The sequence below is a fragment of the Marinobacterium sp. xm-g-59 genome (genome assembly GCF_013283315.1).
In the GTDB taxonomy this organism is placed as follows: domain Bacteria; phylum Pseudomonadota; class Gammaproteobacteria; order Pseudomonadales; family Balneatricaceae; genus Marinobacterium_E.
The window spans coordinates 1-56251 of record NZ_WBYR01000005.1 but is presented as its reverse complement, the minus strand read 5'-3'; the positions used below and the strand labels follow the sequence as shown (position 1 = coordinate 56251).

The 56251-nt window shown below is 48.8% G+C and carries 59 protein-coding genes, 1 other RNA gene and 1 pseudogene (1 of these 61 cut by a window edge); 28 read left to right on the top strand and 33 right to left on the bottom strand.

The features are described 5' to 3' along the window. Positions 1-552, top strand: the 3' portion of a protein-coding gene (locus tag XMG59_RS07500) for an inner membrane protein YpjD (RefSeq protein WP_173498468.1). Its footprint begins 243 nt before the window's first position; only the last 552 of its 795 coding nucleotides appear in the window; its start codon lies off the left edge, out of view; the stop codon is at positions 550-552. A 65-nt stretch (positions 553-617) separates the two neighbouring features. Further along, a complete protein-coding gene (locus tag XMG59_RS07495; protein WP_173498467.1) occupies positions 618-1895 on the top strand; it encodes an HlyC/CorC family transporter in 1278 nt (425 codons plus the stop codon). On the opposite strand, the gene XMG59_RS07490 is transcribed toward XMG59_RS07495, so the two are convergent. Together XMG59_RS07490 and XMG59_RS07485 are read right to left on the bottom strand one after the other, a co-directional pair. After that, a complete protein-coding gene (locus XMG59_RS07490; RefSeq protein WP_173480210.1) occupies positions 1843-2061 on the bottom strand; it encodes a DUF1289 domain-containing protein in 219 nt (72 codons plus the stop codon). The two genes, XMG59_RS07495 and XMG59_RS07490, sit on opposite strands and share 53 nt — an antisense overlap. Further along, positions 2061-2657: a CoA pyrophosphatase gene (locus XMG59_RS07485; protein ID WP_173498466.1), complete on the bottom strand. Its 597-nt coding sequence runs from the start codon at positions 2655-2657 to the stop codon at positions 2061-2063. The genes XMG59_RS07490 and XMG59_RS07485 overlap by 1 nt, the downstream gene beginning before the upstream one ends. A gap of 53 nt (positions 2658-2710) precedes the next feature. Between XMG59_RS07485 and XMG59_RS07480 the strand changes: the two genes are divergently transcribed. Then, on the top strand, positions 2711-3292 hold the full coding sequence (locus tag XMG59_RS07480) for an NUDIX hydrolase (protein WP_173498465.1): 582 nt from the start codon (positions 2711-2713) through the stop codon (positions 3290-3292). Then, a complete protein-coding gene (locus tag XMG59_RS07475; protein ID WP_173498464.1) occupies positions 3292-3609 on the top strand; it encodes a helix-turn-helix domain-containing protein in 318 nt (105 codons plus the stop codon). The genes XMG59_RS07480 and XMG59_RS07475 overlap by 1 nt, the downstream gene beginning before the upstream one ends. On the opposite strand, the gene XMG59_RS07470 is transcribed toward XMG59_RS07475, so the two are convergent. After that, positions 3603-4085: a MarR family winged helix-turn-helix transcriptional regulator gene (locus XMG59_RS07470; protein WP_173498463.1), complete on the bottom strand. Its 483-nt coding sequence runs from the start codon at positions 4083-4085 to the stop codon at positions 3603-3605. The two genes, XMG59_RS07475 and XMG59_RS07470, sit on opposite strands and share 7 nt — an antisense overlap. 203 nt (positions 4086-4288) lie before the next feature. Here XMG59_RS07470 and XMG59_RS07465 point away from each other — a divergent pair, with 203 nt between their 5' ends. The 3 genes from XMG59_RS07465 (at position 4289) to XMG59_RS07455 (ending at position 7483) form a co-directional block, all read left to right on the top strand. After that, positions 4289-5284, top strand: a complete 996-nt coding sequence (locus XMG59_RS07465; protein ID WP_173482988.1) for an ABC transporter substrate-binding protein — start codon at positions 4289-4291, stop codon at positions 5282-5284. Between the two features lie 77 nt (positions 5285-5361). Next, positions 5362-6258 carry a proline/glycine betaine ABC transporter permease gene (locus XMG59_RS07460; RefSeq protein WP_173498462.1) on the top strand — a complete coding sequence of 299 codons (897 nt, stop codon included), beginning with the start codon at positions 5362-5364 and terminating at the stop codon, positions 6256-6258. Then, on the top strand, positions 6251-7483 hold the full coding sequence (locus XMG59_RS07455; protein WP_173498461.1) for a glycine betaine/L-proline ABC transporter ATP-binding protein: 1233 nt from the start codon (positions 6251-6253) through the stop codon (positions 7481-7483). The genes XMG59_RS07460 and XMG59_RS07455 overlap by 8 nt, the downstream gene beginning before the upstream one ends. Positions 7484-7658: 175 nt before the next feature. On the opposite strand, the gene dapB is transcribed toward XMG59_RS07455, so the two are convergent. The 5 genes from dapB to grpE form a co-directional block, all read right to left on the bottom strand. After that, positions 7659-8468: a 4-hydroxy-tetrahydrodipicolinate reductase gene (dapB, locus tag XMG59_RS07450; RefSeq protein ID WP_173498460.1), complete on the bottom strand. Its 810-nt coding sequence runs from the start codon at positions 8466-8468 to the stop codon at positions 7659-7661. A gap of 22 nt (positions 8469-8490) precedes the next feature. After that, the gene (cysE, locus tag XMG59_RS07445) at positions 8491-9288 is read right to left on the bottom strand and encodes a serine O-acetyltransferase (protein WP_173498459.1); all 798 of its coding nucleotides are present in this window, start codon (positions 9286-9288) and stop codon (positions 8491-8493) included. A 3-nt stretch (positions 9289-9291) separates the two neighbouring features. Then, positions 9292-10419 carry a molecular chaperone DnaJ gene (gene dnaJ, locus XMG59_RS07440; RefSeq protein ID WP_173480200.1) on the bottom strand — a complete coding sequence of 376 codons (1128 nt, stop codon included), beginning with the start codon at positions 10417-10419 and terminating at the stop codon, positions 9292-9294. A gap of 114 nt (positions 10420-10533) precedes the next feature. Further along, on the bottom strand, positions 10534-12459 hold the full coding sequence (gene dnaK / locus XMG59_RS07435) for a molecular chaperone DnaK (protein ID WP_173489029.1): 1926 nt from the start codon (positions 12457-12459) through the stop codon (positions 10534-10536). A 105-nt stretch (positions 12460-12564) separates the two neighbouring features. After that, positions 12565-13155 carry a nucleotide exchange factor GrpE gene (gene grpE / locus XMG59_RS07430; RefSeq protein WP_173480738.1) on the bottom strand — a complete coding sequence of 197 codons (591 nt, stop codon included), beginning with the start codon at positions 13153-13155 and terminating at the stop codon, positions 12565-12567. Positions 13156-13321: 166 nt separating this feature from the next. Here grpE and recN point away from each other — a divergent pair, with 166 nt between their 5' ends. Together recN and XMG59_RS07420 are read left to right on the top strand one after the other, a co-directional pair. Further along, positions 13322-14998, top strand: a complete 1677-nt coding sequence (gene recN, locus XMG59_RS07425) for a DNA repair protein RecN (RefSeq protein ID WP_173498458.1) — start codon at positions 13322-13324, stop codon at positions 14996-14998. A gap of 67 nt (positions 14999-15065) precedes the next feature. Next, the gene (locus XMG59_RS07420) at positions 15066-15386 is read left to right on the top strand and encodes an outer membrane protein assembly factor BamE (protein ID WP_173480197.1); all 321 of its coding nucleotides are present in this window, start codon (positions 15066-15068) and stop codon (positions 15384-15386) included. 31 nt (positions 15387-15417) lie between these two features. Here the strand turns inward: XMG59_RS07420 and XMG59_RS07415 are convergent, their stop codons facing one another. Together XMG59_RS07415 and XMG59_RS07410 are read right to left on the bottom strand one after the other, a co-directional pair. Beyond that, entirely contained in the window at positions 15418-15717 is a 300-nt protein-coding gene (locus XMG59_RS07415) for an RnfH family protein (RefSeq protein ID WP_173482670.1), read from the bottom strand. 8 nt (positions 15718-15725) lie between these two features. Beyond that, positions 15726-16157, bottom strand: coding sequence for a type II toxin-antitoxin system RatA family toxin (locus XMG59_RS07410; RefSeq protein ID WP_173498457.1), 432 nt, complete (start codon positions 16155-16157; stop codon positions 15726-15728). A gap of 113 nt (positions 16158-16270) precedes the next feature. Here XMG59_RS07410 and smpB point away from each other — a divergent pair, with 113 nt between their 5' ends. Beyond that, positions 16271-16747, top strand: coding sequence for an SsrA-binding protein SmpB (gene smpB, locus XMG59_RS07405; protein WP_173480194.1), 477 nt, complete (start codon positions 16271-16273; stop codon positions 16745-16747). A 43-nt stretch (positions 16748-16790) separates the two neighbouring features. After that, positions 16791-17150: a transfer-messenger RNA gene (ssrA, locus tag XMG59_RS07400) on the top strand. A gap of 395 nt (positions 17151-17545) precedes the next feature. On the opposite strand, the gene XMG59_RS07395 is transcribed toward ssrA, so the two are convergent. The 6 genes from XMG59_RS07395 to XMG59_RS07370 form a co-directional block, all read right to left on the bottom strand. Further along, a complete protein-coding gene (locus tag XMG59_RS07395) occupies positions 17546-17974 on the bottom strand; it encodes a LacI family transcriptional regulator (protein ID WP_173480193.1) in 429 nt (142 codons plus the stop codon). Then, positions 17971-19326, bottom strand: a complete 1356-nt coding sequence (locus tag XMG59_RS07390; RefSeq protein ID WP_173495641.1) for a recombinase family protein — start codon at positions 19324-19326, stop codon at positions 17971-17973. The genes XMG59_RS07395 and XMG59_RS07390 overlap by 4 nt, the downstream gene beginning before the upstream one ends. Next, a complete protein-coding gene (locus XMG59_RS07385) occupies positions 19323-19814 on the bottom strand; it encodes a DUF2924 domain-containing protein (RefSeq protein WP_173480191.1) in 492 nt (163 codons plus the stop codon). Before XMG59_RS07385 ends, XMG59_RS07390 begins: the two co-directional genes overlap by 4 nt. Continuing rightward, positions 19811-20029 carry a hypothetical protein gene (locus XMG59_RS07380; protein WP_173480190.1) on the bottom strand — a complete coding sequence of 73 codons (219 nt, stop codon included), beginning with the start codon at positions 20027-20029 and terminating at the stop codon, positions 19811-19813. Before XMG59_RS07380 ends, XMG59_RS07385 begins: the two co-directional genes overlap by 4 nt. 411 nt (positions 20030-20440) lie before the next feature. After that, positions 20441-23494, bottom strand: a complete 3054-nt coding sequence (locus tag XMG59_RS07375; RefSeq protein WP_173480189.1) for an efflux RND transporter permease subunit — start codon at positions 23492-23494, stop codon at positions 20441-20443. Next, on the bottom strand, positions 23491-24534 hold the full coding sequence (locus XMG59_RS07370) for an efflux RND transporter periplasmic adaptor subunit (protein ID WP_173480188.1): 1044 nt from the start codon (positions 24532-24534) through the stop codon (positions 23491-23493). Before XMG59_RS07370 ends, XMG59_RS07375 begins: the two co-directional genes overlap by 4 nt. 67 nt (positions 24535-24601) lie before the next feature. Between XMG59_RS07370 and XMG59_RS07365 the strand changes: the two genes are divergently transcribed. Next, a complete protein-coding gene (locus XMG59_RS07365) occupies positions 24602-25228 on the top strand; it encodes a TetR/AcrR family transcriptional regulator (RefSeq protein WP_173482550.1) in 627 nt (208 codons plus the stop codon). A gap of 150 nt (positions 25229-25378) precedes the next feature. On the opposite strand, the gene XMG59_RS07360 is transcribed toward XMG59_RS07365, so the two are convergent. Genes XMG59_RS07360 through XMG59_RS07350 form a run of 3 tightly spaced genes read right to left on the bottom strand, consistent with a single transcriptional unit; the run spans position 25379 to position 28102 of the window. Further along, positions 25379-26668 (bottom strand): ISL3-like element ISPpu12 family transposase, encoded by a 1290-nt coding sequence (locus XMG59_RS07360; RefSeq protein WP_010548535.1) that lies wholly within the window; start codon positions 26666-26668, stop codon positions 25379-25381. A gap of 21 nt (positions 26669-26689) precedes the next feature. Further along, entirely contained in the window at positions 26690-27202 is a 513-nt protein-coding gene (gene lspA / locus XMG59_RS07355; RefSeq protein WP_173480186.1) for a signal peptidase II, read from the bottom strand. A 3-nt stretch (positions 27203-27205) separates the two neighbouring features. Then, the gene (locus XMG59_RS07350) at positions 27206-28102 is read right to left on the bottom strand and encodes a cation transporter (protein WP_173498456.1); all 897 of its coding nucleotides are present in this window, start codon (positions 28100-28102) and stop codon (positions 27206-27208) included. A 95-nt stretch (positions 28103-28197) separates the two neighbouring features. Between XMG59_RS07350 and cadR the strand changes: the two genes are divergently transcribed. The 3 genes and pseudogenes from cadR to XMG59_RS07335 all read left to right on the top strand — a co-directional run bounded on the left by cadR (position 28198) and on the right by XMG59_RS07335 (position 30136). Further along, positions 28198-28605: a Cd(II)/Pb(II)-responsive transcriptional regulator gene (gene cadR / locus XMG59_RS07345; RefSeq protein WP_173480737.1), complete on the top strand. Its 408-nt coding sequence runs from the start codon at positions 28198-28200 to the stop codon at positions 28603-28605. Between the two features lie 100 nt (positions 28606-28705). Then, positions 28706-29401: pseudogene (locus tag XMG59_RS07340) on the top strand (metal ABC transporter solute-binding protein, Zn/Mn family); the annotation flags it as partial. Positions 29402-29464: 63 nt separating this feature from the next. Continuing rightward, positions 29465-30136 carry an SCO family protein gene (locus tag XMG59_RS07335; protein WP_173480184.1) on the top strand — a complete coding sequence of 224 codons (672 nt, stop codon included), beginning with the start codon at positions 29465-29467 and terminating at the stop codon, positions 30134-30136. A 19-nt stretch (positions 30137-30155) separates the two neighbouring features. Here XMG59_RS07335 and lspA (XMG59_RS07330) read toward each other — a convergent pair whose 3' ends face one another. From lspA (XMG59_RS07330) to XMG59_RS07310, 5 genes are all read right to left on the bottom strand, one after another. Beyond that, positions 30156-30539: a signal peptidase II gene (gene lspA / locus XMG59_RS07330; RefSeq protein WP_173498455.1), complete on the bottom strand. Its 384-nt coding sequence runs from the start codon at positions 30537-30539 to the stop codon at positions 30156-30158. 156 nt (positions 30540-30695) lie between these two features. Next, positions 30696-32009 carry a M23 family metallopeptidase gene (locus tag XMG59_RS07325; RefSeq protein WP_173498454.1) on the bottom strand — a complete coding sequence of 438 codons (1314 nt, stop codon included), beginning with the start codon at positions 32007-32009 and terminating at the stop codon, positions 30696-30698. 125 nt (positions 32010-32134) lie between these two features. Beyond that, positions 32135-32773, bottom strand: coding sequence for a thioredoxin domain-containing protein (locus XMG59_RS07320; protein ID WP_173480181.1), 639 nt, complete (start codon positions 32771-32773; stop codon positions 32135-32137). Further along, positions 32770-33207 carry a disulfide bond formation protein B gene (locus XMG59_RS07315; protein WP_217361971.1) on the bottom strand — a complete coding sequence of 146 codons (438 nt, stop codon included), beginning with the start codon at positions 33205-33207 and terminating at the stop codon, positions 32770-32772. Before XMG59_RS07315 ends, XMG59_RS07320 begins: the two co-directional genes overlap by 4 nt. Further along, positions 33195-33845: a cation transporter gene (locus XMG59_RS07310; protein WP_173480180.1), complete on the bottom strand. Its 651-nt coding sequence runs from the start codon at positions 33843-33845 to the stop codon at positions 33195-33197. The genes XMG59_RS07315 and XMG59_RS07310 overlap by 13 nt, the downstream gene beginning before the upstream one ends. An 82-nt stretch (positions 33846-33927) precedes the next feature. On the opposite strand from XMG59_RS07310, the gene XMG59_RS07305 reads away from it, so the two are divergent. Continuing rightward, entirely contained in the window at positions 33928-34353 is a 426-nt protein-coding gene (locus XMG59_RS07305; protein ID WP_217361970.1) for a helix-turn-helix domain-containing protein, read from the top strand. A gap of 682 nt (positions 34354-35035) precedes the next feature. After that, positions 35036-35398 (top strand): hypothetical protein, encoded by a 363-nt coding sequence (locus XMG59_RS07300; RefSeq protein WP_173480178.1) that lies wholly within the window; start codon positions 35036-35038, stop codon positions 35396-35398. A gap of 578 nt (positions 35399-35976) precedes the next feature. Here the strand turns inward: XMG59_RS07300 and XMG59_RS07290 are convergent. The 3 genes from XMG59_RS07290 to XMG59_RS07280 all read right to left on the bottom strand — a co-directional run bounded on the left by XMG59_RS07290 (position 35977) and on the right by XMG59_RS07280 (position 38362). After that, positions 35977-37263, bottom strand: coding sequence for a type II toxin-antitoxin system HipA family toxin (locus XMG59_RS07290; RefSeq protein ID WP_173498453.1), 1287 nt, complete (start codon positions 37261-37263; stop codon positions 35977-35979). A gap of 11 nt (positions 37264-37274) precedes the next feature. Then, on the bottom strand, positions 37275-37595 hold the full coding sequence (locus tag XMG59_RS07285; RefSeq protein WP_217361969.1) for a helix-turn-helix transcriptional regulator: 321 nt from the start codon (positions 37593-37595) through the stop codon (positions 37275-37277). Positions 37596-38038: 443 nt separating this feature from the next. Then, entirely contained in the window at positions 38039-38362 is a 324-nt protein-coding gene (locus tag XMG59_RS07280) for a hypothetical protein (protein ID WP_173480174.1), read from the bottom strand. Positions 38363-38997: 635 nt separating this feature from the next. Here XMG59_RS07280 and XMG59_RS07275 point away from each other — a divergent pair. Next, positions 38998-39336: a DoxX family protein gene (locus XMG59_RS07275; protein ID WP_173489026.1), complete on the top strand. Its 339-nt coding sequence runs from the start codon at positions 38998-39000 to the stop codon at positions 39334-39336. Positions 39337-39407: 71 nt separating this feature from the next. Further along, positions 39408-39716 (top strand): DUF1330 domain-containing protein, encoded by a 309-nt coding sequence (locus tag XMG59_RS07270; protein ID WP_173482747.1) that lies wholly within the window; start codon positions 39408-39410, stop codon positions 39714-39716. Positions 39717-39720: 4 nt separating this feature from the next. On the opposite strand, the gene gndA is transcribed toward XMG59_RS07270, so the two are convergent. Further along, positions 39721-41232, bottom strand: coding sequence for an NADP-dependent phosphogluconate dehydrogenase (gene gndA / locus XMG59_RS07265; RefSeq protein ID WP_371743738.1), 1512 nt, complete (start codon positions 41230-41232; stop codon positions 39721-39723). Between the two features lie 142 nt (positions 41233-41374). Between gndA and XMG59_RS07260 the strand changes: the two genes are divergently transcribed. Continuing rightward, positions 41375-42358: a rhodanese-related sulfurtransferase gene (locus XMG59_RS07260; protein WP_173498452.1), complete on the top strand. Its 984-nt coding sequence runs from the start codon at positions 41375-41377 to the stop codon at positions 42356-42358. 65 nt (positions 42359-42423) lie between these two features. Here XMG59_RS07260 and XMG59_RS07255 read toward each other — a convergent pair whose 3' ends face one another. After that, on the bottom strand, positions 42424-43521 hold the full coding sequence (locus XMG59_RS07255; protein ID WP_173482749.1) for an enoyl-CoA hydratase/isomerase family protein: 1098 nt from the start codon (positions 43519-43521) through the stop codon (positions 42424-42426). A 220-nt stretch (positions 43522-43741) separates the two neighbouring features. Between XMG59_RS07255 and XMG59_RS07250 the strand changes: the two genes are divergently transcribed. The 7 genes from XMG59_RS07250 (at position 43742) to XMG59_RS07220 (ending at position 50150) form a co-directional block, all read left to right on the top strand. Then, positions 43742-44749 (top strand): Fe(3+) ABC transporter substrate-binding protein, encoded by a 1008-nt coding sequence (locus tag XMG59_RS07250; RefSeq protein WP_173498451.1) that lies wholly within the window; start codon positions 43742-43744, stop codon positions 44747-44749. 180 nt (positions 44750-44929) lie between these two features. Continuing rightward, complete coding sequence (locus XMG59_RS07245) at positions 44930-46387, top strand: ABC transporter permease (RefSeq protein ID WP_371743737.1); 1458 nt, start codon at positions 44930-44932, stop codon at positions 46385-46387. An 8-nt stretch (positions 46388-46395) separates the two neighbouring features. Beyond that, positions 46396-47493 (top strand): ABC transporter ATP-binding protein, encoded by a 1098-nt coding sequence (locus tag XMG59_RS07240; RefSeq protein ID WP_173484464.1) that lies wholly within the window; start codon positions 46396-46398, stop codon positions 47491-47493. A 44-nt stretch (positions 47494-47537) separates the two neighbouring features. Continuing rightward, positions 47538-47948, top strand: coding sequence for a ferric iron uptake transcriptional regulator (gene fur, locus XMG59_RS07235; RefSeq protein WP_173480167.1), 411 nt, complete (start codon positions 47538-47540; stop codon positions 47946-47948). Beyond that, positions 47948-48994 carry an iron ABC transporter permease gene (locus XMG59_RS07230; RefSeq protein WP_173480166.1) on the top strand — a complete coding sequence of 349 codons (1047 nt, stop codon included), beginning with the start codon at positions 47948-47950 and terminating at the stop codon, positions 48992-48994. Before fur ends, XMG59_RS07230 begins: the two co-directional genes overlap by 1 nt. 2 nt (positions 48995-48996) lie before the next feature. After that, entirely contained in the window at positions 48997-49767 is a 771-nt protein-coding gene (locus XMG59_RS07225; protein WP_173498450.1) for a heme ABC transporter ATP-binding protein, read from the top strand. Between the two features lie 23 nt (positions 49768-49790). Continuing rightward, positions 49791-50150 carry an outer membrane protein assembly factor BamE gene (locus XMG59_RS07220; RefSeq protein ID WP_173495647.1) on the top strand — a complete coding sequence of 120 codons (360 nt, stop codon included), beginning with the start codon at positions 49791-49793 and terminating at the stop codon, positions 50148-50150. Between the two features lie 27 nt (positions 50151-50177). Here XMG59_RS07220 and XMG59_RS07215 read toward each other — a convergent pair whose 3' ends face one another. Then, positions 50178-50726 (bottom strand): YaeQ family protein, encoded by a 549-nt coding sequence (locus XMG59_RS07215; RefSeq protein ID WP_173489020.1) that lies wholly within the window; start codon positions 50724-50726, stop codon positions 50178-50180. Positions 50727-50875: 149 nt separating this feature from the next. Here XMG59_RS07215 and XMG59_RS07210 point away from each other — a divergent pair, with 149 nt between their 5' ends. After that, a complete protein-coding gene (locus XMG59_RS07210; protein ID WP_173498449.1) occupies positions 50876-52987 on the top strand; it encodes a hybrid sensor histidine kinase/response regulator in 2112 nt (703 codons plus the stop codon). A 287-nt stretch (positions 52988-53274) separates the two neighbouring features. Here XMG59_RS07210 and XMG59_RS07205 read toward each other — a convergent pair whose 3' ends face one another. The 3 genes from XMG59_RS07205 to XMG59_RS07195 are packed head-to-tail and all read right to left on the bottom strand — an operon-like array spanning position 53275 to position 56103. Further along, complete coding sequence (locus tag XMG59_RS07205; protein ID WP_173480160.1) at positions 53275-54372, bottom strand: ABC transporter ATP-binding protein; 1098 nt, start codon at positions 54370-54372, stop codon at positions 53275-53277. A 5-nt stretch (positions 54373-54377) separates the two neighbouring features. Continuing rightward, on the bottom strand, positions 54378-55241 hold the full coding sequence (locus tag XMG59_RS07200; protein WP_173480159.1) for a carbohydrate ABC transporter permease: 864 nt from the start codon (positions 55239-55241) through the stop codon (positions 54378-54380). Continuing rightward, positions 55231-56103, bottom strand: coding sequence for a carbohydrate ABC transporter permease (locus XMG59_RS07195; RefSeq protein ID WP_173498518.1), 873 nt, complete (start codon positions 56101-56103; stop codon positions 55231-55233). The genes XMG59_RS07200 and XMG59_RS07195 overlap by 11 nt, the downstream gene beginning before the upstream one ends. Positions 56104-56251 lie beyond the last annotated feature (148 nt).

Here is a 56251-nt window from a genome sequence, read left to right as displayed (position 1 = left end):
GGTAGCCTGCGTCATAAACTCGACAATCTGTTTATGTGGGTCTTTCCAATGGCCGCCATCACTTTGGCTCTGGCTTACGCTTTCCCCGGCGAAGGGACCAAATCAAGCTACAGCGCCGGACTGCTGAGCCACATTCTATTGTCGATCATCTCCTACAGCCTGTTTACCTTAGCGGCACTACAAGCTCTGTTGCTCTCTAAGCAGGAGCATGCTCTGAAAAGCCACAAGACCAGAGGCCTACTGAACACCCTGCCACCACTGCAGGTGATGGAGAACCTACTGTTTGATTTGATCACTGCGGGTCAGGTAGTGCTGACGTTGGCGTTGATAACGGGGTACGTCTACACCGATGATCTGTTTGCACAACACCTCGCTCACAAAACGCTGCTATCCCTTGGTGCCTGGGTTATCTTCACCATTCTGCTAACAGGGCGTGCGATGTTTGGTTGGCGTAGCCGCACTGCTCTACGCTGGACACTCAGCGGCTTTGTTCTGCTGATGCTCGGCTTCTTTGGTTCAAAGGCCGTTCTAGAGCTAATACTTGGGGCTTAATTGGGTTGACACCCAGGCCCCATCTACACAAAATGAGCTTCCGTTAACAATATAGGCATTTCCCCTTGGAAGACGCGTCGATAAGCTCGCTCTCAATTCTTCTGTTTATTCTGATCCTCTGTTCTGCATTTTTCTCTAGTTCAGAAACTGGCATGATGTCGCTCAATCGCTACCGTTTGAAGCATTTAGCGAAGAATAACCACCTAGGTGCACGCAAAGCCGCCAAACTACTAGATCGCCCAGATCGTCTGATCGGCCTGATTTTGATAGGCAATAACTTCGTCAACATTCTCGCATCAGCCATCGCGACCGTCATTGCTGTTCGAATTTGGGGCGATGCAGGTATCGCCATTGCGACCGGTGCCTTGACGCTGGTCGTGCTGATTTTTGCGGAAGTGACGCCTAAGACACTGGCAGCCATGTATCCAGAGAAGGTGGCTTTTCCGGCCTCCTATGTTTTAGTACTGCTACTTAAAGTGTTTTACCCCTTAGTGTTTGCCGTCAACCTCATTACCAATGGGATTTTCCGCCTACTCGGTATCAAGACGACCGGGGAAGATGCCCATAACCTCAGCACCGAAGAGTTACGCACCATCGTGAACGAGTCAGGCGCTCTGATCCCTCAATCGAATCAATCGATGCTTTTGGGAGTTCTAGAGCTTGGTGAAGTGACCGTTAATGACATCATCATTCCACGCAACGAGGTAGAGGGCATCGATCTGGACCATGAGATGGACCAGATTCTTGAGCAGCTCTCTAAGACCAAACATACCCGCCTTCCGGTCTACCGTGGCGACATCAACCAGATCGTCGGCGTACTGCACATGCGCAATCTGGCCCAGTTGATTCAACAGGGCAAGGTCACCAAACCGGCCATTATGGCGGTGGTTCATGAGGCCTACTTCATTCCAGAGAGCACACCGCTGCAGACACAGCTCCTTAACTTTCAGAAAGAGAGCCGCCGCATCGGCGTCGTCGTTGATGAGTACGGTGATGTACAAGGCATTGTCACCCTGGAAGATATCTTAGAAGAGATCGTCGGCGAACTCTCTAACGATCAATCCGATATCCATGAAGACATCCACCAACAGGAAGATGGCAGCTACTTTATCGATGGCTCGGCTTATATTCGTGAGATCAATAAAGCACTGAATTGGGAGCTATCGACCGAAGGACCAAAAACGCTAAACGGTCTAATCACAGAACAGCTTGAATCTATTCCCGATGCTAACGTCTGTATCGAACTGAATGAGTACCGTTTAGAGACGCTACAAATCAGTGACAACCTGATTAAGACGGTTCGTGTCCAGCGTCTCGAGATCGAGAGTGACGCGGAGGAGTAGCCTCCCGCTCTCGAATCAACGCCCAGACTTCACGCTTCTTCTCGTTGGAGTAAGTACTCCAATAGGCGATCTCTAGACCTGAACGACGACAGGCAATACAGAGATCGTCCTCATCGAGAGCGCACACGCCCATGCAAGGATTGGGAATCGGTTTTTCTGAATCCATTAAGTTCGCTCTGGCCTCGGTCTGGTTTGAATCTGTGCATCAAAGGCACTGTTTAATAGCTCGGCAATGACCCAGGCGGTTAGCCCCCAGATCTCATAGCCTTGATAATCCCATGCTGGTGCATATCGAGTCCTACCGGATAGATCCATGAACTGATCAAATCGCGCGCGGCCCGGCTCCATAAAGAAGCTCAACGGTACTCGAAAAACGGCTTCGATCTCATCGGGATTAGGTTGCTCGACCACCGTATGCGGCACAACACCGACCCAGGGAACCACTTTGAGGCGATGCTTAGAGAGCACATCACTTAAAGCGCCCAAGGGCCTAACTTGTGAAGGCTCAATACCCAGCTCTTCATGGGTCTCACGCAAAGCCGTAGCAAGAATATCCTGATCCTCAGGATCTCTGCGACCGCCTGGAAAAGCCACCTCACCAGCATGACTCGACAGCCTGCTGTGCCGCAAGGTCAGTATCACCTCTGGTACCGCTAGATCGGTGATTAGCATCATCACACCCGCCTGCTGATCAGACGAATAGTGGTCAGATAGCTGCCAAGGCTTGTAGTGAGTCAGGGTTTGCTCTATTTTCGAAATCATTAGTTTAATCATACACCGAATAGAAGAAAGCTACGCAAAAGATAGGAGATTCGATGAAGTTCTGCAGCGAGTGTGCCACACCAGTTGAATGGACCATTCCAGAGGGTGACCACCTTCCCAGACACGTCTGCCCCAACTGCGAGACGATCTTCTACTCCAACCCCAGAATCATCGCCGGCTGCCTACCCATCTGGGAAGACAAAGTGTTGATGTGTCGTCGCAACATCGAACCACGCAAAAACTATTGGACCCTACCGGCAGGCTTTATGGAGAATGGTGAGACGACTGAACAGGGTGCCATGCGTGAGACTTGGGAGGAGGCTGAAGCGGAAGTCGATATTATCTCGCTCTACACTCATACCTCCATTGTGCATGTGAATCAGCTGCAGCTATTCTTCCTAGCCAAGATGCGCACCCCAAGCTTTTCAACGACGTCAGAATCCAATGAGGTCGCACTGTTTAGCGAAGATGAGATCCCCTGGGATGAGATCGCCTTCCCAACGGTCAGCAACGCACTTCGTCTGTTCTTTAAAGAAAGAAACTCCGGCGGGCCGTTTAACTTCCACAGAATCAGTATCGATCGCCACAACGAGCAGAACAACGCATCGACCACCCAGCATGAGATTCACATTTAATGTCAGTGTTAAAAGAGAGCAAAGCGGCCAAAGCTTTCCAACGCAAACTGCTGATCGCTTGGTGCATTGATCAGCACCCAGGCAACCTCACCCACCTACAGAAACTCACGGGCATGCCAAGACGGACACTGCAGGATGCCATTAAAGATCTGGATGATCTGTCAATCGAGTGTTCATTTCAACAGACTGAGGGGGCTTTGAATAACCAAGGCGTCTACCGAATTGATCAGTGGGGTTGTATTGACCCAAACTGGGTTAGCCAGAATATTGAATCAATCGCAGGATCGTTAGAGATAAAGCTTCAGCTCGACTACTGATTCGCCGTCGCCGCCAAATCGAGAAGCGGCGAAGCATCGATAGCCTCAGCATCCATCATCTGAGCAAGATCCTGCAGGGTATTAACGACCTGGAATCGCTTCGCTTCAGATAACTTAGAAAAGCGCTCTTCAAAACGCTCATGCAGTAGTGGTGGAACGGAACCAAGGGTAGAGGCACCCTCTTCGGTCAGACGCGCATTTACTTTACGCTTATCGGTCACTGAACGAACACGCACCGCTAAACCACGTTGCTCTAGGCGATTTAAAATAGTCGTTACCGTCGCCTGACTCAGAGAAACGCTTTCAGATAGCTTCTTAACAGTCACATCACCTAGATCCCCAATCGCACGCAACACCATGACCTGCGGAATGGTGAGGCCACAGCTCTTCGCTATACGCTTTGATTGAATATCCGTCGCACGAATAATCTTACGCAGAGCAATGAGTACATCTTGTGATTGCTGAATGTCTGTCATGTAAAGCCTGTCATTGAAATAAGTTGCACGATTAACAACGTGCTGAGCGGGCGCATTTATAGCCCATCCTCTTTTCATCATCAATCACTATTTAAATAATTACAACTATAATTATTTGAACTCTAATGATTAGACCTGTTAGGATGTTTATCACGACAGGTTAATAGCCTGATAAGAAACTGAAAACGAATGGGAACAGACACATGAAAAAACAGATTCTTGCTGCATCACTGCTAGCCGCTAGCTCAACTGCATTTGCAGGTTCACACGCGTCTTGTGGTGACGTTCAGATTGCCGACATGAACTGGGCATCAGCAACATTTATCGCCAACGTTGACCGCTTCATCCTAGAGCACGCATTTGGCTGTAACGCTGAAGTTGTTCCTGGCGACACCGTTCCGACTTCAACGTCAATGATTGAGAAACAGCAGCCAGACATCGCACCTGAGCTTTGGACTAACTCTTTCAAAGAGGGTCTAGAGAAAGCGGTAGCAGAAGGCAAACTATCGGTTGCTGGCAAAGTCTTCAGCGATGGCGGTGAAGAGGGCTTCTGGGTACCTAAATACATGGTTGAGAAGGATCCAAGCCTTGCAACAATCGAGGGTATCAAAGCAAACGCAGCACTGTTCCCACACCCAGAAGATGATTCAAAAGCAGGTTTCGTAGGCTGTCCTTCTGGTTGGGGCTGTCAGATCACTGCAGGCAACCTTCACAAAGCACTTAACCTAGCCGATGCTAACTTTGAACTGGTTGATCCAGGTTCTGCAGCAGGCCTAGACGGTTCGATTGCACGTGCATACGAGCGCGGCCAAGGTTGGTTCGGTTACTACTGGGCACCAACAGCGATTCTTGGTAAGTACGAGATGGTTAAAGTGGACTTCGGTTCAGGTGTTGATGAGCAGCATTTCATCGACTGTATCTACAAAGCAGACTGTCAGGATCCAAAACCGTCTATGTACCCTGAATCACCTGTCTACACATACACAACTGCTGAGTTCTCTAATCGCGCTCCAGCAGCAGCTGAGTACCTAGCTAACCGTTCTTTCACAAACCCACAGCTTAACAGCCTTCTAGCGTGGATGGATGAGAACCAAGCAGATGGTGAGTACGCAGCTGAGTACTTCCTAACCGAGCACGCAGACATTTGGAAAACGTGGCTAACAGCTGATCAAGCGGCTAAGGTTGAAGGCGCTCTTTAATCCTTAACAACTGCGTTATACTCACGCCTCGCTTTGAATAAAAGCGAGGCGTTTCTGTGTAATAACAAGAGGTATCTATGGCAGAGAAATCCTGGTTAACGGATATTCCTGAGATGGACCGAAGCTCACTACTGCAGCTTCGCAAAACGATGGACGGTGCATATCGTGAATTTTCACGTGAATATGGCGACTCTATCGAAGCATTTTTTGATCCGCTTCTTACCTTCTTAATCTGGTTTGAAAAACTCCTACTCAACAGCCCTTGGTGGTTGGTTCTGGGTGTCATTGCTGGTCTTGCCTATGCTGCAAGTCGCTCAGCTAAACTGACGATCGGCGTTGCTGTATCCCTGGTTGTGGTTGGCTACTTTGGCATGTGGGACGACACCATGCGGACCATGAGTATCATCACCGTCTGCACACTGATCTCTATTGTATTGGGTATCCCAATCGGCATTGCCATGGCGCGATCTAACCGCGTGCAATCCACTGTCACTCCGATGCTCGATATCATGCAGACCATGCCAGCCTTCGTCTACCTGATCCCGGTCGTTATGCTTCTGGGTATTGGCCGTATCCCTGGCGTGATCGCGGTAGTGATCTATGCTATCCCGCCTGTAATTCGCTTAACCAATTTGGGTATTCGCCTGGTTGATAAAGAGGTACTTGAAGCAGCGACGGCCTATGGTGCTAACCCACGTCAGCGTCTTTTAGGTGTTCAGCTGCCGTTGGCGATGCCGACAATTATGGCGGGCATCAACCAGACCATCATGATGGCGCTCGCCATGGTCGTTATTGCCTCTATGATCGGTGTAAAAGGCCTTGGGCAACCGGTACTTAAATCGATCACCAACCAATACTTCACCATCGGTCTTCTGAATGGTTTAGCCATCGTTGTACTTGCGATCATCTTTGACCGCGTTTCACAGGCATACGGAAAGCGCACTCAGGCGCACCTAGGAGGTGGCCATGAGTAATTCAGACGTATTGATTCAGGTTAAAGATCTTTACAAAGTCTTTGGCGACAAACCAGAAAGCGTTATGCCGATGGTTAAAGCGGGTAAAAGCAAGGATGAGATCCTAGCGGAAACTGGCCACACCGTCGGTCTTAAAGAGATCGATCTCGAAATCAAACGCGGTGAGATCTTTGTCATCATGGGCCTATCCGGCTCAGGCAAATCAACACTGATTCGCCACTTCAACCGCCTAATTGAACCGACTGCGGGTGAGATCATTGTTGAAGGCACCGACGTCATGAAACTCAACACTAAGGAGCTTGAACAGTTCCGTCGTCACAAGATGTCGATGGTGTTTCAACGCTTCGGTTTGATGCCTCACTACACAGTACTCGATAACGTCGCATACGGGCTTAAAATCCAAGGTGTCGACAAGTCAGTTCGTGAGCAGAAAGCGGTTGAGTGGTTAGAGACGGTTGGTCTGAAAGGCTATGAAGAGCAGTACCCAAACCAGCTATCGGGTGGTCAGCAGCAGCGTGTCGGTCTTGCTCGCGCACTCTGTACTGATGCTGAAATCCTCTTGATGGATGAAGCCTTCTCGGCACTGGATCCTCTGATCCGTTCAGAGATGCAGGATCAACTGATTGAACTGCAACACAAGCTCAATAAGACCATCATCTTCATCACGCACGATTTGGACGAAGCACTACGCCTAGGTGATCGTATCGCGATTCTTAAAGATGGCCTGCTGGTCCAGCAAGGTGAGCCAGAAGAGATTCTACTTAACCCTGCCGATGAATACGTAGAAGCGTTCGTTAAGGATGTGAACCGTGCCCGCGCATTGACGGTAGAGACTGTTATGAAGGAGCCGGAACACCGTATTACAGCTGAAACCATCGGTGAAGCGCTGAAAGAGATGAAGAGAGGCGCTTACGATTACGGTCACGTGGTGGACGATTCAGGTAGCTACCAAGGCACCGTCACTCAAGAATGGCTTGAAGAGGAAGCTAAGGGCGGTAATGCAGATTCCACTTGGGAAGAAGCCGATCTAACCGAGACAACGACCATCACCTCTGATGCAGTACTTGAAACGGTTATCCCGGAGACGCTTGAAGCGGATCACCCAATCCCTGTTGTGGATGAAGAGGGGCAGCTACAAGGTGAGCTATCTCGCTCAAGTCTGGCGGAAGTACTGGTCGACTCTTCTGAAACAGAGTCAGAGTCTGAAGAGAATCAAAAGGTTTAACAGACCCATTGATACAGATTCAAAAAAGCCAGCTCATGTAGCTGGCTTTTTTTCGCCCTGAATAAAACAGGGCCCGTGCGAGTAATTCGACACGGGCCCATAAAAGGAACAACAACGTGTAAATATTATCAGAGAGAAGTAGGAAAAGTACAGTCCTCAACCCTCAGGAGCGCGCTTAACGAAGCTCTAAAACATCCTGCATATCGAACAAACCTGCACCCTTAGCTGACAACCAACCTGCTGCTCGTACAGCGCCTTTTGCAAAGGTCATACGGCTAGACGCTTTGTGGGTAATTTCGATTCGCTCACCCTCTGTGGCAAAGAGTACAGTGTGATCACCGACCACATCACCGGCACGAATTGTCTCGAAACCGATCTCTTTTTCAGGACGCGCACCTGTCTGACCTTCACGACCGTAGACTGCACACTCTTTAAGATCACGACCCAGCGCATCGGCAACCACTTCACCCATACGCAGAGCGGTACCTGAAGGGGCATCCACTTTATGACGGTGATGCGCTTCGATCACTTCAATGTCGTAACCACCATCGTCACCCAAGGCTTTGGCAGCCACTTCAAGCAGCTTGAAACAGAGGTTTACACCAACAGACATATTCGGCGCAAAGACGATTGAGATCGACTCACCACCCTCTGCCAACTTCGCCTTCTGCGACTCGGTTAGCCCCGTCGTACCAATCACCATCGACTTACCGGCAGCTTTACAGATCGCAAGATTAGCAAGGGTCGACTCTGGGCTAGTAAAGTCGATCAATACATCAAAATCGTCTGTCACAGACTCCAGTGAGCCAGTAATCGCAACACCCAGACGACCCACGCCTGCCAACTCACCTGCATCAGCACCGATCAACGAACTGTCAGGAAGCACAATGGCTGCGCCTAGGGTCACACCCTCTGCCGCGTCGACAGCTTCGATCAATGTTTTACCCATGCGCCCTGCGGCACCCGTGATGGCAATACGTGTCATCTCTTTTTCCTTAACTAAAAATCTATTCGTCAGTGACATTCAGCCCTTGGTCCATATCCAAGGCTGGCATATCACTCATTAGGCAACCCACCACTTTGGCAGGAACACCCGCTACCGTCGTATGTGCCTCTACAGGCTCCAAGACCACACTGCCTGCACCTACTTTGGCACCCTGGCCGACTTCGATGTTGCCAAGAATCTTAGCACCGGCGCCAATCAAAACCCCAGCGCGGATTTTCGGATGTCGATCGCCCGACTCCTTACCGGTACCCCCTAGGGTCACGGATTGCAGTATCGAGACGTCATTCTCAATAACACAGGTCTCACCGATGACAATGCCGGTCGCGTGGTCAAACATCACACCCTGACCGATGTTAGCCGCAGGGTGAATATCGACCTGCAGGGTCGAGCTCATACGACTCTGTAGATAGTTTGCCAACGATTGACGCCCTTGACGCCACATATAGTTGGCCACTCGATATGACTGAAGCGCGTGAAACCCTTTCAAGTACAACAGCACCGTGCTGTAGTCGCGAATTGCAGGGTCACGGGTGTAGACCGCAAGGAGATCGGCACAGGCGGCTTCGATCAGTGTGGGGTCCGCTTCATAAGCGACCTCAAAGATCTCACGCATCGCCACAGCGGGCACCACATCATCCGACAGCTTTTCAGCCAACAGATAAGAGAGTGCCGAACGCAAGGTCGGATGGCTGTTTATCGTTGTATGGTAGAAGCTCGACAGAAGCGGCTCATTAGCACTTAATGTACTCGCCTCACTCTGAAGTGCTTGCCATACCTCTGCAACCGCCTGATCACCCATAACTTAGGTCATATCCTCAAAGAATTTTTTGACTGAATCAAAGAAGCCGTGCTTCTTCGGTCCATGTTTCTGGTGCTCTTCCGTAGAGTCACGGAACTCTTCTAGCAGCTCTTTCTGACGTGAAGTGAGGCTGACTGGGGTTTCAACAACCGCACGAACCATCAAATCACCCAAGGCGCCACCGCGCACCGGCTTCACACCCTTGCCACGTAGACGGAACATCTTACCCGTCTGTGTCTCTGCAGGGATCTTCAGTTTAACCTGACCATCCAGTGTTGGCACGTTTAGTTCACCACCCAACGCTGCATCGACAAAGCTGATCGGTACTTCACAGTAGAGGTTGGCGCCGTCGCGTTCAAATATCGGGTGATCTTTAACACTCACTTGAACATAGAGATCGCCTGAAGGACCTCCGTGTGCTCCCGCTTCGCCCTCGCCTGAAAGACGAATACGATCACCGGTATCAACACCCGCTGGGATCTTAACTTCCAACGTCTTGGTCTTCTGCGTACGGCCCTGGCCGTGACAGACATTACAAGGATCAGAGATCACTTTACCTTCGCCATGACAGGTAGGACAGGTCTGCTGAACCGCAAAGAAACCTTGCTGCATGCGGACCTGACCGGCACCACCACAGGTACCACAGGTCTTAGCCGTTGTGCCCTTCTTAGCGCCGCTACCATCACAGGTTTCACAAGAGACGTAGGTAGGAACTTTTAGCGTCTTTTCACAACCGCGGACGGCCTCTTCAAGACTCAAATCGAGGTTGTAACGCAGATCGGCACCGCGACGCACGCTGGAACGACCGCGACCACGACCACCGCCGCCACCGAACATATCGCCAAAGACATCGCCAAAGATATCTGAGAAGCCACCTTCAAAGCCGCCGCCCATACCACCTTGGCCACCCAAGCCCGCATGACCATACTGATCGTAGGCCGCTTTCTTCTGCGCATCGGACAACACTTCGTACGCTTCACTGATCTCTTTAAACTTGAGTTCAGCCGCCTCGTCATCCGGGTTGCGGTCAGGGTGATACTTCATCGCTAAGCGACGGTAAGCCTTTTTGATGTCACGATCAGATGCATCACGAGAGACACCTAAGAGTTCATAATAATCTTGCTTGCTCATACTGCGTGTAAACCTGTAATTACGCTATCGTGAATATGACAACGCGGGAGTAAAGACCCCCGCGCTGACACACGATTTTGTGAGAGTCTTAACTCTCGTTATTGCTTGCTAAGCTTACTTCTTGTCGTCTTTGACTTCTTCAAACTCAGCATCAACAACGTCATCGCCTGCATCGCGAGCCGCTTCAGCTTCAGCGCCTTGGCCAGCTTCTGCTTGTTGTGCAGCCTCTGCATACATCTTCTGAGCAACACCCGAAACCGCTTCTGTTAGCGCTTCAGTTTTTGCTGTGATCTCTGCAGTGTCAGAGCCTTTCAACGCCTCTTCAAGTGCAGTGATGGCTGCTTCGATGTTCGATTTCTCTTCATCAGAAGCCTTATCACCCGCATCTTCTAGCGTCTTACGTGCTGTGTGAACCATGGCATCGCCTTGGTTACGAGCAGCCGTTAGCTCTTCAAACTTCTTATCTTCTTCAGCGTGCGCTTCGGCATCCTGAACCATCTTCTCGACTTCGTCATCGCTTAGACCAGAAGAGGCTTTAATAACGATCGACTGTTCTTTACCAGTCGCCTGGTCTTTAGCAGAGACATTGAGGATACCGTTAGCATCAATATCGAAGGTTACTTCGATCTGTGGCATGCCACGTGGTGCTGGTGGAATATCGGCAAGGTCGAAACGGCCCAGCGACTTGTTCTGTGTCGCTTGCTTACGCTCACCCTGAACAACGTGAATGGTTACCGCTGTCTGGTTGTCTTCCGCTGTCGAGAAGGTCTGCGACTTACGAGTAGGGATCGTCGTGTTCTTGTCGATCAATGGTGTAGCAACGCCACCCATGGTTTCGATACCTAGAGTCAGCGGTGTTACATCCAGTAGAAGAACGTCTTTCACATCACCTGACAGTACCGCACCCTGAAGCGCTGCACCCATCGCTACCGCTTCGTCTGGGTTAACGTCTTTACGTGGCTCTTTACCGAAGAACTCAGCCACTTTCGCCTGCACCATTGGCATACGAGTCTGACCACCGACTAGGATAACGTCGTCGATCTCAGAAGCGGATAGGCCAGCATCTTGAAGTGCGATGCGACATGGCTCAAGTGAGCGTTGAACAAGATCTTCAACCAAAGACTCTAGCTTCGAACGAGAGAGTTTAACGTTCAAGTGCTTAGGACCTGTTGCATCCGCTGTGATGTAAGGCAGGTTAACGTCAGTAGACTGTGCCGATGAAAGCTCAACTTTCGCTTTCTCACCCGCCTCTTTTAGACGCTGTAGCGCTAGCGGATCGTTGTGCAGATCGATGCCAGACTCTTTCTTGAACTCGTCTGCTAGGTAGTTGATAACCGCAAGGTCGAAGTCTTCACCACCTAGGAATGTATCACCGTTGGTTGCAAGTACTTCAAACTGGTGCTCGCCATCAACGTCTGCAATTTCGATGATCGAGATATCGAAAGTACCACCACCTAGGTCGTACACTGCAATCGTACGATCACCGGCTGCTTTATCCATGCCGTAAGCAAGTGCTGCAGCAGTTGGCTCGTTGATGATACGTTTTACTTCTAGGCCTGCGATACGACCCGCATCCTTTGTTGCTTGACGCTGAGAGTCGTTGAAGTAAGCAGGAACCGTGATAACCGCTTCTGTTACCGATTCGCCTAGGTAATCTTCAGCAGTTTTCTTCATCTTCTTAAGAACTTCTGCAGAGATCTGAGGCGGTGCTAGCTTCTCGCCTTTTACCTCAACCCAGGCATCGCCATTGTCCGCTTTAGCGATGTTGTAAGGCACCATTTTGATGTCTTTCTGTACAACATCGTCTTCAAAACGACGACCGATTAGACGCTTGATCGCGAATAGAGTGTTGTCTGGGTTAGTAACTGCCTGACGTTTCGCAGACTGACCAACCAGAGTTTCGCCTTCTGCCGAGTAAGCAATGATCGACGGAGTGGTGCGATCGCCTTCAGCGTTTTCAATAACTTTAGTTTTATCGCCTTCAAGTACTGCTACACACGAGTTGGTAGTACCTAGGTCAATACCGATGATTTTACCCATGTTTAATTCTCCTAATGACACCGCACTGGGTGTTTAAAACTGTTTTACCTTAACCCCTATATGGGTGTGGTCTTTCAAATATCAAGTCTGGTTTATAAAAAGGTCTTAACCTTTAGCGACCATCACCATCGCAGGACGAACTAAGCGACCATTAAGTAGGTAGCCCTTCTGCATCACAGCAATGACAGAGTTTGGTGCTGCACCTTCCGCTTCAACCATCGACATCGCTTGATGGTGCTCTGGGTTGAACGCCTCACCCTCTGGGTTGATCACTTCTAGATTGAATTTAGCAACGCCATCGATGAACATTTTGTGCGTCATCTCAACGCCTTCACGAAGCGGTTTAACCACCTCATCTTCGACCTGGCTCGCTTCAATAGCGCGCTCTAGACTGTCAATGACCGGCAATAGCTCTTCGGCAAATTTTTCAACAGCGAACTTACGCGCTTTATCCACCTCAACCTCAGCACGACGGCGCTGGTTAGCGATCTCCGCTTGGGCACGAGGTTCAAGCTCTGCCAGCTGTTTTTGCAGCTCAGCAATCGTCGCATTCGCAGCGGCTAGCTCTTCTTGAAGGGATTCAACGGTTAACTCTTCCGTCTCAACCAGTTCAGGCTCCACAAGATTCTCTTCAGCCGTCGCGTCGACTTGACTCTCTTCAACCTGATCTTGGTGTGTCTGATCTTCATTCGCCATGGTGTTATCTCCAGAATCATTCAATCTTGTCTCCTATGTGGTATCGACCATCTGAAATTCAACCCTTCCACGCGCTTTTTTGACCTAAGACTGCACTTTTCTATTGCCTAATCCACAAACATTGGTTAAAAATACAGTAACTGTATATCTAAACAGGTATTAAGCCATGTTAACGCTACTCAGCATCCGAAACTTTGCGATCGTCTCAACACTCGACCTAGAACTGAAATCGGGCATGACCGTCGTCAGCGGTGAGACCGGTGCCGGCAAATCGATCATGCTTGATGCACTGGGATTAGCCTTAGGCAAACGCGCTGAAGCCGACTCGGTTCGAGAAGGGGCAAAACGAGCTGAGATTAGCGCCGCGTTCGATATACAAGCACTACCCGATGCGAAACGCTGGTTAGAGGCGAATGAGCTAGAGTCGGAAGAGATCAACGAGTGTATTTTACGCCGCACACTGAGTGCCGACGGTCGCAGCCGAAGCTATATTAATGGCCACCCCTGCCCACTGAACCGCGTCAAAGAGCTGGGTGAGCTGCTTGTCGACATACACGGCCAGCACGAACACCAACGTCTATTAAAGCGCGATTTTCACCGCACCCTGCTCGACAACTACGCCAAAACGAATGAGACAGCACAGGAAGTACGTAAACTCTTTACCCAGTGGCAATCAAAGCAGAGTGAGTTGAAACGCCTTCAAGACATGAGTGAAGAGGCGAATGCGCAACTGCAACTGCTGAGCTATCAAACGGAAGAGCTCAACCGTTTAGACCCTCAAACAGGTGAACTGCAAGCCTTAGAAGAGGAGCAGAAGATACTCTCCAACGCAGGGTCAATCCTTAACAGTGGCCAACAGATCCAGATGCTTCTTAGCGAGGGTGAAGAGAGCAACGCCACAGCGGTACTCAACCAAGCACTGCACCTATTGGGCGACATCGAAGCGGACTCACCTGCACTACAGCAGACCGCCGAGATGCTAAACGCTGCTCTGATTCAAGTGGAAGAGGCCGAACGCGAGTTGAGCCATTTTGTTCAACGAGTTGAGTTGGACCCTGAGCGCTTACAAGAGGTGGAAGATCGCTTAACCAGCATCTACGATCTAGCCAGAAAACACCGCATTGCGCCAGAGCAGTTACCGGAATTAAAAGACCAACTAAATACTGAACTCGACTCTTTGGCTCATGTCGATGAGAACTTAGAGCAACTCGAATCCGAAGTTGCTACGGCTAATGCAGCGTTACTAGAAAAAGCTCGCCAACTCAGCAAACTACGCAGAAAAGCAGCTAAACAACTTGATCAAGAGGTGAATGAACAGCTTGCCATGCTGGGCATGAACAGCGCGCGTTTCACAGCCAGTCTGAATGATATCGATCCTAAATACATTACGGCCCAAGGCTTGGAAGAGATTGAGTTCCTGATCAATACCAATCAGGGCCAAACCGCAAAACCGCTGGCCAAAATTGCCTCGGGTGGTGAGCTGTCACGAATTAGCCTTGCAATTCAAGTTGTAACGGCTAAGACGACTGACACCCCGACTCTCATTTTTGACGAAGTCGATGTCGGTATTGGCGGAGGCATTGCCGAAGTCGTTGGCCGATTGTTACGTCAATTGAGTGAACGAGCACAGATTCTCTGTGTCACACACCAACCTCAGGTGGCTTCACAAGGAACCCAACACCTGTTTGTCAGCAAAGGCGCAGACACCGGTTCGGTTGAGACCAAAATCACACCACTAACCAAAAATCAGCGCATCAATGAGGTCGCTAGAATGCTGGGTGGACTTGAGATGACTGATACCACCCTTGAGCACGCTAAAGAGATGCTGACCAGCGCGCTATAGACTGGTCGATTCAAACAGTGGCGTGTAAACTAATGCCACTTTGAACAGTAACAGGAACAACCTGAACATGCGCAAGCTCATCATCTCTGCCTTTCTTGCTACTCTCGTGACCGGCTGTACAACCTTTCCAGGCGTGTACAAAATGGATGTTCCGCAAGGCAACCAGGTGACACAAGAGATGGTTGATCAGCTTCGCCCAGGAATGACGCCTAGCCAAGTTCGTTACGTACTGGGTACACCCCTGTTAACGGACACCTTCAACCAGAACCGTTGGGACTATGTCTTCCAGTTGGTACAAGAGGATGAAGTGGTCGAGCTACGTCAGTTTCGCGTCTACTTTGAAAACGACAAGCTGGTACGTTTGGAAGGCGATCTGAAACCGCAGTAACGCAGAGCTCAACGAATACAAAAAAGCCAACTTACGAGTTGGCTTTTTTGGCTTTAGCTTCGGCTGCTCGGCGGGCACGAACCTCTTTAGGATCAGCAATTAACGGGCGGTAGATCTCTACTCGATCACCGTCACGTAGAACCTCTGCTTTAGGGTCCTTGATCGCACGGCTGAAGATACCCATTGGGTCGCTGTTGATATCGATCTGTTTATACAGCTCAGCAATGCGCGAGCGAACAACCGCATCATAAGCCGTTGTACCCTCTTCTACTTGCAGAGCAATGATCTTCTGCTCAGTCGGCAGAGCATAGGCCACTTCAACGTTAATCACTGATCACCTCATCCGTAAATTTGATCAGCGCGCGACACAAAGGCATCCACCAAAGTTGTCGCGACACTATTAAACACTTTAGACATCGCCATTCCCGTTAGCTTGCCTTCAAACTCGAAACTGAGATTGAGTTCCACCTTAGAAGCCTCATCTGACAACTCAGTAAACGTCCAAACCCCCTCAAGACTTTTAAAGGGGCCATTAACCAACCCAATGGTCATTGAAGCGGGACGGACCAGACGATTACGCGTCGTAAAATCATAACTAAGCCCCCCTTTGGCGAGCTTTAGTGTCGCTTCGAGCATCTCATCACTCTCGGCGATCACCTCCGTGCCAGAGCACCAAGGCAGGAACTCTGGGTAGCGACGAACATCGTTGATCAGATCAAACATCTGCTCAGCGGTGTGCAGTACAAGGGCGGTTCTATTTACGACCGTCATAACGGTAGGCAAATCTCAAATAACAGTTACAAGCTGCTTATTGTCCAGTTTATATACGCTTTGAACAAGAGGATTCCTTCCTTTGCTTACAGCAGCTCTATATAATCCGCCGCATGGCAAAAAAGAAGAAAGCTCCTGGCGGAAACACCATCTGCCAAAATAAACGTGCACGATTCGAGTACAGCATCGAAAATAAATTCGAAGCTGGCCTTGTGCTGACCGGGTGGGAAGTTAAAAGCCTACGCGAAGGCCGCGCACAACTGGTTGAGTCTTACATCGATTTTAAAAACGGTGAAGCTTGGCTATTGGGTGCCCACTTTTCGCCATTAAAAACCGCCTGCACACACGTTGTTGCAGATCCGGTTAGACCACGCAAACTGCTTCTAAACCGCACAGAACTGAACCGCTTAGCCGGTGCAGTCGAAGCCAAAGGTTTCACCTGTGTCGCACTGAGCCTCTACTGGAAAGAGAGCAAAATTAAGTGTGAGATCGGTTTAGCAAAAGGTAAGAAACTTCACGACAAACGTGCAACTGAAAAAGAGCGCGATTGGAATCGTGAAAAGCAGCGTGTTCTCAGCAAGAACCAATAGAGTTCTTGTAACCCAGATAGCAAACGCTATACTGGCCAGTTCTGGGGGTGACTTGGATTCGACGCCGATTGCGAACCCTTAGGTGCATGTCGAGAATGTGATGATTCTCGTAAATCCCTCATCACACAGTTATAGTTGCAAACGACGATAACTACGCTCTAGCAGCCTAAGCCTGCTAGCGCTGCCCTCTAAGGTGTCTATAACTCAGAGTTTCGGCAGTGTCATATGAGATAGAATCGCCCGGAGACTTCGCCTTAAGGCAAAGGGTTAAAACTCAAAAAGGCTCGCCCATAACAGCCTGACTCTCGGCTCGTGACGGGTTAACTCAATAGAGATGTCTATGCATGTAGAGCTTGAGGCAGAGGATTGACGGACGCGGGTTCGAAACCCGCCACCTCCACCAATACACTAAGGTCAACCGTTATCGGTTGGCCTTTTTTATTACCTATCTCTTTGTATTATTTGGGGTTAATGAGGGTTTTTGCTGACTTCCCTATAAGTTTGAAAATCGACATATCGGGCTATTTTCTCTCTGATGGCCCTATATTCTCTGTCTCTCTCCGTTTTTTGAAACAGCGAAGTCAACGAACATCGGATTTCCAGTCCCGAGCAAACATCGGTTAGCCAGCGAACTAATCGACGAGTTTTATTTTTAAACTTCAAGGCAATCGTTTTTAACAACTCTTAAAAGGCCACTCTAAATGCCACAATCCAAGCCTCGCCCTGGCAATGTTTGGATTGAGGGATGACCGCCTGGAACTTCAAAAATAGGTAACGTCCCGAGCCTGCCAGGTTCATTTAGTATTCAAACCGCTGACGCTGCTCGCTCCACAACACCGCAGTATCAACAGCCAAATCAAACAGCGTCACGTGATCCGGCACTTCATCATCCAGAATAGCTTCGACGATCTCCGGTGCCAATGTGGTCAGGTTAATCATGCGACTGACATAACTACTGTCAATCCCCTCTCGCTTGGCAATTTCCTTGAGACTGCTGACTTTTCCTGACTCAAACAACCTGAGCCACCGATGCCCACGTATTAAGGCCAACTGCAGTACCGTGAACTTTTTCTCCCAGGGTCGTCCAATTACTTCGCCTGTAGGTTTCCTCAGAACTTTGCGACCTTCACGACGGGTTATCTTGATAGGAACACGAATGCTCATAACACCATCGGATGACTCATAAGTTTCTCGTTGGCCGTTGGATTTGATTTCGATCTCATTCATACGCTAGCCCCCGCTCTGTCTGTCTGTGTTGCTGTGAGTAGTTCTCTGGCTACAGATTCCAAGCCGTTTAGTCTGAGCCGGACCTCTATATCCTCGGGTGAGACCACCACCTTCTCGATCAGAAGTTTGGTGATCCGCTCCTGCTCGGCCGGGAACAGAAACTCCCAGATATCATCCAGTTTACGCAACGCTATGGTGACTTTCGCTTCATCAAGCTCATTATCAATTGATACCGCTGCAGGGAGTATCTTTTCGATCATCTGTTGTGAACGCAGTATTTCACGCAGTTGCGTCTGCACGGTTGCCTCTAGCTGCGCAGCTGGATATCGCGCTAACCCTGACGCGCCTGCATATTCCTTAGCGTCGCGCTGAGGAATGTAATAGCGATAGCGCTTGCCGTTTTTCTTTTTCGTCGTCCAGGGCGTGAGTGTTCTACCATCGTTACCAAACACAATCCCTTTGAGCAGGAATGGCACTTTGGCTCGCGTACGATTCGCTCGCACTTTTCCGTTGGTTGCCAAAATCGAGTGGACTGAGTCCCACTCCTCCTGAGTGATGATTGGAGTGTGCCGTCCGTCATACCAGTTATCTTTGTGATGAATTTTACCGATGTACGTCTGGTTATGGAGGTACTTGTAGATCATGCCCTTATCGATGGGCTTACCAGCTCGGTAGTTTCCTTCCTGTGTCGTCCACGACTTGCTTGTTGCGCCTTCAAGCTGAAGCTCTCGGACCAGCAGTGTCGCAGATCCTAGTTCAACAAAGCGTTTAAATATCCGTTGAACCAATTTCGCTTCTTTCGGGTTGGGTACCAGATGGCGGTCTTTAACGTCATAACCCAGCGGCGGAATACCGCCCATCCACATGCCCTTCTTCTTACTGGCGGCGATCTTGTCTCGTATACGTTCACCCGTGACCTCGCGTTCGAACTGGGCAAAGGAGAGCAAGATGTTTAATGTTAATCGACCCATGGAAGAAGTAGTGTTGAACTGTTGCGTTACAGAGACAAACGAAACATTGTGGCGATCGAAAACCTCAACCATTTGCGAAAAGTCTGCGAGGCTACGAGTTAGTCGGTCGATCTTGTAGACCACAACAATATCGATTTTTCCCGCTTCGATGTCCCTCAGTAACCGCTGTAATGCGGGACGCTCCATTGAGCCGCCGGAGTATGCCGGATCGTCATAGTCATCAGCCACAGGTATCCAGCCTTCGTGACGTTGGCTATTGATGTAATTATGCCCCGCATCAGTCTGGGCATGGATGGAGTTGTACTCCTGATCCAGACCTTCTTCAGTAGACTTTCGCGTATACACAGCGCAGCGTTTTCTCTGTCGAGTCGATTCGCTCATTTAGCACCTCCTTTTTTGCTTGGTTTAGATGCTGAGCGCAGGCCAAAGAACACAGGGCCCGACCACCGAGTACCGGTGATCAATCGCGCGATCTCAGAAAGACTGCTGTACAAAGTGCCTTTGTAATCAAACGCCCCATCTAAGGTAACAGTGACCTCATGCCGCTCCTCCTGATATTCACGAATGAGCACCGTTCCCGGCTCCGGTACAATCTTTCCAGCCGCACGCGGATTGCCGGTATCCTTTAGCAACTGCTCGATTCGTTTTTGGTTCCTCTCTAAAAGTCCGGGGTTCTGTTGCCTGTAAACATTCTCCTGCAACTTGTAGGAGAGACGACGTTCAAGATATGGCCTGCGGTTTGTAGGCGGTTCAGTTTGATAGACATCGAGCCAGAAGGACTTGAGATCTTCGAAGGACATCTCCTTAAGACCAACAATCTGTTCTATCACTGATGAAGGTATCGCGACGGGTTGATGTTTTCTGTTCATATCGACTCCTTAAAGTTGGTTAGGGTGTCGTTTGTATGAACGCTCTTCTCCTGGTAGAAGCCAAGCTGAACTTCGCTATACTCCTGAGGTTTCTGCGAACTAGCGCATCCACTTTCTCGCAAACGAACCAAGCCATTCGCCAGCAGTTGCGCGACCTCATTGAGTCGCTGGCTCGCATCCATCTTGTCAGGTGGAATCTGTTTGATTTGATACATTGGTAGGCACTCCTGAATAACTAACGACTGTTGACGATAATTTTCAGGGTGTGCGAGCTATCTGGCCATCACGTGGTTTCGAACGGATTTAAGCTCGTGAGGGTTAATGCAAAAAGTGATCAAATTATTTGGCTGTTTACATTCTTAGGTTGGAATACTGAACTGCTGGTTCTGGCCCTTTCCGGACCTTCAATTTATTCAATCAAAGAGGCTTTGAATGACAAAATTTTGAGAAAGGTGGACTCCCACATTTTATGGCTGATACGTTATACATCTAGTTTGGTAAGTTACGAATTCCACTTTTGATTAGGCGATAGCTGTTCCTCATTTCTAATTCTTCATGAATCAACTAGGGGTAGTAGCCTGAAGTTCAATTCTGTTGACTCGTTGAATCTCTGTTTTAATCGCAGTTTAAAGCGCATCATCATATTTTGGTGCTTCAACTTTAAACCACAATGCATACATAGCTGGGACAAACAGCAGTGTTATAAATGTCCCCATCATAACCCCGCCAATTAATACATAGGCCAGAGGTCCCCAGAATAGGTCGAATGTAAGCGGGATAAAAGCGAAGATGGCCGCGAGTGCTGTCAGAATTAGGGGGCGAGCTCGTGAGACGGTTGCCTCGATGATCGCCTTGCCTGCTGCCAACCCTTCTTCTAAATTATCCTGTACCTGCTGAGTCAGGATCATGGTGTTACGCATCAAAATACCGCCTAGTCCGATCAAGCCTAACAGGGCGGTAAAGCCAAAGGGTTGGTCAAATATAAAGAGTGCAACAGCAGCACCAATTAACCCGAGCGGTGCAGTAAAAAACACCATGAAGGTTCCAGAGAACGATCGCATTTGTAGCATAATAAATATCAGCATTAATGCGAGCATCAGCGGTTGCAGCTTCTGGATAGACTGATCGGCTTTGCCGGATTGCTCTACTGATCCCCCAATATCAATTCGATAGCCGGCCGGCAAATCATCTCTAATCTGCTGCATCGTATCCCAAATTGCTTTAGTGACATCAGGCGGCTGCGCCCCCTCGACATCGGCATGCACGGCTAGAAAGGGTTCGCGATTGTAGCGTTTGATAACAGGTTCTTCGTATTGAATGGTGAGTTTGCCCAACTGCCTAACCGGAATTTTCTTTCCATCCTGAGTCTTGATTTCTAACTGTTCGGGTAAGAGTATAGTGTCGCGTGAACTACGCGCGACCACTTGAACACTTCTTATATCCTGTCGTACCTCGGCAACTTCGACTCCGTTTAGTTGAAACTGAAGTTGCTGTGACACGTCGTTAGGTGTGAGTCCCATTAATAGAAGTCGCTCTAGATCCATATCAAGATGGAAGCTTGGAGCACGCTCATCCCACTCTAGGTGCGGAATTACAGTGTGTGGGTTAGATGCGATTTTATCTCTGACTTTATAGGCAATATCGCGCAATATCTGTTGATCAGGACCTACGACACGGAAGCTGACAGGCCAGACAACCGGTGGCCCGAACAGCAGGCTTGTTACACGGATTCGAGCTTCTGGAAACTCGCCGTTGGCAATTCTCTGCTTAAGTGCGGCCATGATTCTATCGCGTCCTGCTGCATCATCACCTATTGCGATAATCTTAGCGAAGGATGGATCAGGTTGCTCAGGGTTTGCTGAAATGAAGAATCGTGGAGCTCCCGCCCCGATGTAAGAGGAGAGGCTCTTAACCTCCGGTAGCTCAGATAACGCACTCTCTAATTTTTGTACTGTAGCATCCGTTGTTTTAATTGAACTGCCTTGAGGTAGATAGACTGAAACCAATACCTCGGGTCGGTCAGAACTTGGGAAGAACTGTTTATCAACAAGTATCGCCATCACAGCTGCGCTCATAACAAGCGCTGCAACGGTAACTAGAATAACTGTCTTACGAAAGCGTACACAGTAAGTGATGATTGCCCGTAGTTTAGTGTAAATCGGGGTTTGATAGAGGCTCGCTGCATCGTGTTTCTGATAGTTAGGGAGTAACTTCACCCCGAGGTAGGGCATAAAGGTGACGGCGACGACCCAAGATATCAGCAGTGAAAATGCCAGTACCCAGAAAATGTTGCCGGCGTATTCTCCGACTCCCGATTGAGCAAAACCGATAGGGACAAAGCCAGCAGTCGTAACTAGGGTCCCAAAGAGCATAGGGGCTGCGGTAACATTCCATGCATGGCTTGCAGCACGAATTCGATCCCAGCCCTCTTCCATTTTTACGATCATCATCTCTATGGAGATAATTGCATCGTCGACTAGCAGTCCCAAGGCGATAATCAACGCACCAAGTGTGACCCTGTCGAGGTTGATATCAACCATTTTCATGATGAGGAACGTCAGACCGATAGTGATCGGTATTGCGATGCCGACAACAAGACCTGCTCGGAAGCCAATAGCGATGACAGTGACCGCCATCACCACAAGTACAGCCACTAGAAATTTTACCTGGAAAAGGTCAACAGCCTGGCTTATGGCATCCGTTTGGTTGGTGAGCACCTGTAGCGAAACACCTAAAGGAAGGTTGGAGCGCTCTTTATCGAGAAAGTTTGCGAGGCTTTCACCAAAGGCCAAGCCATTTTCACCTTTGTTCATGACCACGCCTAACAGAATCGCATCTTCGCTATTGGCCCGCACTAGATAGGTTGGCGGATCTTCATATCCACGACTCACCTCTGCGATGTCGGAGAGGCGTATCAATGCATTACCAACTCTGAGCGGTAGGTCTGCTAGCTTGTCTGGGTCGCTTAAATCAGAGTGTGTACGAAGATAGGCACGCGGCCCGTTTAGGTCCAAAGAACCCTCAGGAATGAGTGTGTTACTTGCATCGATCGCTGCAAAAATCTGTTCGGGCGTTACTCCTAGGTTATTTAAACGGTCCATATCGAAATCGATAAACACACGTTCAGGTCGATCACCAAGTATCATCGCCTTTTGAACGGCTGGGAGCTGTTGTAACCGATCCCTGATTGTCTCAGCTTCCCGACTAAGATCCCTCATAGGCATGCCGGGAGCTGTTAGAGCTATAAGGGAGAAGTACACATCGGAGAAATCATCGTTTACTATCGGCCCTATGACACCTGAGGGTAGGTTGTGCGCCTCATCCTGCATTCTTTTTCGTACTTGATAGAAAAGATCAGGCACAACTTCACTAGGTGAGAAATCCTCAAACTCTATCTGTAAGTCTGCTCGACCAGGTCTAACCGTGGTCTCGATCTTACTTAAGTATTCGACCTCTTGGATTCGCTTCTCCAAGCGGTCGACGACTTGATTTTGTAAAACCTCAGGTTCAGCTCCTGGCCATACAACGGAGACAACCATAACCCGCACTGTGAAAGCCGGATCTTCTGCGCGCCCCAAAGAGAAGAATGCAAAAACACCAGCCAGGACAGAAAGTATTATAAAAAACAGAGTAATTGAGCGTTCACGTACAGCAAGCGCTGAGAGGTTGGGGAAACTCATCGCGCCTGCTCCCTAACCGCCATTCCAGGTTCCAATAGATGGGTGCCAACGGCAATGACGCGACTTTCGCTGTTTAGTGGCGCGCGAATAGTCGCATACTCTAATTTCAATTCCAGTACTTCAACTGAGACTGGTTGAGCTGTATTGCCTACAACCTGCCAAATCTGAGGGCCCTGGTTGCGTTCATCAAGCGCGCCCAGGGGAACCTCGAAGGTGACATCTGATGTGTTACGGTTAAGCGCAACCTGCACAACAGTCCCTATGTTCAACGCCTCTGTCACGGCTTCTATTCTGTACCTAGCTTTCCAGCTTCTACTCTCTGGGTCTGCTGCACCAGCTACCTCACGTAGACGAAGCGGCAAATCTTGCTCTTGTAGCTTTAATACACCTGATTCTGGAGCTTGGTTGCCGTCGGATAGGAACACTTCGACCTCTAGATCACCATCTTCTACGAGGAGTGCCACAGGTTGCCCCACTCCAACAACCATTCCCGGTTCACCTGTAACCTCGGCTAATACACCGGATTTATCTGCACGTAGCTCAGCATAACTAAGCCCGTTTTGGGCTTGAGATAATACAGCTTTGGCGGAATCACGACGGCTTTCCGCGTTCTGTAGTGCGAGCTCAAATGCTTCTAGAGTTTGTCGGCTAACAAAGTTGCGTTCAATTAACTGGCGTTGACGGTCGAGCTCATTTTGAGCGATCGCGAGGGCGACCTGTGCAGTTTGAAGTTCCGCTTTGGCAACTTGCATAGTAGCCTCTAAGTCACGTTTATCGAGTTCAAAAAGCAGAGCGCCACTCGCTACCTTCTGACCAGCATCCACCTCTCGCTTGAGAATGCGCCCAGAAACCTGAAAAGAGACAGGAGTCTCATAATGCCCTCTAATGGTTCCCGATGCTCTGATTTCGTCGTGGTCGTCCGTCTTAACCGCCACCGTGCGTACCCAAGGTGCATCGGTCGTTGGCGTTTCAGTTGGAGTGGTGTCGCCACAGCCGACGAGAAGAAGGGCTAGTATAAGCGGCGGCAGAACCTTGCGCATATTTGCTATTCTCATTTGATTAGTATTTACTGTACGGTATCGTACATTAAGTTATTCGGAAAATAAATTGATTACCAATAGTCGAGTCGGCCGGCCTTTAGATCACTCCAAAGATACAGCGATTCTTGATGCAGCCTGCGCTCTTATGTTCGCTAAGGGGCCAGCTAAGATGTCAATGGAAGCGATAGCTCGGCAAGCAGGTGTGTCGAAAGTAACGCTTTATAAGCGCTTCGCGGACATAGAAACATTAATTGATGCCGTGATACAACAGCTGTCGCAAAGGATAAACGGCACGTTGACAGTGTCACCGAATGACTATAAAGATTGTCACCATGCTTTATCAGAGTTTGGATTATTGCTCCTTAATTTTATCGTCAGTCATGAGCACATGAATCTGATGAGAATGATGGCATCTATCTCCGAGGAGCATACGCAGATACTCCATAATATCTACAGTGGCGGAGTGATGGCCGCGCACCAAGCGTTAAGCGAATGGTTGACGCTGAAACACAAGGAAGGTTTGATCAACTGCGCGGATCCCGACTTCGGAGCAGAGATGTTTCTCAGTATGATTACTGGATTAGATATCGTGCGGGCGTTTCATCGTATACCTCCGCGTAGCGTCGAAGGGGAAACCAGATTACATGTAGAGAAGGTAGTGAGCTCTTTTTTGAAGCTCTGGCAATTGGAATAGATTCTTTGGAAGTAGCGGTATATCACAGCGATATACTATCACTGTCCAGCAGATCAGAAGACCAAGCTCAGAATTGAAAATAGCCCAATTTTGGGTATACGGATTTAATGGTTGATGGGGCACCTTCACCCCATCAATCTGATACCACCCTCAGATGGTTGATAGATCGACTCCGTAGTTGAGTTCCTCTGCGAAGTCCGGCAGTCCGTAACCGATGGTTTTCTTGTAGAAAGGAGAGACCTTCGCAGTCGGTGCCTTCTTCTTGTGCTTCGTGGTGTAGAGCATTCGTGCCCGCATCACCTCGAAGGAGTAACCGCGCCCTTCACGGTTCTTGTCCTTGGCCAGTCGGTTGATGGACTCCGTGTAAGCGTTGGTGACGGGCATGTCCGTCTCGAAGTAGGTCATGGTCTCTTCGCGCCAGTTTCCCACTGCCCTGACCAGATCGCTCCAGACTTCCTTTTGGCCCTTCGGGATGGTGGCTATCCACTCGTCCAGGGCGGCTTCTGCCTGGAGCCGTGTGGTGGCGTCCCAGATGCCGTAGAAGCGCTCCTTGTGCTCGTAGGCGGCCAGCAGTTGCGGGAACGCGCCTGTCCAGGTCTCCATGATGAGGCGCTCCCGGTCTGAGACTTCGTGAGCGCGTTTCAGCAGGATTTTCCGGTCTCCCTTGAGAGTCCGGCTCTGGGACGGTTTCAGCTCCTTTCTGAGGCCCTTGCGCACTTTCTCTAGGGCATCGTTGGCCATGCGCACCACATGGAACTTATCGACCACGATACGGGCCTGGGGCAGCACAGCCTTGACCGCTGCCCGGTAGGGGTTCCACATGTCCATGCTGACGATCTCGACCTTCTGCCGGTCTTTCAGCTTCATCAGGTAGTTGGTCACCACGTCCTGGCGGCGGGTGGCCAGCAGGTCGAGCAGGGTTCGCTCCTCAATGTTGGTCAGAATGCAGCGGTAGCGCTTGTTCAGGTATAGCTCGTCAATGCCCAGGATGCGGGGCGTCTCGAAGCGGTGCCAGCGCCCCAGGAACTCGGCGCGGGCGTTGAAGATGTCGCGCACCGTCTTCTCGTCCAGGCCGGTCTGTGCCGCCACAAAGGTGTAGGGGTGGTTGAAGGATTCCTTCTCCACGTACTCATGCAGCCGCAGTGTCATACGGAATCCGTCCACCATCTCCGGTAGCTGGGGCCTGAATGTTGTCTTGCAGGCCCGGCAGGTGTATCGGCGGCGGACCACCCAGAGAGTGACCCGCTTGCCGTGGATGGGCAGATCACGATAGGGAACGTCACGCTTGCCGAACCGTACGAGCTCACCCTGCACGCCGCATTCCTCGCAGGCGATGGGATCGGGCACGTCCACCTGGAAGTGCATTTCGTCGTCGGTTGATTTGCAGCCCAGTACTTGGTATTGCGGCAGGTGAAGGATGTTGTCGGGAAGTTCGGTCATGGTGTTGTATAGGCGTAGGTGTCAGTCAGATCCATCCGGCTCGGCATTGGTGTTTGCTTTTTTACCCAACAAGCTGCTGGAAACGAAAAGTAAGGCACCGAGGACAATTGCAATATCAGCCAGGTTGAAGGCCGGCCAATGCCAGTCTCGCCAATAGAAATCAAAGGAATCCACAACATAGCCGCGAAAGACCCGGTCAATCAGGTTGCCCATGGCGCCACCGAGGATAAGACTGTAAGCGATGGCTTCTCCTTTATGACGATTTTCAAGGATCAGCTTGATCAGAAAAATCGTGACCACTACCGCGATTCCGATAAAAAAGTAGCGCTGCCAGCCTCCACCATTCGCAAAAAGACTGAATGCGGCACCGGTGTTCCATAGGTGCACCCAGTTAAAGAACGGGGTCACCGAAACATACTCGCCATAGGCCATTGATTGCTGCACCAGCCACTTTACAGCCTGATCAGACGCTGCCAGCAGGCCCGATATGGACAATAGGGCATACGGCGAGAGCTTTTTGCCAATAATGAGCATTATTTAACCCTTCAACGCCAAAATGCGTCTGGCACCGTTAAGTACAATGCCCCCCGCGATGGTGCTGATAATCAGATCCGGATAATTGGAACCGGTCCACGCGACCAGGGCGCCGGCGGTGATGACCCCCAGGTTGATCACCACGTCGTTGGCCGAGAATATCCAGCTTGCCTTCATGTGCGCCCCGCCTTCCCGATGTTTGGATATGAGCAGCAGACAACTGGTATTGGCAATCAATGCGACGAATGCGATAGCCATCATCACCAGCGATTCAGGCTCACTACCGAATACAAAGCGTCTCACCACCTCTACGAGCACGCCCACAGCCAAGATCAGTTGCAGTACACCAGCAAGATGCGCGGCACGTACCTGCATTTTCACGCTATGTCCAACCGCATAAAGGGCAAGCCCGTACACCGCCGCATCGGCAAAATTGTCCAGGGATTCTCCAATCAGGCCGGTGGACCGGGCGATCAGACCGGCAGTCATTTCCACCACGAACAGAAGTGCATTGATGCCGAGCAACCAGCGCAGGGTCCCGGATTCTTGCTTAGCAGAAGCTGCCGAAAACTCGGCGGCCTTGATGGTCTCCGGATTTGCAGCGACGGTTTCCTGAAGCGAGGCGCCTAGCCCCAAGGTCTTCAGTTTCGAGGTAACGGGCTCGACCTCGCCGTCATGCACGACCTTCAGCCGGCGGTTCGACAAGTCGAAGGACAGCGCCCGAATCTCCTCAAAGCCGTTCAGGGCTAGGCGAATCATTCGTTCTTCTGATGGACAGTCCATCTTCGGCACGGCATAAACACTGACCCATCTCCCTGGCGCCTCGGAGGAGGCCTGTATATCGGTATCCGCTGCGGACGTTGCATCACCGCCACAGGCGCCACCACAGGATTTGCTCATGATACGACTCCACTTGAACAATGTTGTGGTACCATTTAAAACTATAAAGCTACTATAAGGTCAATAGAGTAAAGAATCCGTTGGGGAGGAGGCTGATGCGCATTGGTCAGTTGGCGCAGTTGGTAGGGGTCGAAACACAGACGATCCGCTTCTATGAACAGCAGGGCTTGTTGCCGCCGCCTGATCGGCAGGACAACGGTTACCGTGTCTATACCGAGAAGCATGGTGAGGGGCTGGCCTTCATCCGTCGCTGCAGAATCCTGGGCCTGTCACTGGCTGAGATTCACGAACTACAGAGCTATCAGGACGACCCTCATCAGCCTTGTACCGCCGTCAACACCTTGCTCGATGATCACATCTCTCATGTGCGGTCGCAGATAACCGCTCTGCAAGCGCTTGAGAAACAACTCGTTTCACTGAGAGCGAGTTGCAACGATGATCGGGAAGTTGAGGCGTGTGGGGTTCTTGCTGGAATTAGCGAAGGAAGCATGCACCAGCAGTAGGTGAAGCATCAACCAGATAATCCGATGAGATGCCGGTCTGTCTCACTCTCATGCAAAGGTAAGATCAACCATTTAATCCGCTTACCCGTTAAAACGTGCTGATTTGGTCGTTTGGATGGGGCCGGAATTAGAGAAAAGTGTTGCGGATGTTTTGACTCCTGAAACAAAGAACTACGAAATGTTAAGTGATACAGATTTCAAAGTTCTCCCATCACGTAAATCAGATGATTTACGCGACCCGTATATGTGGCTTGATGTTCGAAATGCCGAAGTTTTTATTGATGCCCTCTATACACAAATTGAAGCTATTGACCCCAAAAATAAACAAATATTCATGAAAAATCGGGATGCCTTGAAGTATAAAGTTGCGGCATTAGACCGTAAGTTTGAATTTGGTTTCAGAGGTATCGCTGCAGGTATCTCCTGGATGTATCATGACACTCAACAATATTTTGAACAATCTTACGCTTTTAAAACTCGTGGCTTTTTATCTGAAAAACCGGCGGAGGATGCACTAACAGAAAACTTATTTAAAATGAGGGCTGCGCTAAGTGATCTAGATAAGATATGTTTCTTCACTGAAGAAGGTTTAACTGAGAAAAACCTGTCTCTTGCAGTCATTAAAGATCAGGTCAAAGTAGAAAAACTAAAATCTTTCGGTTTAAGCTTTCCTGCTGGACCCGAGTTATATGTTGATTTGATGCAATATAACTATGACACCATTGCGAATTGCTATGCTTCGATCGGTGCAAAATATTCTGGCCCTCAGGCATCAAAGCTAAAAACTCAAAACTAAAAAAACACCTTCATAGCCATATTCAACCTGCTTCAATTCCTCCACATAAACAGAAGAAAGTTAATGTGCGAGATCAAGCATTTGAAGACAAAATTTTATGGCTTTTCCTTTTTTAATTCTATTGGAAAAAATATCATGAAAACCTTCTTAGCAATAATCGGGTTACTCTTATTTTCTACGGTTTCGTATGCTGGAAATTTGGAATGGGAAGCCAAAGAAAAGTCAAACGAACGAACCATCGGTGGCAGATGGATGATGAGTAATCATTTTAATGAGTTTGTTACAGATGCAGATTACTTTGGCAAATTTCAGATTATCTTCTTCGGGTACACTTTTTGCCCTGATGTTTGCCCGACATCCCTTTCAAATATTGCAGAAGCCATGGACGAGTTGGAAGGTATGAAAGAAGAATTTCAGCCCCTCTTTATCTCAGTCGATCCGGAACGTGACACGCCAACAGTTCTACGTGAATATGTTAGAAATTTCCATCCTTCGATCATAGGTTTGACAGGGCCAGCCAATCTCATCAAACGAACAGCAGATCTGTTTAAAGTTAAATATTCCAAAGTTCCTGCAAGTGACGAAAAAGATGAACATTATCTAATCGATCATTCAGCGGGGGTCTATTTTATGAGCCCCGGCGGGCGTTTTATCCGCAAGTTTGCTCATGGTCTTCCAGGCAAAGATATGGCAAAACGCATAAAAGAAATTATTGCAGAAAGTAAGGGGCAGTGACGCCCCTTACTTTCTTGCCTTATTTATTCTCACGAAGGATCACGCTGGAAACTAATAAAGATACTGTGCCGACTGTAATGAATATATCTGCACCGTTAAATACAGGCCAATAGAATGAACCCGCATAGAGACTCAAAAAATCGGTAACGGCATTATCGTGAAAACGATCAATGATATTGCCAATAGAGCCCCCAATAATGAGCGTAAGACCAATAACTTCATATAGGTGCTTGGTACGCCAAAGCCATACGATCAAAAGAATCGTTACACATGTTGTCAGAAGAGATAATAGTTTTGGCCCCCAAGGTCCAATCTCTCCGAACATGCCAAAGCTGATGCCGTAATTGAAAACAAGTACGAGGTCAAAAAAAGGCAGCACAGAAAATCTTTGTGGCGGATCCATAACAACTGACGCAACAAGCTACTTCGATGCTATGTCAATGACAACTAAAAGGAAAACCGCCTCAATTGCATAAATGAATTTAACGATTGGTTTGTCCAAGATTCTAGCTTCAGCTTTTTCCATATGTATCACTTGAAATACTGAGCTTACTCATTTTTATTTAAAATGAGACTTAAGCTTATATTCTACTAAGAGGTTATTCTTTGCCTGTTCAAATCCCTCCAATTCTTCTCCTTGAAGAACATGACGAGATGGTAATTTAACGGTAAATGGATTGATTTGTTTACCACGATAAATAACCTCATAATGAAGATTAGGCCCACTGGTTAGCCCTGTGGTTCCAACATATCCAATTATGTCTCCCTGCTGAACGCGGCTACCTACTGCAAGGTTTTCATCATATTTGTTGAGATGAGCATAGGCGGTGGCATAATCGTTGTTATGATTGATACGAATATATTTCCCAAAACTACCATTTCTTTTACGAGCTGTTACAACACCATCACCTGAAGCAAAAATCGGCGTTCCAATTGGTGCTGCGAAATCTAACCCTTTATGCATTCGCGCATATGCCAAAACCGGGTGCTTACGTTTACCATACAACGAGGATAAGCGACCTCCTCCTACTGGGGTTTTTAACAAACTGGTGTCAATACTTTTGCCATCAGCATCAAAAAAACCAGAGTATCCATCATCAGTCTCGTATCTGAAGTAGCTAACCTCTCGTTCATTCAAGGACATTGAAACATACATAAGCCTGCCGGGGTGCGTCCCGCCGTATTCTTTGTCATCGTAGCTCTCGTAGCCAAGTATAAAACCATCCCCTTTATTGATATCACGTTGAAAATCAATGGCGTGGCTAAGAGTAGAAAATGTGTCCATTAAAATAGAATTTGGAACACGTTCTTTTTTTGCAGATGCATAAAAGCTGTTTTTGATTTTACCAGAGGCAAATACCAATTCAGAGCTATGTTCAATCTTTTGCAATGTGGTTTCAAATTGATCTTGTTTTGTCTTGTGGGCAACGACAAGGCGATCTGTACTGGCAACCACTACCAATTTCTCGAGATTGAAGGCTGCTCCTCCATCATCAGTTTCTTGCAAACTCAGCTCTATTCTCTGGCCTGGTTTAAGTTTCCGTAGATTAATAACATCCTTTAAACTTTCACTGACCGCATTGATCTGGGTCTTCAATATATTTTCTGCAGCCAGGGCATCAAGTAGATTGCTTCCGGGTTGCAAAGATATATTTACTTTGATATTTGGCTCTTCGGTGGCTTTCTCTATTGTTTGACGAAGGTCCGATTGTACTGCTTCATTTGTTTGTTCTTTTGTTGATGCAATTTTGGGTGGCTCAATTTGAGGCGTTTTGTCACGCTCGATAATTGGATTATTGCTGAGCCATATTGTAAGAACGACAGCACTTATTCCGCACATACTGATAAGCGTTTTTTTTGAGAAAATTAGCATTAAGTTAGACCTGTTTCCCTATGGGCTTTCTGGGAAGGGTATGGCAATAGGAATAAAGGGAAAATAAGGGGTGATAACACCCCTTAAAAAGTGTCGTTATCAGAAAATTGTTTCCAATACCTTTGTTAAGATGAAGCCTTTACTTCCTCTGCGACCAATTCTTCCAATTCAGCTACACCAAACTTTGGCAAGGGTTTTCCATTCACAAAGAAGGTCGGCGTTTTACTAACGCCTGCAGCTTGAACATCCTGAGCAGAAGTGGCCAAGATCGCATGAATATCTGGAAGGTTTTTGTCGATTTTTGCTTTATCTATATCAAGTCCTAAACCTTCAACCATTGCCCATACACTTGCAGCCGGACGACCATGCGGAGCCCATCTTGGCTGAGTTTCATAAAGGCGTTTCAGCGTTTTGGTAAATGCTCCTTGAACTCGTGCAGCTTCCAAAAGGCGAATGGCTTCTTCGGATGGTCCATGGAAGGCAACATATCGCAATACCAATCGGACTTTGCCTTTGTGCTTCTTCATAATATCTTTAACGATTGGATAGAAGGCACGACACGCTTCACAAGCAGGATCAAAGAACTCAACAATTGTTACCGGAGCATCATCGGGGCCGTATGTTGGTGCAAATGGGCGTAAAAGAGGCCCGTCTTCTGACATCTTCTGAGCAGGGCCGCCGGATGGTTTGTAAAAAAGAACACCACCTGTAAAGAGAGCCAAAGCTCCAGCTGCTGTTGTTGCGATGAGAGCACGTCTATTCATGTTGCGTCCTTTTTAAATGGAATTGTTAGTAATCCGAAAATGGTGAGGAAAGTTAAAAGCGATAAATATGGCAGTGGTAAGATACCAAAAAGAATTTGTCCTTCGCCAGAACAGGATGGACCTGTTTGTGAGCATGGCTGAACTTCGGCAGGCACAATTCCGGCAAAAACTAGACTGTGCCAAGCTGCAATCAATAGCCCAATGACGACAAGCGGAAGCGCATATTTTCGCCCTGACGCATCACCTGTATAACAGGCAACCCCAAGAATAATCGCTAACGGAAACATCGCTATACGTTGGTACCAACACAAAAGGCAGGGCGTTTTACCTAATATTTCCCCAATAAACAGAGCACTTAATGTTGCTGTCAGGGCAATAACCCAAGAAAGATAGAGGGCATTCATTTGTTTTTTAGGAACAGCTATTTCTGACATATTTTTGTCTCTTCTTCGCATGAAGGGATGCTTCGCATTTCATTCAGGGATTGGATAACAATCTGCGTTGCAGACCACAAGAATAATCCAGCCATAACACCAGCCACGACCAGATCGGGCCATGCTGAGCCCGTATAGAAAACCAGAACGGCAGCAATTAACACGGCGATATTGCCGATGGCATCATTGCGACTACACAACCAGACAGAACGAACATTGGCATCGCCATCTTTATAACGAACAAGGATAAGAACGCTCGCCATGTTTGCAGCTAATGCTAAAAATCCAATCGCTCCCATGATTGGTGCTTGTGGCACACCTAGAACAAACACTTGATAGACTGTTGAACCAAACACCCAAAAGCCCATCAAAGCGAGACTAATGCCTTTTAAAAGGGCTGCGGTGGATCGCACTTTCAATGACATGCCGATCACGTACAAACTGATACCGTAAGTAACGGAGTCCCCGAAGAAATCCAACGCATCAGCTTTCAAAGATTGAGATCCCGCGATTGATCCTGCAATCATCTCAACAATAAACATGATGGCGTTTATAAAAAAAACAATCCACAGTGCTGTGCGAAACCCATTTGAGGTTCCATCAAACTTTGTTTCGTGGTTGCAGCATCCAGCTGACATTTTAAACTCCATATTTTTCTATGAATTTTCTTATAAAAAATCTAACATCTACAGGAACTATAGGTTCAAGGGAAAAATGAACATGGCTGAAAAAACAATTGGCAGAGTTGCGAAAGCTACAGGCTGTAAGGTGCAAACCATTCGATATTATGAACAAATTGGTCTTCTTCCAGAGCCAAGACGCTCAGAAGGTAATCAGCGCTTGTATACCGAAGACACGGTCAAACGACTTACTTTTATTCGACATGCGAGAGATTTGGGGTTTCCACTACAAGCGATCAGGAATTTGTTGAAACTATCTGATAGCCCCGACAAACCTTGTTATGAAGCTGATGAAATTGTCATTTCACAACTCGCAGATATTAACAAACGCATCCGGGAATTGACCGATCTAAAGACCGAAATGGAACGAATGTTGGACCATTGCAAAGGGGGGCCAATGTCAGATTGCCGAGTTATTGAAGTTCTCTACGATCATAGCCTGTGTGAAACTCAACACACAGAATAGAAAGTCCGTTTTTGGCTAAATTCGGCTGTTTCTGTTGTAGTTTACTAATTTCCGCTTTGCCACAAACAACAGAAATAACTCTTCAGAACAAATTGTCACGCCCTGATACAGGTTATTTCAACCTATAACGCCCTATAACAACCTAAAACAATGTATTACAATTTAAAACAATGTGCGCGGAACTAGTGCAAACCTCAACATAAGCGTTGCAAACCTATTTTAAGGTGATTCATCTAACATCTAACCTGATACATTTGCCCCCAATTTACGGTATTTTTTCCTATGCTTGATGTATTATATATCCATAAAGGTTAAGCAAGCCATGGCGTCTACATTACATTCCAGACACCGCTTGCGAGGGGATTTCACACCCCGTCGACCCCAGTATAATTTATAGCAAGATAAATTCCTTTCGATGACATCTTAAAACCTGCATCCGAAATTATTTTTCACTTATTTTCATAAAACTATTGCGCACTCTATGCTGTTTACATATGTAACAGCTATAAGCCCAAGACACCGCCTTAGCCTTTCCATGCAAACAAAGTTTACGGGGCTAGGTACCGGGTATCTTGAACATTATTTTCCGAGCAAGATTTAATCTGACGAATGTCATCTCTAAATCTGGCTCACTTAAAGAAAGAATATAACATGAACATATAATTTAAGGAGTTTAATCATAATGCATTACAGAGAAAGGGACCGTTTAAGTAAACAAAACATAGAAACCATCGAAACAGAACTCATGATGAAAGAACCAGAGTTCTGCCAATCATTAGCCTGCAAAATGAACAAGAAGCATATCGACCAGGTGGAATATGCAGCAGCATTGTTTAATCGTGCTGTTGATATTGCAGTCCAGAAATTCGACACAGCCGAAGGCAACCAGCACTTAGCGGACTACCTCATTCATTTAAGTCGTTCCGTCCGTGAAGACAGCGAACAAGTTTTCAGCCTTGTCTATCATTATGAAAACTATCTTTCATCACGAAAGGTCAATCGAGTTATCCCTGTTGGCGGTAATTCTGTTGAAGTCGAACTTTAAGGAACCTGCAATATGGGTTCCCCTATATCTCGCGACTTCGTAATTTCCTTTAGGCTAAACGGCGAGGAAATTGCCAAGATTGATAAAGTCCGAGACGGCACAAACAGAACAAGAAACGATTACAGCAGAAGCATTATTCAAGGTCATCTAAACCTGGAAATATCGGAACCAGTCAAACCTGTCAGGCTTCCACCCAGAAAGATGCCAACTTATGACAGACAGCAGCTTTCACAGATTTTAGGACAGCTTGGTAAGATTGGTTCCAACATCAATCAGATTGCCAGACATTCAAACGTTACCAGAAACGCACCTGTTAATTTTAAACTGAATGCAATCCAGGCTGACCTACATGCCATTAGAGATGATGTTTCAAATGCCCTTTATCCGAATGGGAGGGCAAGCTGATGGTGCCTTCGGAGAAATGGGTGTAATTGGGTGTATTAATGGTTTTGAATTGTTGACCGGTTAGCTGATATACCCTATGTTCACCTCGAGCTGGGAGCGCTGCTTAATTTTACAGAGCGTTGAGCGATTGCCTCACCCAGCTTACCGAATTTTGATGCGCCGCAAAATGAAACTTAGATCCTGAAATCTGAATGTAAGCTTCTCCAGTGCTCAATCAGATGGGCTTTGTGCTTCTCATTCATCGGTAGATTCTTCAGCGCGGGTGTCCACTGGCTCCTCGCTCGATCCATAACGTCGGCAAGATGGGGCTTGATAGCCCGCCAAGGAATTCCTGATTTTTCAGCCCAAGCCTGGAAATTCATATACGAGACCTGATACCAGTCTTTCGTCTTTCCTAGGTTCAACGCAAAATTGCGTTCACCCTCGATATACACGCTCGTCGTAAGGATATCGTAGGCTGGGGACAATCTAGGCGTCACTTGGTCGGTGTACAGCAGACTCCAGTTCTTCAGATGCGCATCGCCATTCGCCAACAGAATATTGACCAGCAAGCGCCGAGCAAACTGCTGCGTATCCGCCAAAGGATCTCCTGAAAATTGATACAGTATGCGGCCTATCTGTTCGTAATTGGCAGAGTCATACTTTTCATGAGGATACTTCACCAGCACCTGAGCGAAATCTTCCATGTGAATCCTCGACACGCTCTCGCTTAAAGAAATGGCTTCACGGTCGAATCGTTTGATTGCAAACGCGTAGCGCTCATCTGGCAGGTTTATCGGCGGTAGGTTGTCTAACTTATCCAACTCAACTAACTGAATCTCTGGTATCTCAACCCCCACCAGAGTGGCCAAGGCCATTGCGGTGTACTCATTGAGCGGCACATCTTTATGTTTGGTAGACGGTGTCTTAATAATCCAGTCGCCTAAAGCGTCTGCCGTTGAGAGGTTGTATCGACCATCCTTAGCCTTCATCGAAAACTTCATCTGGACGCCGGCTAGAGAGAATTTATTTTCAGGCGATAGCTTCTGGAAGCCAACCAGATTCAGGTCTTTGTAGCTCCTACCATTTAGCGCTTCCAATACGGAATCAGGAACCTCGCCCGGGGACAGAGGACTTGCGACAATCGCGCCTGGAAGGTCTTGACCTAAATATGAAAATATTTGGAACTCATTATCTTGATGTACCTTCAGGCCCTGCGCAATGAGCTCTCGAAGCGAGCCTTCAGGGAGTAAGTTTGAGAGTGTCGGATGCAGCCTTTGATTTCGTGTCCACGGCTCAGACATCAGTTTGGATGACAATGGAAATTTCGGATGGGTCGTCAGACTGAAGGTTGGCCGACGGCTGTCGCCTCGGAACTCATCGAGAAATGTAAGTATGTTTCGGCCACTCTGAAAACCTGCCAAATAGCCTACAAGCCGACCATGCAGTGTGAGTTTGATGACACTGACGTTCTCGCCCATGAGTTACACTCTCACTCCTCAGGATCCAGAAGCCCTTTCCATGGGTCATCCGATAAGGTTCGCTCAGGTTTTACCGCTTCTCGACTTTCTGAACTCTCTAACACATCCAAGACCGCTCCAAGCTTCTCATTTGGGATCAACATGATTTCGCTGTTCAGGCCTTTCGCGACTAACTCCAGGGTATCTAGCCTGGGGTTTCCCTTCGACTCAAGGCGCTGATATTGCTGGCGGGATACCCCTATGCGCAGCATCATATCGTTTTGCTTTAGCCCCATTTCGAGCCGTCGATGCTTTAATTGCTGAAGTAGATCGCCCATTACAAGTAAACTCATATATTGCCTAATTTCAATAAGCATCATATTAGTTGCACATAAAATCGAAAGCAACATAAATGACGCTTTCGTGCCATATTAGACAAAATTCAAAGAAATGAAACTTATATGTTGCTTATCATAGCTAGGCAACCTAAACGCCCTCTGAAAACAGGTGCATATTTCGACGATATCGGTAATGGCTTTCAAATGGCGCGATTCAAAATAATCGTGACATTTTTTGGCGCGATTGGTGTCACAATCAATTGCCGGGCATTAATGAGAGGCGCTCCACCAGGCCGTCCTAGTGCTTATCCTCATTATCAACCGCCGCGTCCAGCGGGGAGGCTTCATTGCTTGCGCAGATCCACCTCAATTACAAAGCGGGTCTTCGCTGGCTAGGCTTGCCTGCTATCTGAAAAGAGCAGGACAATTTGAGCATCACAGCGAATCTAGTCGGGATTCTAATCCCCTGACTCTTGTGCCTGACGATCTGGCTCATCCACGGCGTTTAAACTTTTCTGGCGAGGAGTCTTCACTGTATCTGCCCACTTGTAGTAAGCAATCCGCGTTTCCGTCATAAAATCAGTAAAATCTCTGAGACTCATTCGATACCGGAGCAGCAGATACAGAGCTTCAATCAAGGCGATTCGATCATCGATGACCCAGCCGGGTGTTTGTTCGACCGGTTGCTCAAAATAGGGCTCCTCTAAATTAATGGCGTAGTCTCGTTTGAGAGCGGCAAGGACAAGCCCATCCATCAAATCGTCATCGATATCTATATTCACTAACCACTCCTGAAATCATTTTGACCTCGTCTATAGACGCTCAACGCAGAGGGAATAGCAAGGAGATTAATGCCAAACGGACGCGGGTTCGAATCCTGTTTTTGAGTTCGAATTCAAATCACCAAACAGAGCCCTCAGCAACACCCAAGCAACTGTATATGTATACATATTTATAATTTATTTATCCAGAATAATCAGCGGTTTACAAAACGCATCAAGCGCTGATATCATGCGGTTTGGTGCAGGGTTACGCCACCTCCACCAAACAAAATTAAAAAGGGTCACCCCGAAGGGAGTGGCCCTTTTTAATTTTTGTGGCGGGTTACAGAGCCCGCGGAGCGGGTTCGACAAAATTGCAGGAGGCCAATTTTGGACTGACTTTAGTCAGGTCCGAAGGACCGAGGGCCAAGGATGGCCCGAGTCCAACCCGTCACTTACTTTAAAGCCACAATCGGCTTACCCGAATCACAAAACTACAAGGATATAGTTTTGGACAACACAAAGTGTTGCCCCAAAGGGGTGAAGGCCAAGGATGGCCCGAGTCACACCCGCCACACATTCCCATAAAAATCCCGCCCCACACCCAAAATCCTCAACTACACTTAATCCATACTCACCCACCTAAAGGGAAACAGATGGATAAGATAATCACCCCGTTAATCACCCTCATCTTCGTTGCATCAGGCAGTGCTAAGCTGCTGGGTCTGGAGTTTGAATTAGAAGCTTTTGATCGCTGGGGTTACCCGCTCTGGTTTATGTATTTCACCGGTGTCGTCGAAGTGATCGGAGGCTTAGTTATTTGGGTTAAGCGGCTTCGATTCATCACATCAGTAGGGCTCAACTGCGTGATGATAGGTGCCATGGCCACTCATCTGTTGAATGCTGAATGGCCGATGCTAGGCGTTGCAACGGCTATTCTAATCCTAACCTTTATCAACACTAGACGTTTTAAGAAGGATATCAACCCAGCCTAAATACAGCATCTTGAGCAGTGACTGTTCTGAGGTTAGTCTAGTTATCATTAAATTCAAAAGGGTAAAACACCATGGCTAAAGGTTACTGGATGGCTCATGTCGATATCTCAGACCCAGAGGGTTACAAACTCTATCAGGCCGCTAATACTGAGCCATTTAAACAGTATGGGGCTAAATTTTTAGTCCGTGCAGGCGATAACCAACAGGTTGAAGGGAGCGTACGATCACGCCATGTGATCATTGAGTTCCCGAGTTACCAACAGGCGTTGAATTGCTACCACTCCTCTGGCTACCAAAATGCTAAAGCGCTACGTGAACATGCAGGCATTGCTGATCTAGTGGTTGTCGAGGGCTACGAAGGCCCTCAACCTGGGGAGTAGGTATTTACACCTTCTCCATCGGCCTACCCGGCTCACTCCAACGCACGTGGTATTTGCCATCATCACGATCTGTTCGCTCAAATGTATGCGCACCAAAGTAATCACGCTGCCCTTGCAGTAGATTGGCAGGCAGCACTTCGGTTCGGAATGAGTCGTAGTAACCCAATGCAGAGCTGATCGCCCCAGCAGGCACACCCGCTAGAGCAGATTGCGCCACAATCGCGCGCCAATTATGCTGATGTTTAGCCAGCTTTTCAGAGAAAAACGGATCCATTAGCAGGCTGGGCAGATCCTTATTACGCTGAAAGGCTGCTGAGATCGGCTGAAGAAACGCTGCACGAATAATACACCCGGCACGCCAAATTCTTGAGATGGCGGATAAATCGAGCGCCCAACCCTGCTCTTTTGCTGCCATCTGCATTAGATGATAACCCTGTGCGTAGGCACAAATTTTTGCACAGTAGAGTGCATCATGTAGCTGTTCGATTAACTGCTCTTTTGGCGTTTCTAGGGTGTAATCTATTGGCCCAGGCAGAACTTTAGACGCTTCAACGCGAATCGATTTAAGGGTGGATAGCGAGCGAGCAAAGACTGCATTGGTCAGCGTTGGCGCAGGTGTACCTAGCTGAAGGGCACTAACCGCGGTCCATAAACCGGTACCCTTTTGACCCGCTTTATCAAGAATGACATCGACCAACGGCAGGCCGGTAAACTGATCCTCTTGATCCAGAACTTCAGCACTGATTTCGATCAAGTAGGAGTGCAGTGGGCCACGACTCCATTCTCGGAATACACAAGCGATCTCGGAGGGAGCCATCTGCATGGCGTACCGCATGAAGTGGTAGACCTCACAGATCAACTGCATGTCGGCATACTCGATGCCGTTATGAACCATTTTTACGTAGTGGCCTGCACCAGAATCGCCAATGTACGTCGCACAAGGCTCACCCTCAGTGACTGGATTACCGGGCTCACGACGCTCAATGGGGAGTCCTGTGGTTGCATCCACTTTCGCTGCGATCGCCTCCATAATAGGGCGTAAACGTGACCAAGCTTTTTGATCGCCAGATGGCATTAAAGAGGGTCCAAAGCGAGCACCGACTTCACCACCCGATACCGCTGTAGAGAAGAAGGTAAACTGCTCTTTATAGTTCAATTCACGATCACGAGTGTCGGTCCAGAGTGAGTTTCCGGTATCCACAACGATATCGTCGACTTCAACGCCAGCATCAATCAGCTGACGGCAGACCGCATCGACAGGATCACCTGCTGGCACAGAGACAAAAATGGTTCTTGGTGATGGCAAAGCCGCTAACAGCTCACTGAGTGATGAACAGGCTTGAATCGGTTGAGGACGATCCGGAACTTCAGCAGCCGCTTGAGCGATCGCGTCATCTACTTTTTGGGCATCCAGATCAAAGGCTGCGATTTGGTAACCATTATCAACGAGGTTGAGCACCAAGTTTTTACCCATAACGCCAAGCCCAATAAAACCGATCATCTCTCTATCTGCCACTACCTAAGCCCCAAAAAAGTTGTTTATCTGACACCCGCTATTCTAACGTTTTTCAAGCTTGAAAACTCTACTCTATAAACCTCAATGCCTTATCTGGTAAAATTGCGCGGTTTTCAACCATCCAGATTACGCCGGGGAGATTATGGCCAATATCGTTGTATCCGCACTCTATCAATTTGTTCGCTTTGAGGAGTGTGAAGCACTGCGTCAGCCACTGCTGGAGTTCCTGAACGAGCAAGATATTCGCGGCACATTAATTCTGGCTAAAGAGGGTATCAACGGCACGGTCTCTGGTAGCCGTGAAGCGATCGATGCGCTCTACGCATGGTTTAAAGAGCACCCACCGCTGGATCAAGTCAGTTCCAAAGAGTCGTTCTTTGATGAGCAACCTTTCTACCGCACCAAGGTAAAACTGAAACGTGAAATAGTCACCATGGGTGTTGAAGGCATAGATCCACTGAAAACCGTCGGCACCTATGTCAAACCTAACGAGTGGAATGATCTGATTTCCGATCCAGAAGTACTGTTGGTCGACACACGTAATGACTACGAAGTGGATATCGGTACGTTTAAAGGGGCGATCAACCCTCATACCGACACCTTCCGTGACTTCCCTAGCTACGTTAAAGAGCAGCTAGATCCAAGTAAGCATAAAAAAGTCGCCATGTTCTGTACTGGCGGTATCCGTTGTGAGAAGTCGACCGCGTTTCTTCGTGAACAAGGCTTTGATGAGGTCTACCACCTAGAGGGCGGCATTCTTAAATACCTTGAAGAGGTACCTGCCGATAACTCGATGTGGGATGGTGAATGTTTCGTCTTCGACAACCGTGTATCGGTTGGACACGGTTTAGAGCCCGGTGACTACCAGCTCTGTCACGCCTGTCGTATGCCGCTATCCGCTGAAGATCGTCAGAATGAGCACTTCCAAGAGGGGTTAAGCTGTCACCACTGCTTCGACAAAGTAACTGACAAACAGCGCAAACGTTTTCAAGAGCGCCAGCACCAGCTCGAATTAGCAAAGGCGCGTGGCGAACACCACTTGGGTAAAGACGCTGTGCACGATTTCGAACAGCGTCGCCAAGAGAAAAAAGCCAAACGCGAAGCTCAGCGCAAAGCCAACCAATAATGGCCGAGTTCAATGCAGGATAACCAGCATCTTATCCTGCATTGATACCCTATCGTCTGTGAGTCTTAAAGATCAGCCAGCGGATTCACCGGCCATGGCGATTCAAAGAACGCTTCAACAACGGCTGACTCCACAGTATCAACCGACTTAAACATCCAATTCGGTTTACGATCTTTATCCACTAAAAGAGCGCGAACACCCTCGGGAAATTCCGGATGCTGGCAACACTGCACGGCCAACACTAGCTCAGACATAAACACCTCTTTTAGGGAGAGATGACGAGTACGTTTCAACTGCTCAGCAATTAAATGAACCGAAAGAGGCGACCCGTGAGTGATCGCCTTATGTGATCGTTGAATCCATGGATCGTCACTCTCAATGTTGGCCATTGCGTGCATCAACTGAGTTAAGTCATCCTGATCAGTCACCGATTGAATGAAGTCATAATGATCTTGAATCGGTGACTCTTGTCGAAACGCCGCTTGCGACTGCTGCTCTAACTGACGAAGTGTCTGGTTGACTGTCTGAATACTATCACTGTTCCAATCGGCTGATTGCAGGCCAGTCACCATCTCAGTGTATCGCGTCGATTCAATAAAGCGATCCGCTAACCCTAAGAACAACGCATCCGCCGCAAAGATAGGGTTACCCGTTAAACCCAAGAAGAGTCCTGTGCGACCCGGCATCCTGTTCAAAAAGAATGAACCACCCACATCGGGGAAGAGCCCAATCGTCACCTCTGGCATCGCCATGTGTGACGTCTCTGTCACGATGCGGTGGCTACAGCCGTTCATCAGCCCCATACCACCGCCCATCACTATGCCACTGCCCCAACAGATAATCGGTTTAGGAAAGGTGTGAATGCGGTAGTCCAGACGGTACTCGTGTGTGAAGTATTCTGTCGGGAAGCTGGGGTTATCGCCTGAGGTAATCGAGCGGTAGAGGCTAACCACATCCCCGCCGGCACAAAAGGCCTTTTCGCCGACACTAGTTAACAACACCGCTTTGATTCTGTCATCCTTTGCCGCCTGATTTAGACGAGGCTCGATCAGCTGAATCATCTCCAACGTCAAAGCATTGAGTGATTTCTCAGCATTAAGGGAGATCTCTAACAGCTTATAACCATCTTGGGTGGGGTATTCGTGAAACTGAACAACGCTCATGGTGGCGACTCTTATGATTAACGACAAGGGACAGCCTACTTAAGAGCGGGACGATGTCAAAATCTATTTGCAAACCCTTATTGCAAATGCAAATGATTCTCATGTAGAATCGCATCATTACTTCAATAAATGAGTAGTAATAATTCTCAAATGTTCTAAGGCTCTTATTTAAGGAATGAGTAAGGCCGGTTTATAATTCGCACCTCAAGGAGAAACAAACATGTGGATTCGTCGTATTAGCGCGGTTGCAGCACTCTGTTTTACAACCACTGCCGTCGCTGACATTAACCTCTATTCATCACGTAAAGAGGCACTGATTCAACCCTTACTGAATCAGTTTACCGAAAAGACAGGTATCGAAGTTCACCTGCTCACGGGTAAAGATGATGCACTGTTAAGCCGTTTGAAGATGGAAGGTGGCGCCTCCCCTGCGGATCTACTGATCACCGCAGACGTTGCACGTCTTCACCGTGCGAAAGAGATGGGCCTCACTCAGTCGGTTCAATCCGCTGCATTGAACGAGGCGATTCCAACCAACCTGCGCGACAGCGACAACCACTGGTTTGGTATGACCAGTCGTGCTCGCCCGATCATCTATGCCAAAGATCGCGTTAACCCAGAAAAACTCAGTACCTACGAAGCGCTAACCGATGAGCAGTGGAAAGGGCGTATCTGTATTCGCTCTTCAAGCAACGTCTACAACCAGTCACTGATTGCCTCTGCGATTGCTGCTAACGGCGTTGAAGCAACGGAAGCTTGGGTTGAAGGGCTTGTAGCTAACTTCGCTCGTCCACCGGCTGGCGGTGATACTGACCAGCTGAAAGCGGCCGCCGCGGGCGTCTGTGACATCGCGATCGCCAACACCTACTACCTAGCGCGTTTAGTTCGCTCTGATAAAGCGAGTGACAATGCGGTTGCTGATCAGCTAGCGGTATTCTGGCCCAATCAGAACGATCGCGGTACCCACTTCAACATCAGTGGTGCTGCATTGACGGCGTCATCTAAGAATCGTGACGAAGCCGTTGCCCTACTTGAGTACATGGTGAGTCAGGAAGCCCAAGAGTGGTACGCTGAGGTCAACAATGAGTACCCCGTCGTAGCGGGTGTTGAGTCATCAGACGTCCTAAAAGCCTTTGGCACTGCGAAGAGCGATAACGTTGCACTGTCTAAACTTGGCGAACTGAACCAAGAGGCGCTTCGCCTAATGGATCGTGCCGGCTGGAAGTAAAACAGATGAGAGTTAACTATCAATAGTATCCGTGCAAATTGGGTAGCCTTATCGATCGCCGGTCTGGTTGCCCTTCCCATTCTAACCGTTGTTAGTCAGTCCCTATTTGCTGGATCTGAGGTCTTCTCTCACCTTCTTGATACCGTCCTCGCCGACTACGTTCTCAACTCTTTAATCCTGATGGCCGGTGTCGGTATCGGCACCGTCATTATGGGAGTACCGGCTGCCTGGTTGGCTGCGATGTGTGACTTCCCCGGCCGTCGCTGGCTCGATTGGGGAATGCTTTTGCCCTTAGCCATGCCCGCCTATGTCATCGCCTATACCTATACCGGTATGCTCGACTTTGCCGGCCCAGTACAAACCCTGCTGCGTGAACTGACCGGCTGGGGCTATGGTGACTACTGGTTCTGGGAGATTCGATCGCATAGCGGTGCCATTGCTATGTTGGTGTTGGTGCTCTATCCCTACGTCTACCTCATGGCACGCGCGACCTTCCTTGAGCAGTCAGCCGTTAGCTTTGAAGCCTCTCGCAATCTTGGTTACTCACCCTTTAGAGCCTTTTTAAAAGTCGCTATTCCTATGGCAAGACCCGCCATCATTGCCGGTGTCAGCCTATCCCTAATGGAGACATTGGCCGATTACGGTACGGTGCAATATTTTGGTATTCCAACCTTCTCAACAGGTATCTTTAGAACCTTCTATGGCTTTGGTGATGCCAATGGTGCGGCACAGTTAGCCAGTCTGCTGCTAGTGTTCGTGGCGACGTTGATCTTTGTCGAGCGCTATTCACGACGCAAACTAAGCTACAACGTACGAGCAGGATCTCGAGCGATGGCTAGCCGAATTCAGCTTAAAGGTGGACGCGCTTGGCTAGCCGCTCTCGCCTGCTTTATTCCATTTTTCTTTGGCTTCTTGTTGCCGGCCGGTCAACTGCTCTCTTGGTCGGTGTTTGATGCGCAAATGCCCTGGAGTGACTTCCTCAGCCTCTCTTGGAACTCTTTCTATTTGGCAGGTCTTGCAGCGCTAATCGCCCTTATTCTGGCCACGCTGCTGGCGTACACCCAACGCTTTAACAGTGGCTCATTGGTGAAACAGGCCACACAGTTCGCCGCACTGGGCTACGCACTGCCGGGTACCATTATTGCCATTGGGGTCTTAGCACCTTTAGTGTTTGTGGATCAGAGTCTGCTTGCTCTCTCCGAACGCTTCGGCTTAGGTATGAGCGGGTTGATCTTCAGTGGCACTCTGTTTGCCCTGTTGATCGCCTACACCGTGCGCTTTTTAGCCGTCGCGCTTGGCAGTGTGCAGTCTGGCTTGGGGCAAATTAGCCCTAGCCTGGATGAAGCGGCCAAAGGGATGGGACGATCCCCCTTTCAAGTGTTGCGACAAATCCATGCGCCCTTAATGAAGAGCAGTCTTCTAACTGCACTACTGGTGGTCTTTGTTGACGTCCTCAAAGAGCTGCCGGCTACGTTAATGCTGCGCCCGTTCGACTTTAACACCCTGGCCGTTCGCGCCTTTGAGCTGGCTTCGGATGAACAGCTTATCGAGGCGGCACCACCCTCATTAATGATCGTTGCCGTTGGGCTAGTCCCAGTTTTGTTGTTGAATCGTGCCATAAGCCGCCACAAGCACTAAGGAACTCTATGAGTATTGAGTCAAACATACCGACATCTACACACCTAAGTATTGAGAATGCTTATGCCGGGTATGCTGATCTGTCGGTTGTGAATGGGGTCACACTGAACATTCAACAGGGCGAACTCATCTGCCTGTTGGGGCCCAGTGGCTGTGGCAAATCTTCGCTACTGCGTTGCATTGCAGGATTTCACGCGCTCTCTAGCGGCAGCATCATGCTGGGCACAAAACGTCTGGATGATGGAAAGTCTCAACTCCCGCCGGAACAGCGCAACATCGGTATGGTGTTTCAGGACATCGCTCTGTTTCCCCATCTTAGCGTCAGGGAAAACATTGAGTTCGGACTGTTTGAGTGGTCAAGACAACAGGCTAAAGCCCGAAGTGAGCAGTTACTTACAATGATCGGCCTACAAGGCATGGGCGGTCGTTACCCACATGAGCTATCAGGTGGACAACAGCAACGTGTCGCCTTAGCGAGAGCACTGGCACCCAAACCCGATCTACTGCTACTCGATGAGCCCTTTTCTGGCTTGGACGCCGCACTGCGAGATGAGCTCATTCCGGAAATTGCCGAGCTACTAAAGCAAGAGCAAATTACCACGCTGATGGTGTCACACGATCAGGCAGAGGCCTTTGCTTTTGCAGATCGCGTTGCGGTTATGAATCAAGGCAAGCTGGAACAGATCAGCCTGCCTGAAGCGATCTATTACGAGCCGAAAAGCCGGTTTGTAGCTGAATTCATCGGCGAAGGTGAGTTCATAAAAGCAGAGTACGTCGATACCCAGCATGTGAACTCTCTGTTTGGCCAGAGCCGCTCAACCACCGAGGTGAGTGAGGCACCCTACAATAAAGAGCTATTTATACGACCGGATGATGTCGAGATTGTTGAACAGAGCGAGGTTAGCGCACAGGTAGAATCCAAGCGTTTTCGTGGTGGGCAATCTCTATTGAGTGTGCTCTTGGAGGATGGCCAGTCACTTGCGGTGACCTGTCATGCAGTTCAAGCCCCCAGCGTGGGTGATACGGTCTATCTAGCATTGAAACAACACCGATTTTTAGTCACGGATGACCTAGGTAAAATTGAACCTAAAAACGAGGCCCGCTAAGATGTCTCTTAGCGTCTGAACAGTAAACATTGACGAGAACAACTATGTCTTCAAGCAACCAAGAACTTAAAAAAGCGGGACTCAAAGCGACTCTTCCGCGCATCAAGATTTACCAGCTACTCGAAGATGCCAATGAGAATGACCATTGGAGTGCTGAAGACATCTACAAGCACCTCATGCTTCAGGGCGAAGAGATAGGTTTAGCCACGATCTACCGTGTTCTGACTCAGTTTGAAGCGGCCGGTCTTGTTATGCGTCACCGTTTTGAGAACGGCCACTCAGTCTTTGAGCTGGCGTCGGATGACAACCACGATCACATCGTCTGTGTTAAAACCGGTGAAGTTAAAGAGTTTAACGACCCCATCATCAACGCTCGCATCGAAGAGATCGCGAAAGAGCACGGCTATGAGATGACCGGTCGAACTCTTCACATCTACGGCCTTAAGAAGAGCTAATGCAGGCTACGGGCGATCGCTCTTTACAGGCAAAGTTCACCATCTCTCTATTGATGTTGGCTCTGTGCCTGGTTGCCCTATTCAGCCTGACCATTGGCTCATCAAACACTTCTCTCGCCAGCTCACTTTGGGCGTTAATGCAGGGCGAAGCCATCGGCATTCAAGAGCAGGTCATCCTGTTTGATATTCGCGCCCCCAGAACAGTCATGGGCCTATTGGTCGGCGCTAGCTTAGCTGTCTCGGGTGCCATTATGCAGGGGCTGTTCCGCAACCCTTTGGCTGATCCAGGTCTTATTGGTGTCAGCTCCGGTGCAGGTTTGGGTGCCGTGACAGCCATTGTCATAGGTGGGCTGTTACCCATCTCACTCTTAAATAGTATCGGTGGATTTCTGGTCCCAATCGCGGCCTTCTTAGGTGGCTGGGGCTGTATGCTGATTCTCTACAAGATCGCGACGCGTCAAGGCAGAACCTCGGTCGCCGTGATGCTGTTAGCTGGCTTAGCACTCAGCGCCTTTGCTGCGGCACTGTCGGGATTGTTGATCTACTACTCCAACGACAGTCAGTTGCGTAACCTAACCTTCTGGAATCTTGGCTCCATTGCCGGTGCTAGTTGGAGCTCACTGAAAGTCGCTGGGCCGTTGATGCTAATCTCGCTACTGTTAGCTCCGTTACTCGCTTCTGGCTTAAACCGTTTAGCGCTGGGTGAAGCCGCTGCCATGCATTTAGGCGTTTCGGTGCAGCGTCTTAAACGAGCCGCTATCCTACTGGTTGGATTATCCGTTGGGGTCGCCGTAGCCGTTTCAGGTGCGATCGGATTTGTCGGCATCATCGTGCCCCACCTGCTGCGCCTGGTCATAGGACCAAACCATCGCTATCTACTGCCTGCCGCGGCACTGTTAGGCGCTATTGCTCTTATGTTAGCCGACATTCTCAGTCGTACACTGATTGCACCGGCGGAGCTACCCATCGGCATTGTCATGGCGATATTGGGTGGGCCATTCTTCCTCTACCTGCTGCTGCGTAATCGTAATCTGCTGGATCTCTAATCATGATTATCACCAAGGATCTCAGCGTAGGATTCCACCAAACCGAGGTACTGTCGAAGGTCGATTTTCGCGCCGAACCGGGGCAGTTGGTCTCGATTGCAGGACCGAATGGATCGGGGAAAACCACCCTATTAAGGGCACTCTCAGGTGAAATTGATTACCGAGGCGAGATTCATTTTGATGGCGAAAACCTAGCTGATCTTTCACACCAAACACTCGCCAAACGCCGCGCGATTCTACCGCAAGCGACCCAGTTGGCTTTCCCCTTTACTGTGTTGGAAGTGGTACAGATGGCGGACCTAGATCGCCGATCAGAACGTCCATTTCAGGCTCTCCAGCGTGTCGGTTTAGAAGGCTTTGAATCACGTTTTTATCAAGAGCTCTCTGGCGGTGAGAAACAGCGCGTTCAACTGGCACGTATTCTGGTACAAGTCTGGCAGCCTGTGATCGATGGTAAAGCCAACTGGCTGCTGCTCGATGAGCCAGTCTCCTCTTTGGACATCGGCCACCAAATCGAAGTGATGCAACTTGCTAGAGACTATGCCAACGCTGGCGGTGGCGTCATCTGCGTCATGCACGACCTGAACTTGGCCGCGATGTTCTCGGACAGCATTGCACTGTTTGAGAAAGGACGACTGCTGATCCAAGCGTCGCCCGATGCCGTGTTAACCGATGACAACCTTTCAACCGCCTATCAGTGGCCGGTTCGAGTGAATCGGACACCGAGTGAATCCATGCCCTTTGTCCTACCGCAAACGGCTAAACGAGATTAATGTTACTGCTCAAGGAGATCACCATGTTTAGACACACTGCCCTTATACTCACGTCTCTCAGTATCACTGCTTGTGCTACAGCACCGGACCTTCGGTTTAAAACCACCGAAGAGATCAGCGACCTTCTTATTGAGAAGGACAAAGCAACCATCGAGATGCAGCTCGGACAACCGCGTACCATCGCACAAGAGGGGCCACACACTTGGGTCTGGACCTACCACTCAGACATGATGCCCAATAAGAGCCCAAACCAAGGGAAGTGCGAGCTGGTCATTACATTCGATGATGACAAGCCGATCAAAGCGGTGGTCAACTCGACTGAGTACTCACCCTTTGTGCAGGAGCTGCAGACCTGTAACGATCTGGTGCAACAGCTGCAGTAATCACTGTTGCTTTTATGCCGCCGAGTTTTAAATGGCTGGGTAGATCTGTTGCGGATCAATGGTCGCTGAGCCAGCCTCTGAACTGAGCCAGATCTGCCCATCAGTAATCGACGCGCTGATTTGCGCACCGCGCTCGGCCAAGGCGGTTAACGCCTCACTTTGATCCTCGTTGATGCGGTAGATAATCAAACTATTTTGGCTAGCGACCAACTTTTTTACACCTTCCCACCAAGGGTTGAAGGCCTGATCCGAGCCATAGGTGATCAAAACCGTCTTTTGTGAGCGGTTGCACGCCTTCTTCAAGCGCTTTTCACTCGGCAAGCCCACTTCTAACCAGAGTTCGATCTCATCAGCGTAGCTCTTTAGCCATAGATCGGGTTCATCCTCTTCACAGAGGCCACGGGTAAACTCCAGACGCTCTTGCGCGTTCATCACAAAGGCTAACAGGCGCATCATCATGCGCTCATCTGTCTCTGAAGGGTGTCTGGCAAGTGTTAACGAATGATCGACGTAGTAGTTGCGATCCATATCGGCAATTTGCAGAAAGATTTTAAAAACGGTGGAGTTTTGCGCCATATCTGTTCCCTAAAAACAAACTGTCATTAGTGACAGATAAAAAAGTTGTGACTTTACTGGATTTTACTACAAAGCCGTCTATGCTGACTCTAACTGATTGCGAAAGTTGTGTTGTCTTCGCATAGATAAACAAAATATGAGTGCTCTCAATGATCCACATGCTCGACAGCATTAAACGCATCCCTCTCTGGCTGAAAGTCGTCATTCTCGCCATGCAAGGTCTATTCTTTTTTGCGGTAGGGATCACGCTGCAAGGATTCTATTCAGACCACCAAAGACATCTCGCTTATGATCGAGCGACGCAACAGCAGAAGCTCTATCGCAACAGCATTACCAGACTGGGTGAGTTTCGTGGGCTCTGCACACTGGCGCGAATTGAACCCACACCCTCTAGTGAGCTCATTCAGCTCTGCGAAAGCGCCAGTTTTAACCTAGTCGAAGCGCTAGAAGCGATGGATTACCCAGACGCCGAAATCGATCAGATTCTCTCTGTCGATGGACAGTACTACGAGATCTTTTTAAGAAAGAGTGCCTATTCTGAGCAACTGTTAAAAGAGCTTTTTCAAATCTACCGTGATTCAGGAGTACAGTTGGAAGAGGGCACCCTCTCGTACACAGCCGGCCGAACCATCTTTGTACACCTACCCGATCTGATTGAAAAAATGGGTGTCGTTCGCGGCATAACGGGATTATCCAATTCTGGCCTGGTCTCACGCAATAATCTTTACATTGCAAAAGGTCGAGTTACGGAGATCCTTAGCAGCACCCGAAACACCTTAGAAGCCTTCGAACAGGCCAATGCAAGTAGCTCCCCGTCAGAATTATTACTCGATTTTGAAATCATCGAACAGCATATCGTTGAGCATTTTGAGCGATTAGATCGATACCGTTTCATGGAGTTGAGGGATCCAACCAAAGACTACGATCTCGATCTCTTTTTAAAAGCAACTGAGGTCCTTGACGAAATAGAGCAATTGTATGATGTTACTGAAGAGACCTATATAAGCTTATTGGCATCAGAACATGATAGGACCGATCAACTAACAGGGCTATCCATTCTCTTTGCATTGGTGACTCAGTTTCTTTTAATACTGATGTTCCGGTTTATGTTGCGCGCCATTCACCAGATTGAAGAGACCTCAGAACAAGCGATGCAAGCCTCCTCATCGCTTGCAAAAACACTAAAGCAGCAAGATAAGATGTTTGCCATCATTGGACACGAATTAAGAACCCCTGCTGCCGCCTTAAATATGCAACTGAATGAGCTGCAACTTCAAGATGGGCAAAACCGGCGAGTTGAAGAGGCACATGCCACGTCCCAACACCTACTCGACGTACTGGATGATATGAGGGTAGGCACCGATAAATCATTAATCACTGAGAGTCGAGTCGAGACCCAACTTTCGGTCTATCGCATCATTAAAGAGGCTAGCCACACTCTCTACTACACGGCCAATCAATACGGTGTCGATATTCAGGTGCGCGGCAACAGTGATGGGAATCATATTGGTTTTAAAAAACAGATTCGCCAAATCATTATTAATATGACTAAAAATGCCATTGTGCACAGTCAGGGCACTCAGGTCACATTAGATCTAAGTCATAAGACTTTAGAAGAGGAAACCGAATATCGATTGCAGATCATTGATAATGGCAAAGGCATTCCCGACAAAGATGTTGATCGACTTTTTGAGGCCTTTGAACGAGGCGACACTAAAGCGTTCGGAACCGGTCTCGGTCTGCATATCAGTCGCGAACTTGCACGCAGTTTATCTAATGGAGATTTGGTCTTCAGCCCTAACCCTGAAGGGGGTGCCATCTTTACCCTGAGTTTCACACTCAAACAGGCCAAACACGAAGAAGCAGCAGCAGCAGCAGCAGCAAAAGAGCATGCAATCAAAGGCAAAAAGATACTACTGGTCGAAGATACCGCCACATTAAGAATGCTGGGCAAAACCATACTGACACGCGAGGGTGCCGAGGTGGTTGATGTAGAGAACGGTCAATTAGCCCTAGACGCCTACTCTAAGCAGAGCTTTGACCTAATCATTACTGACATCATGATGCCGATAATGGATGGCTATGAACTGACCGAAACGCTTAGGTCCTGGGGTGCAACGCTTCCGATTATTGGGGTTACCGGTGCCACGGTGGGTAATGAGGCGGACAACCTGCTGGCGAAAGGGGCCGATCGAGTGATGCCGAAGCCTTTGAATCTCGACCAATTAGAGACTGCGCTTAAAGAGATAGAGGCGAATTAACTACCCCGTTGGAGCGATCTTGCAAAGGTCGCGATGCTTTACCGTTCATCGCCTCATCTACGATAAGGCTCCAACAAAAAGCATTAACGAGAGACTGCACGAACTGTTGGAGCGATCTTGCAAAGGTCGCGATGCTTTACCGTTCATCGCCTCATCTACGATAAGGCTCCAACAAAAAGCGTTAACGAGAGACTGTACGAACCGTTGGAGCGATCTTGCAAAGGTCGCGATACTTTAACGCTCATCGCCTCCTCTTCGAGAAAGCTCCAACAGATATAGGGCAAGGTTTAGCAGATACGCTCACCGGTTTGGATATCAAACGCGACCGCTTTCGCCGTATTAACCTGCACCTCTGTACCAGCGCCTGCCGTCATGCCCGCTTTAGGAGAAAGGCGTGAGTGAACATCAATGCCGTTCCATTGACCAATTGCCATGGTGTCAGCCCCCATAGGCTCCACAACATCAAAGTCCAGCTTCATGCTGTGCAACCAATCCTGATCTTCAGGTGCCGGCTTAGGCTCGGTAATCATCTCTGGACGAATACCCAACACCACACGATCAAGGCCTTTTGCAGCAATTGCCTCGGCACATGGTAGTTTTAGGTGATGAGTTTCACCCGCAGATTCAACAACCGCTTGCCCCTCTTTGATGTCGACCTCAATAAAGTTCATCGGCGGCGAGCCCATGAATCCTGCGACAAACATATTGGCTGGGTTGTTGTAGATCTCGTCCGGAGTACCCAACTGCTGCACGATGCCATCTTTCATAACGGCAATACGATCAGCCAGAGTCATCGCTTCGATCTGATCGTGCGTCACGTAAACAATGGTCGTGCCAAGACGCTTGTGCAGCTTCTTGATTTCAGTACGCATCTCTACACGCAACTTAGCATCCAAGTTCGACAGAGGCTCGTCGAATAGGAAAACCCGCGGCGAACGCGCTAGGGCACGGCCCATGGCAACACGTTGACGCTGACCACCCGAAAGCTGGCTCGGCTTACGATCCAGTAGGTGATCGATCTGAAGCAGCTTAGCCACCTCGTTGACGATGCGATCACGCTCCTCTTTAGGGACTTTACGCATCTCAAGGCCAAAGGAGATGTTGCGCGCAACGTTCATTGTTGGGTAGAGCGCGTAGCTTTGGAAAACCATCGCAATGTCGCGATCTTTTGGCGAGGCCAAAGTCACATCCTTACCCGCCAACTCAAGCGTACCACTGGTCGCATCTTCAAGACCCGCAATGATATTCATCAGCGTCGACTTACCACAGCCTGATGGACCCACCAGGATGAGGAATTCACCATCCTGAATGTCGATGTTGATCCCTTTTAGGATGTCTGTTTCACCAAAGGATTTAGTGACGTTATCGATTAATAGAGAGCCCATAATAGTTATCCTTTTACCGCGCCAGCTGTCAGGCCGCGTACAAAATATTTACCTGCAAAGATGTAGACCAGTAGAGTGGGAAGCGCTGCAATCACGGCAGCCGCCATATCGACGTTGTACTCTTTACCGCCCATCGATGTATTAACTAGGTTGTTCAGTGCCACTGTGATCGGCTGCGTACCCGGACCTGAGTAGACCACGCCAAATAGGAAGTCGTTCCAGATCTGGGTAAACTGCCAAATGATCGTTACCGTGAAGATAGGTAGAGATACCGGCAAGAAGATGTGGCGGAAAATCTGGAAGAAGCTTGCGCCATCCAGTTGCGCCGCTTTCACCAACTCCGTCGGTACAGAGACATAGAAGTTACGGAAGAAGAGCGTCGTAAACGCAACCCCGTAGATCACATGCACCAGAACCAGACCGGTTACTGTGTTGGCCAAGCCCAATTCAGCCAGTAGACGCGCCATCGGTAGCAAAATCACCTGAAACGGAATGAAGCAGCCAAACAGCAACATACCAAACATTAGGTCGCTGCCGCGGAAACGCCATTTAGAGAGCACGTAGCCGTTCAGCGCACCGATCACGGTCGACAGAATGACGGCCGGAACAACGATCTTCACACTGTTCATAAAAAAGGGTGCTAGACCCTGACACTCGGAACCGGTACACGCACTGCTCCACGCTTTGATCCAAGCGTAAAGGGTTGGATCCTGTGGCAGTGCCAGTAGGTTACCGCTACGAATCTCTTCGATGTCTTTAAACGAGGTTGTCAGCATCACATAGAGTGGCGCTAGGTAGAACAGCGCAAACGCAAGCAGACAGCCATAAATAAATAGACGACCTAAGTTAAATGAACGATTAGCGACCATTTTTTCCACCTCGTAGTTCTGAGTAGAGGTACGGCACAATAATCGCCAACACACCCATCAACATAATCATCGCACTGGAGGCACCCACACCCATCTGCGCTCGGTTAAAGGCGTAGGTGTACATAAAGTTAGCCGGTAGGTCAGACGCGTAACCCGGACCACCGCCAGTCAACGCTTGAACAAGGTCGAAGCTCTTAATCGCAATGTGAGAGAGAATGACAATCGCACTGAAGAAGACCGGACGCAGAATAGGCAGAATCACATACCAATAGGCTTTCATCTTGCTCGCGCCGTCAATCTCAGCTGCTTTAATCAAGCTGTCGTCAACACCACGAAGGCCCGCAAGGAACATCGCCATAACAAAACCACTCGACTGCCATACCGCTGCAATCACGATGGTGTAGATCGCCATGTCCTGCTCAACCAGCCAGCGGAACTCGAAGTTCTCGAAGCCTAAATCACGGACCAGTTTCTCAAGACCTAGACCTGGGTTGAGGATCCACTTCCAGGCCGTACCCGTGACCACAAACGAGACCGCCATGGGGTAGAGATAGATGGTACGCAGCGTACCCTCTAAACGAATTTTTTGATCCAGTAGGATCGCTAGGAACAGACCTAGCAGTAACGAGACCGCGATAAACAGAACGCCAAACACTACCAGGTTATTCAGAGCCACATCCCAACGAGGGTTGGCAAACAGCTTGGCGTATTGATCAAAGCCGACAAAGTCCCACTGAGGCAACATTCGACTCTTGGTAAAAGATAGCGCTCCGGTCCAAATCATAAAGCCATACATACAGACCAACATCACCGCAGTGGTGGGGGCTAGCACGATTTTTGGCAATAAGGACTCTAGCGTCATTGGCTTTTTAGCCTTTGACACTGTCCCGTCCTGAAATAGGTTTACACATTGAGGACCTATTATGGAAAAGGCAATAACACCAAGGCGCAAGCGTACCCAACGCGATTACACATTGGGCTTTAAATTGCAGGTTGTTAACGCAGTTGAA

Coding starts and splice junctions, on each gene's coding strand:
- XMG59_RS07390 (WP_173495641.1), bottom strand. CDS start 19,326: ATGAGCGAATCGACTCGACAGAGAAAACGCTGCGCTGTGTATACGCGA.
- XMG59_RS07420 (WP_173480197.1), top strand. CDS start 15,066: ATGCGCAAGCTCATCATCTCTGCCTTTCTTGCTACTCTCGTGACCGGC.
- XMG59_RS07455 (WP_173498461.1), top strand. CDS start 6,251: ATGAGTAATTCAGACGTATTGATTCAGGTTAAAGATCTTTACAAAGTC.
- XMG59_RS07210 (WP_173498449.1), top strand. CDS start 50,876: ATGATCCACATGCTCGACAGCATTAAACGCATCCCTCTCTGGCTGAAA.
- XMG59_RS07490 (WP_173480210.1), bottom strand. CDS start 2,061: ATGGATTCAGAAAAACCGATTCCCAATCCTTGCATGGGCGTGTGCGCT.
- XMG59_RS07270 (WP_173482747.1), top strand. CDS start 39,408: ATGGCTAAAGGTTACTGGATGGCTCATGTCGATATCTCAGACCCAGAG.
- XMG59_RS07460 (WP_173498462.1), top strand. CDS start 5,362: ATGGCAGAGAAATCCTGGTTAACGGATATTCCTGAGATGGACCGAAGC.
- XMG59_RS07245 (WP_371743737.1), top strand. CDS start 44,930: ATGGCCGGTGTCGGTATCGGCACCGTCATTATGGGAGTACCGGCTGCC.
- XMG59_RS07255 (WP_173482749.1), bottom strand. CDS start 43,521: ATGAGCGTTGTTCAGTTTCACGAATACCCCACCCAAGATGGTTATAAG.
- XMG59_RS07215 (WP_173489020.1), bottom strand. CDS start 50,726: ATGGCGCAAAACTCCACCGTTTTTAAAATCTTTCTGCAAATTGCCGAT.
- XMG59_RS07485 (WP_173498466.1), bottom strand. CDS start 2,657: ATGATTTCGAAAATAGAGCAAACCCTGACTCACTACAAGCCTTGGCAG.
- XMG59_RS07475 (WP_173498464.1), top strand. CDS start 3,292: ATGTCAGTGTTAAAAGAGAGCAAAGCGGCCAAAGCTTTCCAACGCAAA.
- XMG59_RS07305 (WP_217361970.1), top strand. CDS start 33,928: ATGGCTGAAAAAACAATTGGCAGAGTTGCGAAAGCTACAGGCTGTAAG.
- grpE (WP_173480738.1), bottom strand. CDS start 13,155: ATGGCGAATGAAGATCAGACACACCAAGATCAGGTTGAAGAGAGTCAA.
- XMG59_RS07275 (WP_173489026.1), top strand. CDS start 38,998: ATGGATAAGATAATCACCCCGTTAATCACCCTCATCTTCGTTGCATCA.
- XMG59_RS07310 (WP_173480180.1), bottom strand. CDS start 33,845: ATGTCAGCTGGATGCTGCAACCACGAAACAAAGTTTGATGGAACCTCA.
- recN (WP_173498458.1), top strand. CDS start 13,322: ATGTTAACGCTACTCAGCATCCGAAACTTTGCGATCGTCTCAACACTC.
- smpB (WP_173480194.1), top strand. CDS start 16,271: ATGGCAAAAAAGAAGAAAGCTCCTGGCGGAAACACCATCTGCCAAAAT.
- dnaJ (WP_173480200.1), bottom strand. CDS start 10,419: ATGAGCAAGCAAGATTATTATGAACTCTTAGGTGTCTCTCGTGATGCA.
- XMG59_RS07220 (WP_173495647.1), top strand. CDS start 49,791: ATGTTTAGACACACTGCCCTTATACTCACGTCTCTCAGTATCACTGCT.
- cysE (WP_173498459.1), bottom strand. CDS start 9,288: ATGGGTGATCAGGCGGTTGCAGAGGTATGGCAAGCACTTCAGAGTGAG.
- XMG59_RS07370 (WP_173480188.1), bottom strand. CDS start 24,534: ATGCGCAAGGTTCTGCCGCCGCTTATACTAGCCCTTCTTCTCGTCGGC.
- XMG59_RS07195 (WP_173498518.1), bottom strand. CDS start 56,103: ATGACGCTAGAGTCCTTATTGCCAAAAATCGTGCTAGCCCCCACCACT.
- XMG59_RS07300 (WP_173480178.1), top strand. CDS start 35,036: ATGCATTACAGAGAAAGGGACCGTTTAAGTAAACAAAACATAGAAACC.
- fur (WP_173480167.1), top strand. CDS start 47,538: ATGTCTTCAAGCAACCAAGAACTTAAAAAAGCGGGACTCAAAGCGACT.
- XMG59_RS07325 (WP_173498454.1), bottom strand. CDS start 32,009: ATGCTAATTTTCTCAAAAAAAACGCTTATCAGTATGTGCGGAATAAGT.
- XMG59_RS07470 (WP_173498463.1), bottom strand. CDS start 4,085: ATGACAGACATTCAGCAATCACAAGATGTACTCATTGCTCTGCGTAAG.
- XMG59_RS07240 (WP_173484464.1), top strand. CDS start 46,396: ATGAGTATTGAGTCAAACATACCGACATCTACACACCTAAGTATTGAG.
- XMG59_RS07385 (WP_173480191.1), bottom strand. CDS start 19,814: ATGAACAGAAAACATCAACCCGTCGCGATACCTTCATCAGTGATAGAA.
- XMG59_RS07395 (WP_173480193.1), bottom strand. CDS start 17,974: ATGAATGAGATCGAAATCAAATCCAACGGCCAACGAGAAACTTATGAG.
- XMG59_RS07260 (WP_173498452.1), top strand. CDS start 41,375: ATGGCCAATATCGTTGTATCCGCACTCTATCAATTTGTTCGCTTTGAG.
- XMG59_RS07315 (WP_217361971.1), bottom strand. CDS start 33,207: ATGTCAGAAATAGCTGTTCCTAAAAAACAAATGAATGCCCTCTATCTT.
- XMG59_RS07410 (WP_173498457.1), bottom strand. CDS start 16,157: ATGACGGTCGTAAATAGAACCGCCCTTGTACTGCACACCGCTGAGCAG.
- XMG59_RS07375 (WP_173480189.1), bottom strand. CDS start 23,494: ATGAGTTTCCCCAACCTCTCAGCGCTTGCTGTACGTGAACGCTCAATT.
- XMG59_RS07200 (WP_173480159.1), bottom strand. CDS start 55,241: ATGGTCGCTAATCGTTCATTTAACTTAGGTCGTCTATTTATTTATGGC.
- XMG59_RS07290 (WP_173498453.1), bottom strand. CDS start 37,263: ATGGGCGAGAACGTCAGTGTCATCAAACTCACACTGCATGGTCGGCTT.
- XMG59_RS07250 (WP_173498451.1), top strand. CDS start 43,742: ATGTGGATTCGTCGTATTAGCGCGGTTGCAGCACTCTGTTTTACAACC.
- lspA (WP_173480186.1), bottom strand. CDS start 27,202: ATGCTCATTATTGGCAAAAAGCTCTCGCCGTATGCCCTATTGTCCATA.
- XMG59_RS07350 (WP_173498456.1), bottom strand. CDS start 28,102: ATGAGCAAATCCTGTGGTGGCGCCTGTGGCGGTGATGCAACGTCCGCA.
- XMG59_RS07230 (WP_173480166.1), top strand. CDS start 47,948: ATGCAGGCTACGGGCGATCGCTCTTTACAGGCAAAGTTCACCATCTCT.
- XMG59_RS07480 (WP_173498465.1), top strand. CDS start 2,711: ATGAAGTTCTGCAGCGAGTGTGCCACACCAGTTGAATGGACCATTCCA.
- XMG59_RS07205 (WP_173480160.1), bottom strand. CDS start 54,372: ATGGGCTCTCTATTAATCGATAACGTCACTAAATCCTTTGGTGAAACA.
- XMG59_RS07360 (WP_010548535.1), bottom strand. CDS start 26,668: ATGACCGAACTTCCCGACAACATCCTTCACCTGCCGCAATACCAAGTA.
- XMG59_RS07335 (WP_173480184.1), top strand. CDS start 29,465: ATGTGCGAGATCAAGCATTTGAAGACAAAATTTTATGGCTTTTCCTTT.
- XMG59_RS07225 (WP_173498450.1), top strand. CDS start 48,997: ATGATTATCACCAAGGATCTCAGCGTAGGATTCCACCAAACCGAGGTA.
- XMG59_RS07320 (WP_173480181.1), bottom strand. CDS start 32,773: ATGAATAGACGTGCTCTCATCGCAACAACAGCAGCTGGAGCTTTGGCT.
- XMG59_RS07380 (WP_173480190.1), bottom strand. CDS start 20,029: ATGTATCAAATCAAACAGATTCCACCTGACAAGATGGATGCGAGCCAG.
- cadR (WP_173480737.1), top strand. CDS start 28,198: ATGCGCATTGGTCAGTTGGCGCAGTTGGTAGGGGTCGAAACACAGACG.
- lspA (WP_173498455.1), bottom strand. CDS start 30,539: ATGGATCCGCCACAAAGATTTTCTGTGCTGCCTTTTTTTGACCTCGTA.
- dnaK (WP_173489029.1), bottom strand. CDS start 12,459: ATGGGTAAAATCATCGGTATTGACCTAGGTACTACCAACTCGTGTGTA.
- XMG59_RS07285 (WP_217361969.1), bottom strand. CDS start 37,595: ATGAGTTTACTTGTAATGGGCGATCTACTTCAGCAATTAAAGCATCGA.
- XMG59_RS07465 (WP_173482988.1), top strand. CDS start 4,289: ATGAAAAAACAGATTCTTGCTGCATCACTGCTAGCCGCTAGCTCAACT.
- dapB (WP_173498460.1), bottom strand. CDS start 8,468: ATGACACGTATTGCCATCACGGGTGCCGCAGGGCGCATGGGTAAAACA.